This window comes from Sphingobium chlorophenolicum, assembly GCF_000722875.1.
In the GTDB taxonomy this organism is placed as follows: domain Bacteria; phylum Pseudomonadota; class Alphaproteobacteria; order Sphingomonadales; family Sphingomonadaceae; genus Sphingobium; species Sphingobium chlorophenolicum.
In genome coordinates, this window is record NZ_JFHR01000017.1 from 57672 (window position 1) to 103564 (window position 45893).

At 64.4% G+C, this 45893-nt stretch carries 38 protein-coding genes (1 of these 38 only partly in view); 17 read left to right on the top strand and 21 right to left on the bottom strand.

Going from position 1 to position 45893, the window contains the following annotated elements; translation table 11 throughout:
• The 3 genes from BV95_RS09320 to BV95_RS09330 form a co-directional block, all read right to left on the bottom strand.
• Positions 1-833 carry the 5' portion of a TauD/TfdA dioxygenase family protein gene (locus tag BV95_RS09320; protein WP_202901554.1) on the bottom strand. 82 nt of this gene lie to the left of the window's left edge, so only the first 833 of its 915 coding nucleotides appear in the window; the start codon lies at positions 831-833; its stop codon lies off the left edge, out of view.
• Between the two features lie 89 nt (positions 834-922).
• Positions 923-2347 carry an NAD-dependent succinate-semialdehyde dehydrogenase gene (locus BV95_RS09325; protein WP_037450482.1) on the bottom strand — a complete coding sequence of 475 codons (1425 nt, stop codon included), beginning with the start codon at positions 2345-2347 and terminating at the stop codon, positions 923-925.
• Between the two features lie 31 nt (positions 2348-2378).
• A complete protein-coding gene (locus BV95_RS09330; RefSeq protein ID WP_051749681.1) occupies positions 2379-2870 on the bottom strand; it encodes a nuclear transport factor 2 family protein in 492 nt (163 codons plus the stop codon).
• A gap of 203 nt (positions 2871-3073) precedes the next feature.
• On the opposite strand from BV95_RS09330, the gene BV95_RS09335 reads away from it, so the two are divergent.
• Positions 3074-4906 (top strand): NAD(P)/FAD-dependent oxidoreductase, encoded by a 1833-nt coding sequence (locus BV95_RS09335; RefSeq protein ID WP_037450493.1) that lies wholly within the window; start codon positions 3074-3076, stop codon positions 4904-4906.
• A gap of 245 nt (positions 4907-5151) precedes the next feature.
• Here BV95_RS09335 and BV95_RS09340 read toward each other — a convergent pair whose 3' ends face one another.
• Positions 5152-5889 carry a cyclase family protein gene (locus BV95_RS09340; RefSeq protein ID WP_037450496.1) on the bottom strand — a complete coding sequence of 246 codons (738 nt, stop codon included), beginning with the start codon at positions 5887-5889 and terminating at the stop codon, positions 5152-5154.
• A gap of 19 nt (positions 5890-5908) precedes the next feature.
• Entirely contained in the window at positions 5909-7399 is a 1491-nt protein-coding gene (locus BV95_RS09345; RefSeq protein WP_037450499.1) for an aldehyde dehydrogenase, read from the bottom strand.
• A gap of 191 nt (positions 7400-7590) precedes the next feature.
• Between BV95_RS09345 and BV95_RS09355 the strand changes: the two genes are divergently transcribed.
• The 3 genes from BV95_RS09355 to BV95_RS22690 all read left to right on the top strand — a co-directional run bounded on the left by BV95_RS09355 (position 7591) and on the right by BV95_RS22690 (position 11446).
• Positions 7591-8499 carry an SMP-30/gluconolactonase/LRE family protein gene (locus BV95_RS09355; RefSeq protein WP_162179737.1) on the top strand — a complete coding sequence of 303 codons (909 nt, stop codon included), beginning with the start codon at positions 7591-7593 and terminating at the stop codon, positions 8497-8499.
• A gap of 116 nt (positions 8500-8615) precedes the next feature.
• Positions 8616-10271 carry a GMC family oxidoreductase gene (locus tag BV95_RS09360; RefSeq protein ID WP_037450506.1) on the top strand — a complete coding sequence of 552 codons (1656 nt, stop codon included), beginning with the start codon at positions 8616-8618 and terminating at the stop codon, positions 10269-10271.
• Entirely contained in the window at positions 10268-11446 is a 1179-nt protein-coding gene (locus BV95_RS22690; RefSeq protein ID WP_051749683.1) for a mandelate racemase/muconate lactonizing enzyme family protein, read from the top strand. The genes BV95_RS09360 and BV95_RS22690 overlap by 4 nt, the downstream gene beginning before the upstream one ends.
• A 103-nt stretch (positions 11447-11549) precedes the next feature.
• Here the strand turns inward: BV95_RS22690 and BV95_RS09370 are convergent, their stop codons facing one another.
• Positions 11550-12488 carry a LysR substrate-binding domain-containing protein gene (locus BV95_RS09370; RefSeq protein ID WP_037450508.1) on the bottom strand — a complete coding sequence of 313 codons (939 nt, stop codon included), beginning with the start codon at positions 12486-12488 and terminating at the stop codon, positions 11550-11552.
• 160 nt (positions 12489-12648) lie between these two features.
• On the opposite strand from BV95_RS09370, the gene tcuA reads away from it, so the two are divergent.
• The 5 genes from tcuA to BV95_RS09395 all read left to right on the top strand — a co-directional run bounded on the left by tcuA (position 12649) and on the right by BV95_RS09395 (position 19993).
• Positions 12649-14178 carry an FAD-dependent tricarballylate dehydrogenase TcuA gene (gene tcuA, locus BV95_RS09375; RefSeq protein WP_037450510.1) on the top strand — a complete coding sequence of 510 codons (1530 nt, stop codon included), beginning with the start codon at positions 12649-12651 and terminating at the stop codon, positions 14176-14178.
• A gap of 24 nt (positions 14179-14202) precedes the next feature.
• Positions 14203-15609 carry an MmgE/PrpD family protein gene (locus BV95_RS09380; protein ID WP_013849857.1) on the top strand — a complete coding sequence of 469 codons (1407 nt, stop codon included), beginning with the start codon at positions 14203-14205 and terminating at the stop codon, positions 15607-15609.
• A 1-nt stretch (position 15610) separates the two neighbouring features.
• Positions 15611-17020: an MmgE/PrpD family protein gene (locus BV95_RS22695; protein ID WP_162179738.1), complete on the top strand. Its 1410-nt coding sequence runs from the start codon at positions 15611-15613 to the stop codon at positions 17018-17020.
• Positions 17017-18486, top strand: coding sequence for an aldehyde dehydrogenase family protein (locus BV95_RS09390; RefSeq protein WP_037450513.1), 1470 nt, complete (start codon positions 17017-17019; stop codon positions 18484-18486). Before BV95_RS22695 ends, BV95_RS09390 begins: the two co-directional genes overlap by 4 nt.
• Positions 18487-18574: 88 nt before the next feature.
• Positions 18575-19993, top strand: coding sequence for a M20/M25/M40 family metallo-hydrolase (locus BV95_RS09395; protein ID WP_037450515.1), 1419 nt, complete (start codon positions 18575-18577; stop codon positions 19991-19993).
• A 179-nt stretch (positions 19994-20172) separates the two neighbouring features.
• Here BV95_RS09395 and BV95_RS09400 read toward each other — a convergent pair whose 3' ends face one another.
• The 9 genes from BV95_RS09400 to BV95_RS09440 all read right to left on the bottom strand — a co-directional run bounded on the left by BV95_RS09400 (position 20173) and on the right by BV95_RS09440 (position 29023).
• The gene (locus tag BV95_RS09400; protein ID WP_037450609.1) at positions 20173-20847 is read right to left on the bottom strand and encodes a nitroreductase; all 675 of its coding nucleotides are present in this window, start codon (positions 20845-20847) and stop codon (positions 20173-20175) included.
• Between the two features lie 75 nt (positions 20848-20922).
• Complete coding sequence (locus BV95_RS09405; protein ID WP_037450520.1) at positions 20923-23253, bottom strand: TonB-dependent receptor; 2331 nt, start codon at positions 23251-23253, stop codon at positions 20923-20925.
• 203 nt (positions 23254-23456) lie between these two features.
• On the bottom strand, positions 23457-24047 hold the full coding sequence (locus tag BV95_RS09410; RefSeq protein ID WP_037450523.1) for a malonic semialdehyde reductase: 591 nt from the start codon (positions 24045-24047) through the stop codon (positions 23457-23459).
• A gap of 38 nt (positions 24048-24085) precedes the next feature.
• Positions 24086-24709, bottom strand: coding sequence for a glutathione S-transferase family protein (locus BV95_RS09415; RefSeq protein WP_037450526.1), 624 nt, complete (start codon positions 24707-24709; stop codon positions 24086-24088).
• Positions 24709-25335: a glutathione S-transferase family protein gene (locus BV95_RS09420; protein WP_037450530.1), complete on the bottom strand. Its 627-nt coding sequence runs from the start codon at positions 25333-25335 to the stop codon at positions 24709-24711. Before BV95_RS09420 ends, BV95_RS09415 begins: the two co-directional genes overlap by 1 nt.
• Positions 25335-25643 carry a YciI family protein gene (locus BV95_RS09425; protein ID WP_037450533.1) on the bottom strand — a complete coding sequence of 103 codons (309 nt, stop codon included), beginning with the start codon at positions 25641-25643 and terminating at the stop codon, positions 25335-25337. The genes BV95_RS09420 and BV95_RS09425 overlap by 1 nt, the downstream gene beginning before the upstream one ends.
• Positions 25644-25653: 10 nt before the next feature.
• Positions 25654-26523, bottom strand: a complete 870-nt coding sequence (locus BV95_RS09430) for an intradiol ring-cleavage dioxygenase (protein ID WP_013849847.1) — start codon at positions 26521-26523, stop codon at positions 25654-25656.
• A gap of 190 nt (positions 26524-26713) precedes the next feature.
• Positions 26714-27754, bottom strand: coding sequence for an aromatic ring-hydroxylating dioxygenase subunit alpha (locus tag BV95_RS09435; protein ID WP_037450538.1), 1041 nt, complete (start codon positions 27752-27754; stop codon positions 26714-26716).
• A 363-nt stretch (positions 27755-28117) separates the two neighbouring features.
• On the bottom strand, positions 28118-29023 hold the full coding sequence (locus BV95_RS09440) for a helix-turn-helix domain-containing protein (RefSeq protein ID WP_037450541.1): 906 nt from the start codon (positions 29021-29023) through the stop codon (positions 28118-28120).
• Positions 29024-29332: 309 nt separating this feature from the next.
• On the opposite strand from BV95_RS09440, the gene BV95_RS09445 reads away from it, so the two are divergent.
• Complete coding sequence (locus BV95_RS09445) at positions 29333-29611, top strand: YciI family protein (RefSeq protein ID WP_037450543.1); 279 nt, start codon at positions 29333-29335, stop codon at positions 29609-29611.
• A gap of 194 nt (positions 29612-29805) precedes the next feature.
• Here BV95_RS09445 and BV95_RS09450 read toward each other — a convergent pair whose 3' ends face one another.
• The 4 genes from BV95_RS09450 to BV95_RS09465 all read right to left on the bottom strand — a co-directional run bounded on the left by BV95_RS09450 (position 29806) and on the right by BV95_RS09465 (position 35047).
• A complete protein-coding gene (locus BV95_RS09450) occupies positions 29806-30573 on the bottom strand; it encodes a helix-turn-helix domain-containing protein (RefSeq protein ID WP_081873332.1) in 768 nt (255 codons plus the stop codon).
• A 270-nt stretch (positions 30574-30843) separates the two neighbouring features.
• Complete coding sequence (locus BV95_RS09455; RefSeq protein ID WP_037450546.1) at positions 30844-32583, bottom strand: ATP-binding protein; 1740 nt, start codon at positions 32581-32583, stop codon at positions 30844-30846.
• Entirely contained in the window at positions 32580-33146 is a 567-nt protein-coding gene (locus BV95_RS09460; protein ID WP_037450549.1) for a TOL_0243 family YfiR-like periplasmic protein, read from the bottom strand. The genes BV95_RS09455 and BV95_RS09460 overlap by 4 nt, the downstream gene beginning before the upstream one ends.
• Positions 33134-35047, bottom strand: coding sequence for a TOL_0244 family TonB-dependent receptor (locus BV95_RS09465; protein ID WP_037450552.1), 1914 nt, complete (start codon positions 35045-35047; stop codon positions 33134-33136). Before BV95_RS09465 ends, BV95_RS09460 begins: the two co-directional genes overlap by 13 nt.
• Before the next feature lie 213 nt (positions 35048-35260).
• Here BV95_RS09465 and BV95_RS09470 point away from each other — a divergent pair, with 213 nt between their 5' ends.
• Both BV95_RS09470 and BV95_RS09475 read left to right on the top strand, forming a co-directional pair.
• Positions 35261-36421 carry a thiolase family protein gene (locus BV95_RS09470; protein ID WP_037450557.1) on the top strand — a complete coding sequence of 387 codons (1161 nt, stop codon included), beginning with the start codon at positions 35261-35263 and terminating at the stop codon, positions 36419-36421.
• 81 nt (positions 36422-36502) lie between these two features.
• Positions 36503-37147, top strand: coding sequence for a TetR/AcrR family transcriptional regulator (locus BV95_RS09475; RefSeq protein WP_037450560.1), 645 nt, complete (start codon positions 36503-36505; stop codon positions 37145-37147).
• A 155-nt stretch (positions 37148-37302) separates the two neighbouring features.
• Here BV95_RS09475 and BV95_RS09480 read toward each other — a convergent pair whose 3' ends face one another.
• The gene (locus tag BV95_RS09480) at positions 37303-38961 is read right to left on the bottom strand and encodes an FAD-dependent oxidoreductase (protein WP_162179739.1); all 1659 of its coding nucleotides are present in this window, start codon (positions 38959-38961) and stop codon (positions 37303-37305) included.
• 279 nt (positions 38962-39240) lie between these two features.
• Between BV95_RS09480 and BV95_RS09485 the strand changes: the two genes are divergently transcribed.
• Complete coding sequence (locus BV95_RS09485) at positions 39241-40032, top strand: helix-turn-helix transcriptional regulator (protein WP_202901555.1); 792 nt, start codon at positions 39241-39243, stop codon at positions 40030-40032.
• Positions 40033-40424: 392 nt separating this feature from the next.
• Here the strand turns inward: BV95_RS09485 and BV95_RS23525 are convergent, their stop codons facing one another.
• The gene (locus BV95_RS23525) at positions 40425-40634 is read right to left on the bottom strand and encodes a hypothetical protein (RefSeq protein WP_156028624.1); all 210 of its coding nucleotides are present in this window, start codon (positions 40632-40634) and stop codon (positions 40425-40427) included.
• Between the two features lie 508 nt (positions 40635-41142).
• Between BV95_RS23525 and BV95_RS09490 the strand changes: the two genes are divergently transcribed.
• The 4 genes from BV95_RS09490 to BV95_RS09505 all read left to right on the top strand — a co-directional run bounded on the left by BV95_RS09490 (position 41143) and on the right by BV95_RS09505 (position 45570).
• Positions 41143-42504, top strand: coding sequence for an aminomethyl transferase family protein (locus BV95_RS09490; protein ID WP_234703134.1), 1362 nt, complete (start codon positions 41143-41145; stop codon positions 42502-42504).
• A 63-nt stretch (positions 42505-42567) separates the two neighbouring features.
• Complete coding sequence (locus BV95_RS09495; RefSeq protein WP_037450565.1) at positions 42568-43440, top strand: methylenetetrahydrofolate reductase; 873 nt, start codon at positions 42568-42570, stop codon at positions 43438-43440.
• 161 nt (positions 43441-43601) lie between these two features.
• Entirely contained in the window at positions 43602-44645 is a 1044-nt protein-coding gene (locus tag BV95_RS09500; protein WP_013849832.1) for a LysR family transcriptional regulator, read from the top strand.
• Entirely contained in the window at positions 44629-45570 is a 942-nt protein-coding gene (locus BV95_RS09505; protein ID WP_013849831.1) for a glutathione S-transferase family protein, read from the top strand. Before BV95_RS09500 ends, BV95_RS09505 begins: the two co-directional genes overlap by 17 nt.
• Positions 45571-45893: the final 323 nt, after the last annotated feature.

Genomic DNA, 45893 nt, shown 5'->3' on the forward strand with positions numbered 1-45893 from the left:
CGGGTGCCGCGATGCATGGTGCAGCGATTGTCCCAGATGACGAGGTCGCCGACCGCCCATTGATGCGCATAGACGAACGGCCGCTGGGTCGCGAATTCGGTGAGTTCGCGGATCAACGCCATGGCTTCGGGCCGCGGCCAGCCCTCTATCGCCCCGATATGCGCCGACAGATAAAGCGCAAGCCGCCCGGATTCCTTGTGCAGCCGCACCAGCCGCTGCGGGACCGGCGTGCACCGCTCCACCTCATCTGGACTGAAGGCGTCGAACCCCATCTGCTCGCGCGAATAGATGAGCGAATGATAAGCGACCAGATCCTTGGCGATGGCCTTCAATTCGTCCGGCAGATGGTCCCACGCCACCCGCGTGTCGATATATTCGGTCGCCCCGCCCACCGGCGGAATGACGCGGGCCTGCAGCATCGACCAATAGGCCGGCGTCGGCTTGAAGCTGCTGTCGCTGTGCCACAGCAGATTGCCCAGATTATACATGCGCCGCCGGTCGTCCGCGCCCCAGATCTGCCCGTCCGGACCCAGGTTGGAAATGTCGTTGATCTTCATGTTGGCGATGCGCCGCCGTTCCTGATCGACCAGCGTCGGCGTCTCTTCTATCGCGCCGAATTGTTCGGCGAAGGCGGCCTGTTCGTCGTCGCTCATCATCTGATTGGGGAAGACGACCACGCCATAACGGTCCATCGCGCCCTTGACGGCGGCCTTCTGCTCCGCCGTCAGCGGCCGGCGCAGGTCGATTCCCTCCGCCCGCGCCGCGAAATGCGGATGGGCGGGGGTGCATCGCAGCACATCGTCCCTGTCCATGATGGTCGAATGACTGGACATTCCGTTCTCCTGTCGACTGCCTGGGGCGCCCGCCCCGAAAGCATTTTGGTACCGGTCACAAACCTGTCTCGCACAAATGCCCCGCCGGTTCAAGCGAGAGACAGGCAAAGATATTTAAGCTCCAGATAATCATCCAGCCCGTACCGCGACCCTTCCCGGCCCAGGCCCGATTGCTTGACCCCGCCAAAGGGCGCCACTTCGGTGGAGATGATCCCGGTGTTGATGCCGACGATGCCGGATTCGATCCCCTCCGCCACGCGCCACACGCGGCCGATGTCGCGGGCGTAGAAATAGGCGGCCAAGCCGAATTCGCTGTCATTGGCGAGGGCGATGGCTTCGCCCTCCTCATCGAACTTCACCAGCGGCGCGAGCGGACCGAACGTCTCCTCCTCCAGCACCTGCATGCCCGGCCTGACGTCGCGCAGGACCGTCGGCGCGAAGAAGCGCGGCCCATCCGGGGCAGGGCGGCCGCCGGTCACGACCTGCGCGCCCTTCGCTACGGCATCGTCGATATGGCGCTGCACCTTCGCCACGGCGCGCTCATCGATCAGGGGGCCGATATCCACGCCGGGGCTGGTCCCTTCGCCGACCCGCAGCTTCGCGACGGCGGCAGCCATCTTCCCGACAAAGGCGTCATAAATGCCCGCCTGGACATAGAAACGGTTGGCGCAGATGCAGGTCTGCCCCGCATTGCGATATTTGGACTGGATCGCGCCCGCGACGGCGGCATCCAGATCGGCATCGTCGAACACGATGAAGGGCGCATTGCCGCCCAGTTCCAGGCTCAGCTTCTTGATGCTGCGCGACGCCTGCTCCATCAGCAGCCGCCCGACCGCCGTCGACCCCGTGAAGCTGATCTTGCGGATGACCGGATTGCCCGTCAGCTCGCCCCCGATTTCCGCCGCATCCCCCGTGACGACGTTGAAAAGCCCCTTGGGCACGCCTGCCTCGTCCGTGATTTCCGCTATGGCCAGCGCCGTGAAGGGCGTCAGTTCCGAAGGCTTCAGCACCATGCCGCACCCGGCGGCCAGCGCGGGGGCCAGCTTGCGCGTGATCATTGCGGCTGGGAAATTCCAGGGGGTGATCGCCGCGACGACGCCCACCGGCTGCTTCAGCACCATGATGCGCTTGTCCGCCGCAGGAGCGGGGATGACGTCGCCATAGGCGCGCTTCGCCTCCTCCCCGAACCATTGGAGGAAGGACGCGGCATAGACGATCTCGCCCCGCGCCTCCGCCAGCGGCTTGCCCTGTTCCTGCGTCAGCAGCGCGGCCAGCGCATCGGCCCGCTCCAGCATCAGTGCGGCGGCGCGTTGCAGGATTGCGGCTCTTTCTCCCGCCGGACGTGCCGCCCAGGCGGGCATGGCGGCGGCCGCGGCCGCTATCGCCCGCCGGGCATCCTCCCGCCCCATCGCCGGAACCCGGCCGATGATCGCGCCCGTGGCAGGATTGTCGACCGCAATCCATTCCCCATTGTCGACCCACTCGCCCGCGATGAAACATTGCTCGCGCTTCACTGCCTATTCCTTCGCCCGCATGCCGCCCACATCAATCCTTCAGACTGCCCGGACTCCATTTCTCATACCATGCGCGGGGCGGCACGGTGGTGGGCGTGTCGCCCTTGAACAGGTTGACGAACTCCCGCGTGCGGAAACGCCAGCGCCCGTCCTCGCACAGGACAAGATGGTCGATCTGCTCCGCGATCTGGATCGGCGCATGCGACGGCAGCACCGGCACGCCGTCCCCGGCGAACAGCATCATCACATTGTTCGTGCGGGCAAGGCCGGGTTCGATCAGTTCGGCCCGGAAATTGGCGATGACATGGCGGTTGACCCGCGGCCCCCGGCTCTGCCGCCAGACATAGAATTGATGGATCGCCTCGCGTCCCTTCAGGTTGAAGAAGGTGGCGTCCTCCAGATAATAGTCGCGGGTGTTCAGGCCCCCATTGACGTCCACCTCATGCCAATAGTCCGTGGCGTTGGCGAGCAGTAGCTGGGTCAGCATGATCCTGTCTTGCGCGGTCGTCGCCAAATCCCTCATCCTCTCCTTGGCCGGCGGGCCTTGGGTCACGAAATGCCTCCCGCCCGCTGTCTCACCAGAACATAGAATAGGGAATAACGCCCTGTCCGATCACCTTTGGTTATACTCGCGCCAAAAGACTTATTTTTTCCCGCCATGGGATTTTGCCACCGAAGGCGACAGGTTGAAATGGGCCCGTTCGCGGGACGGGAGAGGAGCGGAAGGTGAATAGTGGACAGCATGACCGGACGCTGGAACGCTGGCTGGACCGGTTTCAGGCCGCGCTCGTCGCTCGCGACAGGGAAGCTGTCCTTGCCCTTTTCGCGCCCGACCCATGCTATTGGCGCGATCTGGTCGCCTTCACCTGGAACATCGCGACGATGGAGGGGCGCGACGCCATAGCCAGGATGCTGGACGCCCAGATGGACGCCGTCCTGCCTTTCGCCGCCAGCCGCGAAGGCGGCGCGGAGGAAAAGGACGGGTTGGTCGAGGGCTGGTTCGATTTCGAAACCGCCGCCGGGCGGGGCAAGGGCCATGTCCGGCTGAAGGACGGCCGCTGCTTCACTCTGCTCACCGCCTTGCAGGAATTGAAGGGCTTCGAGGAACCGGGCGGGTCGCGGCGGCCCGAAGGCGTCGTTCATCGCGCCATGAAGGACAGGGAAACCTGGACGGAGGCGCGGGCCGCCGCCGCCCGGACGCTGGGGACGGAGGTTCAGCCCTATTGCCTGATCGTCGGCGGCAGCCAGGGCGGACTGGCGCTGGGCGCGCGGCTGAAGCGGCTGGGCGTCCCGACCCTTATCATCGACGCGCTGGAAAAGCCGGGGGACGCCTGGCGCAGCCGGTACAAATCGCTCTACCTGCACGATCCGGTCTGGCTGGACCATCTGCCCTATATCCCGTTCCCCGACCATTGGCCGGTCTACACCGCCAAGGACAAGATGGGCGACTGGCTGGAAATGTACGCCAAGGTGCTGGAACTGGACTTCTGGGGCTCCACCCGCTGCATCAAGGTCCATTATGACGCGGCGGCCGGGCGCTGGACCGTGACGGTCGATCGGGCAGGGCGGGAAATGGTGCTGCGCCCCGCGCAGTTGGTGCTGGCCACCGGATTGTCCGGCATCGCCAACAGGCCTGAATTCCCCGGCGCGGACAGCTTTCGCGGTGTGCAGTGCCACAGCAGCGACTATCAGGACGGCTCGGCCTTTGCGGGCAGGAATTGCGTGGTGGTCGGCTCCAACAATTCGGCGCACGACATTTGCGTCGACCTCTGGTCGAACGACGCGAAGGTGACGATGATCCAGCGTTCGCCCACCACCGTGATCAAGGCCAGCGCGCTCCGCCGCATTTCGGAGGAAGGCCCCTATTCCGAAAAGGGGATCGGGGCAGGCATCGACACCGACCGGGCGGATCTGATCTCCGCCTCCATCCCCTTTCGCCTGAAGGAGGCGGTCGACCGGCGCAACTGCGACCGGATTCGCAGGGAGGACGCGGCTTTCTACGAACGGCTGGCGGCATCGGGATTCCAGTTCGATTTCGGGGAGGACGGCACGGCCATAGCGGGCAAATATATGCGGCGCGCTTCGGGCTATTATATCGATGTCGGCGGGTCGGACCTGATCTGCGATGGAGAGATAAAAGTGCGCAGCGGCGTCGGCGTCGCGTCCCTCACGCCGGACGGGCTGGTGCTGACCGACGGCAGCGCATTGCCCGCCGACGCGATCATCTACGCCACCGGCTACGGCCCGATGGATGGTTGGGCGGAGATGCTGATTTCTAGGGAAGTCGCCGAAAAGGTCGGCCGCTGCTGGGGCCTGGGTTCGGACACGGCGATGGACCCTGGCCCCTGGGAAGGCGAACTTCGCAACATGTGGAAACCGACCCGGCAGGAGGGGCTGTGGTTCCACGGCGGCAATCTGGCCCAGTCCCGCTTCCACTCGCTGCATCTGGCGCTGCAACTCAAGGCGCGGATGGAGGGGATGGAAACTCCTGTCCACCAACCCGAAGCCGTAACCAGAGCGCCGCTTCCCGATGACATGATGACGCCCCAGGAGGCATGAGCACGACGCCTAAATTGGCAGCATGGACAAGTTCGGAAATGTCGGGAAATGGCCAGCCCAAGACATTCCCCTCCCGCAGGCGGGAGGGGCTAGGGGTGGGCGCGAGCGTAGCGAGCTTCCGGCTTAACCGTTGCGAAACAGCGCAGATGTCGCGCCAACCCACCCCCTAACCCCCTCCCGCAGGCGGGAGGGGGAATGACGGCTAACCACCCAAACCGGTCAGCCAGCCAGTCCCGCATCCCGCTTCAATCCCGCACCGCCCGCGCAACAACCCGCGCCGGCGACCCGTCCCCGCCCGCAATAGGCAGCGCGCCGAACAGAAATTCCACGCGCTTCCCCGCCAAAACGGCATGTCCCGTCAGATGCTCGCAGATCAATATCCCGTTGGCCAGCAGCGTCCGGTGCACCGGCCAGTCGAAACCCGGCTGCCGCAGATGATAGACCAGATCCGGCGTGGCGAAGTCGCAGGCCAGCATCTTGATCCGCTTCTCCAGCAGCCAGACCGCCGCCTCCGGACTGAAGCTGGGGTGCCGTTCATAGTCCGGCGTGCCGAACCGCGCCGCCCAGCCGGTATCCACCGCCAATATGTCCCCCGCCCGCAGCAGCGGACGGCATCGCTCCAGCTCCGCGACGGAGATGATCTCGTCCGGCCCCTTTTCCACGCGCCAGACGACGCCCGTGCCGCCCAGCCGCTCCGGCGGGATCGACGCCATGTCGGGCGCATCCTCGAAATAATGGAGCGGCGCGTCGACATGCGTCCCGGCATGCGCGACCATGTGGATGTCGGTCACGTTGAACGGATCGTCGGGCAGCGAACGCAGCTTGCCGAAACTGGGCCGGGGAAAGATCGACGCGCAGGGCATGTCCGGCCCGACCGCATGGGTCAGGTCGATCCACGGACCGGCGGGCTGCATCGCGCGGCTTTCAGGCAGATCCAGCCAGCCGATCCAGCCACGCGGCGCCTTGGGGCATTGATCGCACATCGGCTCGTCCTCTTCTGCCTCAGGTCTGGACCTGGAACGGGTCGCGCTCGCTTTCGGACAGGTTGATCATCACATTCTTCGTGGTCAGGAATTCCTTCAACCCCTCTTCGCCGCGCTCGCGCCCGAAACCGCTGTCCTTCACCCCGCCGAAGGGCGTCTGCACCGCCACGGCGCGATAGGTGTTGACCCACACCATGCCGGTGCGCAGCGCGGCGGAAACGCGATGCATGCGGTTCAGGCTCTGCGTCCAGATGCCCGACGCCAGGCCGAAACTCTGGTCGTTGGCGATGGCGATCGCCTCCTCCTCCGTATCGAAGGGGATGATGGACAGCACCGGCCCGAAAATCTCCTCCCGCGCCACGCGCATCTGGTTGTGCACGTCGGCGAAGATGGTGGGCTTCACGAACAGCCCGTCGCGCAGGACGCCCTCCCGCGCCGCTTCCCCGCCGGTGATCAGCCGCGCCCCGTCCTGTCGGGCCGATTCGATGAAGGACAGGATGCGCTCGAACTGGGGCCGGTTCGCCGCCGTGCCCATCTCCGTCGCGGGGTCCAGCGGATCGCCCAGCCGGATATTCGCGGCGCGGCGGGCCAGTTCCTCCACCACCCCCGCATAGACGGACCGCTGCACCAGCAGGCGCGACCCGGCGATGCAGGTCTGCCCCGTCGCCGCGAATATGCCCGCCAGCGCGCCCACGGTCGCCTTGCCCAGATCCGCATCCTCGAAGATGATATTGGGCGACTTCCCGCCCAGTTCCAGGATCACCGGGGTCAGGTTGCGCCCCGCCACCGCCGCGATCTCCCGCCCGCCATGGCTGCTGCCGGTAAAGCTGATCTTGTCCAGCCCGCCGCCTTCCACCAGCGCCCGTCCGGTGCGCACATCGCCGGTGACCACATTGAACACGCCCTTGGGAAAGCCCGCTTCCTCCACCAGCTTCGCGAATTCCAGCGTGGTGACGGACGCATGTTCGGACGGCTTCACCACCACCGTATTGCCTGCCGCCAGCGCCGCCGGCACCTTGTTCGCCAGCAGCGCGATGGGCGAATTCCATGCGGTGATGACGCCGATCACCCCCAGCGGCTCCATCGTCGCATAATCGAAGATGTCCGGTCGATCGACCGGAATGACCTTGCCGAATATCTTGTCGGCATAGCCCGCGAAGAAGCGGAAGACGCGGGCGCAGAACCGCATCTGCGACCCGGTTTCCCGTATCACCTTGCCATTGTCGGTGGATTCCAGCGTCGCCAGCCGGTCGGCGTCCCGCTCGATCAGGTCGGCCAGGCGATGCATCAGCCGCGCCCGCTCCACCCCCGGCACGCCACGCCAGCGCTGCTCGAACGCCTCGCGCGCGGCGCTGACGGCGGCAGAGACATCGGCCGCGCCCGCCTGCGCTATGGTCGCCCATTCATTCTGGTTGAACGGATTGACGGCGGGAAAGCGCTCATTCGCTTCCGGCGACACCCATTCGCCGTCGATATAAAGGTCATAATCCTGCCGCACAGCCAACATCATCCTCCCGCCTTGTAATCCGGTCTTAGCCTGCCGACGCCATGCCCTCCAATATGTTTCCGGCGAACGAGAATAACGCAAGCTTATGGTGTCGCCGCCTCCACCATAAGCAACGCTTCTCCTGAATGCCGTTTGGATATTGGCGTTCCATCGCCTCCCTCCGGATGATTTCGCATGGGAAATGGAGAGGAAGAATGACAATCGGGAAATCGGTCAAGGCTTTGGCCTGCGCATACATGATGCTCTGCGCCATGGCCGCGCAGGCTTCGACGCTGAAGGATATTTGCGGCGGCGAATGCCGCTTCGAACGGGTCGTCACCTGCGGCCAGTTTCTGGAAGGGATCAATTTCGACCGCAACGGTGACATCTGGGCCGTCAGCCTCTTCAACGGAGAGATCGTCAAGGTCGACGGAGGCAAATGCGTCACCCGGATCAAGACGGGCGGCCACCCCAACGGAGCGCGCTTCCACCGGGACGGACGGCTGTTCGTCACCGACAATGCGCGGGGCATATTGGCCTATGACCCGAAATCCGGCGCGCTGACCGTGTTCGCCGACAAGGTGGAGGGCAAGCCTTTCATCGCCAACGACCTCGTCTTCGACGAACAGGGCGGCATCTATGTGACGCTGGCGAACAATTCCAATTATCTCGACCGGGTGGGCCGCGTCGCCTATTTTGCGCCCGGTTCCCAATCGGCCAAAATCCTGGCGGACAATCTGCCCTATCCCAACGGCGTCGCGCTCACCCCCGACGGAAAATTCGTCAATATCGGCCTCTACGGCGCGAAGGCGATCATGACCATGCCCTCGGCCGCCAACCCGCAAAGCAAGCGCGGCCCCTATATATTGGCGCACACCGACGGCGGCATTGGCCCGGACGGCATGACCATGGACGCGGACGGGCGGCTATACTGGGCGGAATTCCTGGCCGGGGCGGTGGGCGTCGCCGATGCGGACGGTTTCGCGCTGGGCTATATGAAATTGCCGAAGGAAGCCGGACGCTGGACGACGAACCTCACCATCCACGACGGCTATCTCTACGTGACGGAGGCGGAAAAGGGAGAGATATGGCGCGCCCCGGTGACGGTGAAATCCGTGCCCTGACAGCTTCGCCCATGTCGGCATGCCATAACGATATGCTGCCCGCCGGCGATTATATTGTATTGAATGTTACCGGTCCATAATGTCCGGCCAACCATAATATCGATGAGGGATGCAGCGTGAACGCAAGGGCTGGCCGGAACGAAGGGCCTTATGATTTCATCGTCGTGGGTGCGGGATCGGCAGGGTGCGCGGTCGCCAACCGCCTGTCGGAAGATGGCCGGGAACGAGTGCTGCTGATCGAGGCGGGCGGCCGCGACAGCGCCATCAGCATCCACATCCCGCTGATGGTCGTGAACCTGCTGAAAGACCCCAACCACACCTGGCCCTTCATCACCGAACCGCAAACCGCGCTCAAGAACCGCACCCAGCTATGGACGCGGGGACGGGTGCTGGGTGGCTCCAGTTCGATCAACGGCAATGTCTATGTCCGGGGCGATCCGGCGGAATTCGACAGTTGGGCCGCGCTCGGCCTGCCCGGCTGGGGCTGGTCCGACATGCTGCCCTATTTCAAGCGGATGGAAAGCTATGCGCAGGGCGATCCGGCCGTGCGCGGCCATGACGGGCCGATTTCCGTCACCAGCCTCAAACATTTCGACGCATTGGCCGACGCCTTTGTCGAGGCGGGCTGCCAGGCCGGCTTCGACTATGTGGAGGATTATAATGACGGCCATTATGAGGGCGCATCCTATCTCCAATATTCGACCCGGCGCGGCTTCCGCTCATCCTCGGCGGTCGGCTATCTGAAACCGGCGCGCAGCCGCCCCAATCTGGACGTGATGGTTGACGCGCTGGTGACTCGCGTGATCATCGAAAACGGCGTCGCCACCGGTGTGGAGGTCCGTCGCGGCAATGAACTGACCCGGATCGACGCCCGCAAGGAAGTGATCCTGTCGGCGGGACCGGTCCAGTCGCCCAAGATCCTTGAACTGTCCGGCATCGGCAACGCATCGATTCTGCGCGAATATGGGATAGAGGTGCTCCGCGACATGCCCACCGTGGGCGAGAATTTGCTGGACCATCCCAATACCCGCCTGACATTCGAATGCACCAAACCGATCACCATCAACGACGCCCTGCAACGCCCGACGGTGAAGGTGAAGGAAGGCCTGAAATTCGCCCTGTTCGGCAAGGGGCTGCTGTCCATCTGCTCGGCGGTGGCGCATATCGTGATGCGCAGTTCCCCCGACGAACCCCGCGCCGACCTGAAACTCCAGCTTCAGCCCTTTTCCGGCAAGGATCGCTATGCCCGCAGGCCGCAGGACGGGCTGGACGCGCATTCGGGCTTCACCGTCGGCGTCATGGGCCTCAGGCCCCGGTCGCGGGGCTGGACGCATATCCAGTCGCCCGACCCCGTCGTCTACCCAAAGATCGACCCCCAATATTGCGACGATCCGCACGATGTCGGCGTGCTGCTGGCGGGCATAAAGGCGGTGCGCAACGTCGCATCCCACCCCGCGATGCAGGCGATGATCGTGCGGGAAACGCGCCCCGGCGACAGCGCCGCCACCGATGCGGAGATCATCGACTATATCCGCGAAACCACCCAGACCACCTGGCATATCGTGGGAAGCTGCAAGGCGGGGACCGATGCGGAAGCCGTGGTCGATCCCCAGTTGCGCGTGCGCGGCGTCGGCCATTTGCGGGTGATCGATTCCTCCATCTTCCCCACCATCCCGTCCTCCAACACCAACGCGCCGACCATCGCCCTGGGGGAACGCGGCGCCGACATCGTGCTGGCGCACTGGCGCAACGACAACCGGGCGGCCGCATGATGCGCATCGAGAGGATAGAGCTTCACGTCACCGAACTGCCGGTCCGTCTGAAACGCACTTTCTCCAGCGGCAGCTACGACACCGGCCCGTCGGACCAGTTGCTGGGCAAGCCGCTGCTGCTCAAGATCCATGCGGAGGGCGTGATCGGCATCGGCCAGATTCGCCCGATCAGCCCCGGCCATTTCGTCGCCGACACGGTGCATAGCGTAATCGGCGCGATCAAGGATATTTACGGCCCGCTCTTGATCGGCAAGCGGGTCTGCGATCTGGAATCCATCGACGGGCTGCTGACGTCGCGGCTGGCGGGCAATCCGGCGGCGCGGGCGCTGATCGACATCGCGCTGCACGACGCCTTCGGCAAGGCGGTGGGCCTGCCGGTTCATGCGCTGATCGGCGGACAAGCCAATGCGGTCATTCCGCTGGAATGGTCCGTCAGCCTCTATGACGACCCGGCACAGATGGTCGCGGACGCCCGCCGCGCCGTCGAGGAATTCGGCATCAAAGTCCTATGCCTGAAAGCGGCCGGGAAGGGCGGCTGGCGAACGGACGTCGCCAATTTCGAACAGGTGCGGGCGGCGGTGGGGCCGGACATCATGATCGGCGTCGACCCCAATACCGGCTGGACGGCGGCGGACACGGTGTCGGCGCTCAACGCCCTGCGCGACATGAATGTCGGCTATTGCGAACAGCCGGTGGAGCGCGCCGACCTGAGGGCGATGGCCGCGATCCGCGCACAAGCGGGCGGCGTCCCGATCATGGCCGACGAAAGCCTGTTCACGCTCCAGGACGCGGCCCGCATCGCCGACGCGGGCGCGGCGGACGTTTTCTGCGTCAAGCTCTACAAGGTCGGCGGCCTCACTCCGGCGCGCAAGATAGCCGCCCTGGGCGAGGCGCACGGCATCGGCATCAATTGCGGAGGCCTGGCGGTAGCATCGCAACTCGAAGCGGCTGCGGCCGCGCATTTCTGCGCCTCGGTCCCGGCGGCGCGGACGTTCGGCGCGGCGGAATTCGTCTTCGGCGTAGGGGTATTGGGCGATGACCCCCTGATCGCGGAAGGCGCCATGGTCATAGAGGATGGCGCGGTGACGGTCCCGACAGGGCCGGGCCTGGGCCTCGCCATCGATGAAGGCGCGCTGCAACGCATGACGCTCCAGAAGTTGGAAGTGACGGGGTAGAGCGGACATCGCCAAATCCTCCCCATCGCAGATGGAGAGGGGGGCCAGCCGAAGGCTGGTGGAGGGGAAAGGGGCACGAGCTGCGCCTCTGCCCATCCCATTCCTACCCCGCCACCGTCTGAAACTCATGCACCGCCCGCCTGACCCGCAAAGGCGTCAAATTCGGCGCGACCGAATGCACGAAGTCCAACAGGAACGACCGCAAATAAGTATTCCGCCGCAGCACGATCTTGATCGTGCTCGACGGCAACAGATGCGAAGCATCCCGCGCCCGAATACCGACATCCCGTTCCGGATCGTAAGTCATCGCGGCCAATATCCCAATCCCCAACCCCATGCCGACATAGGTCTTGCAGACGTCGGCATCGATCCCGCTCATCACGATCTTCGGTTCCAGTCCCGCGTCGGTGAAGGCCTTCATCACCTTCCACCGCCCGCTATAACGCGTATCGTAGGTGATGATCGGATAGCGCGCTATCTCTTCCAGCGTCAGTTCCGGCACGGCCAGAATTGGATGCCCGACCGGCGCGACGATGCAGCGGTGCAGGTCGAAACAGTCCAGCTTCACCAGATTGGGAAAATCCCGCGTCGTTTCCGTCCCGATGGAAAGGTCCGCGTCGCCCGCCTCCACCAGCGCGCAGATTTCCTCCGGATCGCCTTGCTTCAGCACCAGCTTCACGTCGGGATAGCGGGCGACGAACTTCTCCACCACCTTGGGCAGCACATAGCGCGCCTGGGTATGCGTCGTCGCGATGGTGAAGACGCCGCGATTGCCCGAATGCATGTCCTCCTTCAGCGATTTCAATGCGGCGACATCGGTCGCGATCCGCTGCGCGATGGAAAAGACGACGCGGCCCGGCTCCGTCAGGTCGATGATACGGTTGCGGGTGCGCATGAAGATTTCGAAACCCAGTTCCTGCTCCAGCAACTGGATCTGCCGGCTCACCCCCGGCTGGGACGTGTTAAGGGCGTCCGCGGCGGCCGAGAGATGATTATTATGCCGCACGATTTCAACGACATAGCGGAGCTGTTGCAGCTTCATCCGGCCATCCTCACCATAAATTTTTGATATGGCAGAATGCTATAATATTCCGTGCGCGCATAAAGCAATCCCCTAAAAGTGGCTGGCATGACATCAGCGGGGCAATTTTGTGACCGGTATCGGCACGCCCGCCGGGAGGGATGGGCCAGGAGGGATGGGAATGCCGGAACAGCAACAATCCGAATATGACGTGATCGTCGTGGGCGGCGGCAACGCCGCGCTCTGCGCCGCGCTCTGCGCCGCCAACGAAGGGAGCCGCGTCCTCCTGCTGGAACGCTCCCCCATCGAGGAGCGGGGCGGCAATTCCGCCTATACGGACGGGCTGATGCGCACCGTTTACGACAGCGCCGACGACATCCGCGCCTATTGCCCGGACCTGACGGACGAGGAAGTGGCGGTCAGCGACTTCGGCACTTACACTGAGGAACAGTTTTTCGACGATATGGGCGAAATCACCCAATATCGCACCGATCCCGACCTGTGCGAGATATTGGTGAAGCGCAGCCGCGAAACCATCCTGTGGATGCGCGACCAGGGCGTCCGCTTCTTCCCCAATTTCGGGCGGCAGGCCTATCGCGTGAACGGCCGCTTCAAATTCTGGGGCGGCGCGACCATCGCGGTGGCCAGCGGCGGCCCCGGCCTGGTCGATGCGCTGTATAATGCGGCGGAAAAGCGCGGCGTGGAAATCCGCTACAATAGCTGGGTGCGCGACCTGCTGCGCGACGAAGGCGGTGTTTCCGGCGTCACCCTGATCAACGACCGGGGTCATGCCGAAACCGTCCAGGCCGGGGCCGTCGTGCTGGCCTGCGGCGGGTTCGAGGCGAATGCCGAATGGCGCGCCCGCTATCTGGGGCCGGGCTGGGACTTGGCGAAGGTTCGCGGCTCGCGCTTCAACACCGGCGACGGCCTGTCCATGGCGCTGGCCGCGGGCGCGCAACCCTATGGCCACTGGTCGGGTTGTCACGCCGTATCATGGGAACGCAACGCACAGGATTTCGGCGATCTCGCGCTGACACCGCAATATCAGCGCCACTCCTATCCGCTCTGCATCATGGTCAATCGCGACGGAAAACGCTTCGTCGACGAAGGCGCCGATTTCCGTAACTATACCTACGCCAAATATGGCCAGGCAGTATTGCAGCAGCCGGGCCAACTGGCATGGCAAGTCTATGATTCCAAGGTCAACCATTTGCTCCGCGACGAATATCGCACCCGCCAGGTCACCAAGGTTGTCGCCCAATCCATCGAAGAACTGGCTGACAAGATCGGGGAGATCGACAAGGACCAATTCCTGGCCACCGTGCGGGAATTCAATGCATCGGTGAAAGCGGACATGCCGTTCGACCCGAATATCAAGGACGGCCGCGCCGCATCCAGCAATGGCGTCATCCGCAGCAACTGGGCCAACAGCATCGATACCCCCCCGTTCGAGGCCTATGCCGTCACCTGCGGCGTCACCTTCACCTTCGGCGGCGTAAAAATCTCGACCGAGGGCGAAGTCATCGACACCAACGGCCACGCCATAGCCGGCCTGTTCGCGGCCGGAGAGATGGTCGGCGGCATATTCTACTTCAACTATCCCGGCGCAAGCGGCCTGACCAGCGGAGCGGTCTTCGGCCGCCTCGCGGGCGGCAGCGCCGCCGCCTACGCCAAAACCGCGTCACGAAAGCCCGCCCTGTCCGTCGCCTGACCCCTTATCGAAGAAAGCTCCTCCATGAACGCACCCGCCAAATTCGTCGTCCCCGGCGCGACCCGCGACATCGCCGATTTCGCCGCCAACCTGCAATATGGGGACATTCCCGACGACCTGATCCTGAACGCCAAGCAATGCATCCGCGACAGCCTGGGCTGCGGCGCGTTCGGCGCGCCGACGCCCTGGGTGCAGGCCGTGGTCCGCACCGTCAACCTTCTCGGCCAGAAACCGACCGCCAGCGCCTGGGGCATGAAGGTGAAGGCCGATCCGCTCGGCGCCGCCTTCATCAACGGCACGGCGGCGCAGGGCTATGAGCTGGACGACTGCCACGACCAGTCCATGTCGCATTATGGCGCAGGCGTCATCCCCGCCGTTATCGCCTGTTCGGAGGGGGCGTTCGGCGCCTTCACCGGCAAAGACATGATCCGCGCCACCGTCGCGGGCTATGAACTGGGCACCCGCATCGGCAACACCGTCAGCCCGTCGGCCTTCCATCGCGGCTTCCACCCCTGTGGCCTCACCAGCACCTTCGGTTCGGCGGCCGCCATCGCCAAGCTGCTGGACCTCGACACCGACCAATATGTGAGCGCCCTGGGCCTGGCGGGCAGCCAGGCGGCGGGCCTGATGGCCGCGCAATTCGGCGCGATGGCCAAGCGCTTCCATTCCGGCAAGGCATCGCAGAACGGCATCATCGCCGCGCTTTGCGCCCGCGAAGGCCTGACCGGCGTACGCGACGTGCTGGAAGCGCCATATGGCGGTTTCTGCTCCACTTACTCCTCCGACTATGATCTGAAATTCGCGACCGAAGGCCTGGGGACCGACTGGGAGATGCGGCACAACGGCTTCAAGCGCTATTCCTCGCTCGCCAGCAGCCAAACCACGGTCGACGCCCTGCGCGCCATCCGCGAAAAGGCGGGCATCAGGGGCGAGGATGTGGAAAAGGTCCGCGTCGGCACGACGGAAATGGTCTACGTCCATTGCGGCTGGCCCTATGTCCCCAATGGCGAGACGATCGGCGCGCAGATGAACCTGCCCTATACCGGCGCGGTGACGCTGCTGGAGGGCAACGCCTTCATCGACCAATATACGGACGAGAAGCTGGTCGACCCCAGGATCATCGACCTCGCCAACCGGATCGAGGTGTTTGTCGACCCCGAACTCGACGCCCGCGAAAAGCACCAGATGCGCGCCGTCCGCGTCACCGTGACGATGAAGGACGGGGCCGAGCATTTCCACGAACAGACTTATCGCAGCGGCCACTGGCGCAATCCCATGTCGGAAGAGGCGCTGAAGGAGAAGTTCCGCGACCTCGCCGGACGCCAACTGACGGCGGACGCCGTGGCCCAGATCGAACGGATCATCGACAATCTGGAAAATGAGGAAGCGCCCGCCATCGCCCTTGGCGCCGCGTTGCAACAGGTCCGCTGACATGACATTATCGCAGACATTCGGCGAATTTGCCGCCAATTTCCCTTCGTCCGACATGCCGCCCGAAGTGCGGGAAGCGGCGCGCTGGCACATGATCGATGCCATCGGCGTTTCCCTCGCCGGGGCCAATCCCAAGGAGGAAAGCGGCGCGGCCTTCGGTCGTCTCGCGGCGCAATGGAGTGGAGGGAAGGGCGCATCCCTCTTCGGCTTCGACGGGCGGGCCCGCGCCGAACTGGCGGCGCTGGTCAACGGATCGCTGGCCCAGGCGCTGGAGATGGACGACAAGCATGGTTCCTCGCTCGCCCGTCCCGGATCGACCGTCGTGCCGGCCGTGCTGGCCGCGGCCGAGGCGGAGGGGCTTTCCCTCGCGGAGGCGATCGACGCCGCCGTCGTCGGCTATGAGGTGATGATCCGGCTGGGCTTCGTGGCGGGCGACCGCTTCCTGGAGCGCGGCTATCATACCAGTTCGCTGATCGGCTCCTTCGGCGTGGCGGCGGCCATCGGGCGGCTGCGCGGCGCGACGCCGGGCCAGATCGCGGACGCCATGGGCATAGCGGGCACCTTCGCCTCCGGCATCCAGGAATCGACCCGCACCGGATCGACATCGAAGATATTGCACGGCGGCTGGGGCGCGCATGCGGGCATGTTGGCCATCGACCTAGCCATGGCGGGCATCACCGGTCCCGACACGGTGTTCGAAGGGAAGTTCGGCTTCTTCGAGACGCACCTGACCCCGATCAGCGGCCAGCTCGACTTCGCCCGCGCCGCCGAGGGGCTGGGCACGCGCTGGTACCTGCCGGAAACCGCCTACAAGCCCTATCCCTGCTGCCAATTGCTGCACGCCTTCATCGAGGCGTCGAAGCAGGTGCTGGCCGATTTCGCCCGCGACGGCGTGACCGTGGCGGATATCGAAAGCGTGCATTGCCAGCTTGCGGAGCCGGGCCTGACGCTCGTCACCGAGCCCCGCGACCGCAAGAAAGCGCCGAAAACCCCGCATGAGGGCCGGTTCAGCCTTTTCTTCGGCGTTGCAGCCGCGCTGGTCGACGGCGATGTCGGGCTGGAAACCTTCCTGCCGGAACGTCTGGACGATAATCGCATCCTGACCCTCGCGCAGAAGATCGAAGCGTCGGTCGATCCGGAATCCGACTATCCCGCCCATTGCCCGGCGCGCCTGACCGTGCAGGCGGGTGGGCGCAGCTATTTCAAGCATGTGCCCTACCATCCCGGATCGCCGGAAGCGGCCCTGTCCCGCGCCGACGTGCTCGCGAAGTTCGAGCGCAACACGCGCTGGCATTTCGGCGACGGGGCCGTTTCGGTGGCGCAGGCCATGGGCGAAGCGCCCGAAACGGAGTCGCTGTCGGACATGCTGCGCCATATCCGTCCCCTCGAAACGCTGCGACAGGCGTCATGAGCGTCGCGCAGTTCGACCGGCTGTTCATCGGCGGCGAATGGGTCGCCCCGCATGCGGCGGGCCGGATCGCAAGCATCGATCCTTCCACCGAACATGTCTGGGCGGAGGTCGCCGCCGCCGATGCGGCCGACGTCGACGATGCGGTCTCCGCCGCCCGCGCCGCCATGGCGGGCCGCTGGGGCCGCACCGCGCCCACCGAACGCGGCGCGCTGATCGCCAGATTCGCGGACCTGATCCGCCGCGACGCCGCCCGGCTGGCCGAGATAGAGAGCCGCGACAATGGCAAGCCGCTGCGCGACACGCTGGGCGAGGTGCAACGGGCAGCGGACTGGCTGACCTTCTTCGCCGGGGCGGCGGACAAGGTGAATGGGGAACAGATACCCTACCGCCCCGATGCGCTGGCCTATACAAGGCTGGAACCCGTCGGCGTGGTGGCGGCGATCCTGCCATGGAATTCCCCCATTTCGCTCGCTTCGTGGAAGCTGGGGCCGGGCCTTGCCGCGGGCAACGCCATGATCCTGAAACCCGCCGAACAGACCCCGGCCAGCATGCTCGCTTTGGCGGCGCTGGTCGAGGAGGCGGGCTTCCCGGCGGGCGTCGTCAACGTCCTGCCCGGCGACGGCGCAGTGGGCGCGGCGCTCTCCGCCCATCCGGGCGTCGCAAAGGTCAGCTTCACCGGATCGCATGAAACCGCGATCCGCATCATGCGGAGCGCCAGCGCGAACCTGAAACGCTGCTCCTTCGAATGCGGCGGTAAATCCCCCTTCATCGTCTTCGCCGACGCCGATTTCGACAAGGCGCTGTCGGTCGCGACGCACAGCGCCTTCCGCTCCACAGGCCAGTCCTGCTCCATGGCCTCCCGCATTTTCGTGGAGCGGCCGCTCTACGAACGGTTCGCGGCCGGACTGGCGGAGCGGGCGCAGCGGATACGCCCCGGCCTGCCCTTCGATCCGAAGACCCATATCGGCCCCCAGACATCCGCCGAACAGCGCGACAAGACGGAAGGCTACATCGCACTGGGCGTTGAAAGCGGCGCTCGGCTGCTGGCGGGGGGAGGGCGTCCGGAGGGCCTTCCCAACGGCTATTTCGTCCAGCCAACCGTCTTCGCCGACGCCGACAACCGCTCCCGCCTGGCGCAGGAGGAGATATTCGGCCCCGTCACCGCCGTGATGCCCTTCGATGGGGAGGAAGAGGCGATCGCCCTCGCCAACGACACGCGCTACGGGCTGGTCGGCGGTTTGTGGACAAGGGACGTGTCACGCGCCCATCGCGTCGCCGCCCGGATCGAAAGCGGCCTCGTGTCTGTCAACACCTTCCGCCCCGTGCATTTCATGCTGCCCTATGGCGGCTACAAGATGAGCGGGATCGGGCGGGAGAACGGTTTCGACGCGATGCGCGAATATATGGAGACCAAGACGGTGGTGGTCGACCTGTCCGACGCGATCCCGCCCGATCCCTTCGCATAGACATTATTTGCCGATTGCATGGCATGCAGGCGTGGAAAGGCGGCCGTCCCCCGTTTAACCTGTCGGGATTGACGACAGGGGAAATCAGATGAGCCGATCCGCGCTGATGTGTGCCGCCGCGACGATGGCGGCCATGACCTCCGCCCTTGCGGCTTCCGCCTCCCACGCCGCGCCGCCGGACGACGCTTCCTTTCGCGCCTTGCTGAAGGAAATGGTGGAGACGGACAGCAGCTTCGACACCGGGAACTGCACCGCCGTCACCGAAAAGGTCGCCGCCCGGATGAAGGCGGCCGGTTTCCCGGAGCAGAATCTGCACCTCTTCGTGCCGGATGGACACCCCAAGGCGGGCGCGCTGGTCGCCGTCTATCCGGGGCGCAACCCGAAGCTGAAGGCGGTGCTGATGCTGGGCCATATCGACGTGGTCAATGCCCGGCGCGCAGACTGGACCCGCGATCCCTATGCCTTCATCGAGGAGGACGGCTATTATTACGGCCGGGGCGTCGCCGACATGAAGGCGCAGGACGCCATCTGGATCGACAATCTTCTGCGTTTCCAGGCGGAAAAATACCGGCCGCTGCGCACGATCAAGATGGCGCTGACCTGCGGCGAGGAGGGGCTGTACCTGAACGGCGCCAAATGGCTGGTGGACAATCAGAAGGATCTGGTCGACGCGGGCATCGCGCTCAACGAGGGCGGCTATGGCGAGCTGGACGAACAGGGCAACCGGATCGACCAGACCTTCCAGGCCGCGCAGAAGGTGGTGATGCAATTCACGCTGGAAACGACCAATCCCGGCGGCCATTCGTCGCTGCCCCGCCCGGACAATGCGATCTACAGCCTGGCGCGGGCGCTGGACCGGCTGAGCCGCTACGATTTTCCGGTGCAGTTCATCGACGCCAATCGCGGCTATTTCAGCAAGATGGCCAAGGTGGTCGGCGGCGCGGAAGGCGCGGCCATGACCGCCATCGTCGCCAATCCGGGCGACAAGGCGGCCGGCGATCTGCTGAACAAGTCGCCCAGCTATCATTCGATGCTGCGCACGACCTGCGTGGCGACCCTGCTATCGGCCGGTCACGCGGCCAACGCCCTGCCGCAGCGCGCCACGGCGACGGTCAATTGCCGCGTCATTCCGGGCGTCCCGACGGAAGAGGTGCTGGCGACCCTCACCAAAGTCGTCGACGATCCGGAGGTCAAGGTAACGGCGTCCCGCGGCTATCGCCCCGCCAATCCCGCCCCGGTGACGGACAAGGTTCTGGGACCGGCGATCAGGATGTCGGCGCAGGTCTGGCCGGGCGTGCCGGTGGTGCCGCACATGGCGACGGGCGCGACCGACGCGGTGACGATGAACGCGGCGGGCATTCCGACCTATGGCGTGTCAGGACTGTTCCGCGATCTTGACGGCAATGGCGTCCACGGCCTGAACGAACGCATCCGCGTGCGGTCAGTGATGGAGGGACGGAAATTCCTCTACGGCTTGGTCAAGGCCTATGCCGACCAGAAGGATTGAGCCGCCCCCAAATCCTCCCTACGCGAAGCGTGGGGAGGGGGACCGCCGCCGAAGGCGGTGGTGGAGGGGAAATTCGGAGGTCGGCCCCATTCTCCTCCGTCAGCGCTTCGCGCTGCCACCTCCCCATCTCTCGATGGGGAGGAATAGGATAGGTCCACCTCCCACCCAGAACCGCGCAGTCACTCAAACCCGACGAAAAACGCCGTTTCCTCCACCGCCTTGCGTTCCGAAACAACGGCATTGGCTGGAAAATCCTCATCCGGCCAACCCAGCGCGATGCTTTTCATAATAACCTGATCGTCGGGAATCCGGGCATGTTCGCGCACGACCGGCGACTGCATGATGCCCTGGCTGTTGATCACGGTCCCCAACCCCCGCGACCATGCCGCATTCACCAGAGCGGTCGCCACCGCGCCGCAATCGAACGCGGTGTCGTCGCTGTCCGCCAGAATCCGGTCATAGGTGATGATCACGCAGACCGGCGCGTCGAATTGGCGAAAGCCGCGCAGCACCCAGTCCTGGCGGCGTTCCTTGTCCTCCCGATCAATCCCCATCGCCCCGAAAAGCTGCTTGGCGACCCCCACCTGCCGGTCGCGATGCACGCCCGCGAAGGGCTGCCCGATCCGGAATTCGCGCGAATCCGGCACGCCGGACAATATCCGCTCCACATTGCCGGCGCGAATCCGCGCCAGCGGCTCGCCGGTGATGACATGGAAATAATAAGGCTGGCTGTTGTAGGATGACGGCGCGCGCATCGCCAGTTCCAGCACTTCCCTGATCAGCGCTTCAGGCACCGGTTCCGCCTTGTAGCCGCGAATGCTCCGGCGTCCGAGAATCACGTCGTCAAACAGCATGGCAATCCTCGTCCTGACCCTGGTTTTCGGTAAAATGCCCGGCGACATCATCATGTCGCCGGGCATTTTTCAAGTTCAGAACTTCACGTTCAGACGAACGCCATAGGTTCGCGGCGGGCTGAGGTTCGCGCCGATCAGACCTGCGACGTACGGGGACGGGATGCCGGCCGGATATACGGCGTTGTTGGTGATGTTCCGCATGAACGCGGAAACCGACCAGTTCGACGGCGCCGAATAGGTCAGGTCCGCATTGAGCAGGACATAGCCCGCATCCCGCGCATTCGGGATGAAGGAGGTCGAAATCCAGCGGCTCGACGCGAAGGACAGGTTCGGCGCCGCGTCGACGGTCGCCCCATTCGCCAGGTGGAAGCTGTGCGTATAGCCCGCAGAGCCGCTCCACTTGGGCGCATGGGCCAGTTGGAATCCGGAACAGTCGACCTCTGAAATGCCCGGAACCGGCGTCGTCACCGCGCAGCCCAGCGAACCGGGGGCCAGGAACCTGGACGGCGTCCGATAGATGAAGCTGCTATATTTCGTCTCATTATATTCGACCGCGAAATTGAAGCGGTCCGAACGGGTGGGCCGGAACATGATCGTGGCGGCCCCGCCATAGGATTTCGCCTTGCCAGCGTTGCGGATCAGCGGCCCGACGACGCCCGCGTCGTCAAAGTCGATAATCTGTTCCTGATGGTCCTGATAATCCCAGTAGAAGGCTTCCAGATTGACCTGCAGCTTGTTGCCGAAAAATTCGTTCTTCAAGCCCAGTTCATAGGCCAGCAGGCGTTCAGGCCGATAGGGGGCCGCATCCGCCAACTGCGGACCGCCGGACTTGAAGCCGGTGGAGACCGTCAGATAGGCCATGCTCTTGTCCGCGACATCGACTTCCAGCCCGGCCTTCCAGTCGACGCGCTGGACCGAGGTCGAACCGCCATAATCCTGCACATGGCAGTAGAGCGAACCGGTCATGCAGGTCGAGCTGTAATAGATGCCGTGCAGCGAACCCGTGAGATCCTTCTTCTCGTCGGTGTAGCGCAGCCCGCCGGTCAGGCGGATCGCATCCGTCACGCTGTAGGTCGCCTGCCCGAAAGCCGCGAGGGCCTCGGTCGTCTGGCGGCCGGAGTGGAAGTTGTTCAGCAGATATCCCGCGGACGCGGTGCTGGGCTGGTTCTGCGATTCATGATAATAGAATGCGCCGACAACCCAGTTCAGTCCGCCCAGTTCGCCGTCCAGACGCGTCTCCAGCGAGAAGGTCTTGGAATTTTCCGTGCCATATCCCGGCGCCTTGCTGGTATAGGCCAGGAAGGTCGGAACGATCGAATAATCCAATATGGCCTTCTGATAGGCGGGGATGATCGTCAGGTTGACGCCGCCCAGCTTGATCGCGATTTCGCTGTGGATGCTCCACATGTCGATATCCTGATAGATACCGGCGCTGGTCAGCGGGTTCAGATAGTTGACGCCCGTCGGAAGCGGACCCAGCAGGCTGGTGTAGCGGGCGTTGGCAAGGCCGATCAGATAATTGGCCTGGCTTCCGGTGATCGAGGTCCACGCGTCGTATCCGCCCAGCGTCTGGCTGACCGGCGGCCGGTTCTGGGACGGATTGCCATAGGGGTCCAGCAGTGCCTGGCCCATGCCCTTGCCGCCCAGATGGGTGTAATTGCCCCACAGCAGCACGGACACGTCGTCGCTCGGCTTCACCAGCAGTTGGAGGCGCGCCGACTGATGCTTGTCGTCGTTGGTGCCGTCGCTCAGATAGCCGTCGCGCGTCACCACCTGATAGGAGAAGCGGAGCGCGGCCACATCGTCGACCAGCGGAATGTTCAGGGCGCCTTCGCTCGAATATCCGTCATAATTCTGGACCGAAAGCTGGACGTCGCCGCCGAACTGGTTGAGCTTCGGACGGTTCGGGATCAGGTTGATCGCGCCGCCGCTGGCGTTGCGGCCGTACAGCGTGCCCTGCGGACCCTTCAGCACTTCGACGCGCGCCAGGTCGAAGAACTGGCCGCCCACCGACTGCGGACGCGCCGCATAGACGCCGTCGACGTTGAACGCCACGGCCGGGTTGCTGACGGCAGTCGCGCCGAAATCGCCGACGCCGCGAATATAGACTTGCGCGGCGGGGCCGCCGGAGCCGACCTGGACGCCCGGAATCATGCTGGTCAGGTCGGTGAACTGCTTCACCCCGCCGGACTGGAGCGCTTCACCGGAAAGCACCTCGATCGCGAGCGCCGTCTTCTGCAGGCTCTCTTCACGGCGCTGGGCCGTCACGATGATGTCGCCGGAAGCTGCATCGTCCTGGGGCGCGATGGCCGCCGCCGAGGTCGAACCATTGGTGTCGTTTGCGTAGGCAGCCGTGGCAATCGCCAAACTCGCTATACAGGTCGCTGCCTTGAAATGGACCTTCATTCAATCATCCCCTAAAATAAACCTCCGAAAATGCCATAAATTCATCCTCCCTATATTGGATTGCCGCTTTATTTATGCGGCTATTGACTTTGTTTATTTAAAGCGACTTCCAGACAATCGCATGGGCTTGCCTGGAAGCCGCTTTAAAAATCATTGGAATGGAGCGGCTGGACCCGGATCGGATCGCGCCGCTCCGATCGATATCAGAGCGTCTGGCTGATCTCGCCCAGCTCGAAGCGGGGCAGACGGCCCATGACCTTGGCCGGGTCGCCATGGCCGATGCCGCACAGGAAATTGGACTTGAACGTCGTGCCGGCGAAGAATTCGGCGTCGACCTTCGCGGGATCGAAGCCGGACATGGGGCCGACATCCAGACCCACGGCGCGCAGCGCGATCATGAAATAGGCGCCCTGCAGCGTGCCGTTGCGGAAGGCGGTCGCCTGGGCCAGCCCCTCATTGCCGGCGAACATGCCCGGCGCATTGGGGTTGTGCGGGAACAGGCGCGGCAGATGCTCATGGAACTGGCTGTCATGCGCGACGATCGCCACGACCGGAGCCGCCATGACCTTGTCGACATTGCCCGGCGCCAGGGCAGGCTTCAGCCGTTCCTTCGCCTCCTGCGACCGGATGAACAGCAGCCGCATCGGCTGCGTGTTCATGGAGGTCGGGCCCCATTTGGCGATTTCATAGGCGGCGGCCAGGGTTTCGTCGGAAACCGGCTGGTCGCTCCATCCGTTCTGGGACCGGGCTTCGTGGAACATCTGCTTCAAAAGGCTGGAATCGACGTCGGACATATTTCCTCGCAATGATGGGGTGGTGAAAAGGGAGCCTGTCAGGACAGGCCGATCATGATGTGCTGCTGAAAGCCCGGACGCCCGGTCAGCCGGTCGTACCAGCGTTTCAGGTTGGCCTTCGGCGCGCCGCGTCTGACCGGCAGTTCGTACCAGCGATAGGCGAACATGCCGTTGGCGATGTCGCCCAGCGTCAGCGTATCGCCGCCCAGATAATCCCGGTCGGCCAGCGCCCGGTCGAGCAGCGCGAAAAGCTCTTCCGCCTTGTCCTCCAGACGTTGCAGCGCGGCCATGTCGCGCTTTTCCGCCGGGGTTCTGATCAACGCGATGTAGAGCGGCGTCATGGTCAGGTTGAGCGTCCCCAACTGCCAGTCCATCCACCGCTCGCAATCGGCGCGGGCCGCCGCATCCGCCGGGTAGAGCGGGGTGGGGCCGTATCGATTGGCGACATAGCGCAATATGGTGTTGGATTCCCAGATCACCGCGTCGCCGTCGATCAGCGTGGGCACCACGCCATTGGGGTTGAGACGAAGGAAATCCTCGCTCTTGTTGCCGCCAAACTCGCCGCCATAATCCTCGCGCTCGAAGGGGATGCCCATCTCCACGAGTTGCCACAGCAGTTTCTGCACATTGGCGGACGTGCGCCGTCCCAGGATCTTCAACATTACAGCTTCGGCACGTCCATGCCGCGCACGACCGCCGGGCGCGCGCCGACCTCATCGTACCAGCGCTTCACGTTGGGAATCCTGTCCCATTCGATGCCGTGAAGCTCGAACCGGTTGACCCAGGGATAGGCGGCGATGTCCGCTATGCTGTAATCGGCTCCGGCGATGAACGGCCCCTGCGCAAGCTGCCCGTCCAGAACCCCATAGAGGCGATGCACTTCCTTTTCGTAGCGGGCGAGGGAATAGGTTTCCCCCGTCGCATAGCGGCGGAAGTGGTGAAGCTGCCCCATCATCGGCCCCAGGCCGCCCATCTGGAACATCAGCCATTGCAGCACCTGCATCTGGCGCGCCGGTTCCGTCGGCCACAGCGGGCTGGCGAATTTCTGCGCGAGGTAGATCAGGATCGCCCCGGATTCCGCCAGGGTCAGCGGCTTGCCGTCCGGCCCGTCGGGATCGACGATGACCGGAATCTTGTTGTTGGCATTGAGGGCGAGGAATTCCGGCGCGAACTGCTCGTCCTTCATGATGTTGACCGGGTGCGCCGCATAGGGGACGCCCAGTTCCTCCAGCAGGATGGAGACTTTTCGGCCGTTGGGCGTGCCCCAGGTATAAAGCTGGATGGTCATCAGGACGCGTCCGCAAGGTCGGGATTGCCCGCCGTCCAGTTCCACGGGCGGATGCTGACCGATCCGACCAGCCCTGCCAGCCGGTAGGGATCGTTGGCGGAAAACGCCTCGACCTTTTCAATCGAATCCGCCTCCACCACGATCAGCGAACCCACCATGGTTTCGCCGTCCTCGGCCAGCATCGGGCCGCCCAGCATCAGGCGAACCGGAGCATCCGGGCTATGGAGATATTCGCGGTGCGCGGCGCGGGTCTTCATGCGGACATCCAGCATGTCCGGCTTGTCCAGGGCGTAGATGGCGAAATACATGGGTCCGACCTCAGTGCTGGGGGTGAAGCACGAAGCGATAGTCGAGCGTGTAGAAGGGCACGTCGACAGTCTCTCCGGTGGGCGCGACCCCCGGTTCGTGGCGGACATATTGGCCGACGCACGAACCGCGCACGCCGAAGACCGAGTCGGAGTCGAGATAATCGTCCCCTTCGACGAAGACGTGGGTGATCAGGGGATCGAATCCGGGTTTCTCAACCTTGTAATGCATGTGGGCGGGCCGCATCGGGCTGCGCTTCGTGGCGTTCAGCATGGCGCCGACCGTGCCGTCCACCGGGATGGGATAGCTTTTGGGCAGGATCGAACGGAAGCTGAACCGGCCCTCCGCATCGGTACGGAAAACGCCGCGCAGGGCCGCGTCGTCCAGCGTCCAGTCGGGCGACTGAACGTCGTAGAAACCTTCGGCGTCGGCCTGCCATACGTCGACCATTGCATCTGCGACCGGGCCGTCGGGCGAAACCACCTCAGCCCGGACGAACAGCGGATCGCCCGCCGTGCCGTTGGAAAGGTCGCTGCCATGGGATTCGTGGGGGGGCGCGCCCTCGACATGGAAGGGGCCGAACACGGTTTGTTCGGTCACTTCGGGTGGACGACTGTGGTTCTGGGCGACGACCAGCATGGACAAGCCCAGCGTGTCGGACAACAGGATGAATTCCTGGCGAATGTCGGTGCAAAGATGTCCCGTGCGGGTTAGAAAATTGATGCCTTCCATCCACTCCGCTTCGGTCAGCTTGGTTTCCCGCGCAAAGTCATGCAGATGCTTGACGAGCGAGGTCAAAATCTCAAGCAGTCGCGGATCGGGCGTGTTTTCAAACCGGCGCAGGACTTCCTGGGTGATATTAAATTCGTTCAGATCGCGCATTACGAAACTCCAAGCGCCTCCAGATCGGGCGTCAATTCGGGGCCTCTATCGTCCCATTCGGGTGAGCCGCTCCTGTGAGAAAATGCGATTTTCATGCAGAAACTGGCTGAGCGACATCCGCCCGAAGGCGGCCGGTTCGATAGAGAGGGGGATGAAATCCGGCCCCGATCATGCGGGACCGTCTTTCGGCTCAGGCTGCCTTGCCGGTCTTCTGTTCCTCGCGGACCAGGCGGTCGACCAGGCGGTTGTACAATATCGTTCCCTTGTCGCCGGCCGCCGGCATGATCCGCCGGTCCGGATCCAGGTCGATGATGCGCTGCTGTCCTTCGATCATCTCATTATCCTCGGCAAAGGCCTTGAGGGTGATGTCCCAGACGAAATCCACCTGCGCCGGGTCTGCGGGGGCGCGCAGACCGTTCGAGAAGAAGTAGCGCGTCGTCCTTGAGGTCGTCGGGGTCACCGCCTGCGCGGAATAAAGGTGCATCAGTTCGATGCCCTCCGGTGGCTCGACATGGCCGATGCGCTCGATGGTGCCCAGCGGCAACGCCTTGACCGTCAGGCACAATATGCCGGGGACGAAATAATCATAGACCAGATAGAAATCGAAATGGACGGGCGAATCCGGCATGCCCACCGGCGGCTGATCCACCACCCAGCGTTCGATCCGCACGCCGCGATCGATCATGGCGACCTTCGCCTGCGTGTTCGCAAAATCCTCGTTCGCGCCGAAACTGTCGGCATGCACGAAGGACAGGTGGCTGAAATCGGTCAGATTGTCGTTGATGAGCCGCGCTTCGGCGGCATAATCCAGCGTTCCGTGCCGCAGCGCCCAGCCGGGATCGTCGATGCCGTTGACGCGGGGGATCAGCCCTTCGTCCGCGCGCGCCGGATCGCCCATCCAGACCCAGACCCAGCTATCCTGTTCCGCGACCGGATAGCTTCTGACGCGCGCGATGGACGGAATCTCCTCCTGGCCGGGGATGCCGACGACCCGCCCGCCCGCGTCGAACAGGAATCCGTGATACATGCAGCGCAGGTTCGCCCCTTCGCACCGGCCCAGCGACAGCGGCGCCAGGCGGTGGACGCAGCGATCCTCCAGCGCGTGCACGGCGCCCGCTTCGTTGCGCCAGATGACGACGGGCTGGTCCAGGATCATCATGCCCTTGGGCTTGCCCGCAGGGATATCCTCGGTCCAACCGGCGACATACCAGGCATTTCGAACATAGGTCATCGAACATCCCTCTCGCTATATTTCCCGGATCGGTTCATTTTATCGGCGTCGGCCCAAGGCCTTCGCGGCATCGTGCAGGATCGCGGAATCCGGACCCGTCGCGGCATGGCGCCGCTCGCTTATCCGGCGCGTTTCATGTGCATGGAAAAAGGGCCGTCAAATGCCGGGCGGATGCGGCATCGAAACACATTGGCGGCGTGGAGCCCGCTCAAAAGAAGCATTCCGGCTCAGAATATCCTCCCACGGCTTATCTTATCGTCGCTTCTGCCATTGGGCGAAGCGGCGGTGCCTGTAGGAAAGTGCCATTCTTCTACATGAAATCGCCTGTGCAACCGGCGTTGCGCCCGGCGCGGGGCGGATCGGTCAGCCCTGGGCGGACCGGCGATAATTTCCGGGCGTCGCCCCGACATGCCGCCGGAAAGTGTGGGTCAGATGCTCCTGATGCGAAAAGCCGCAGCTATAGGCGATCTGCGCCAGCGACTGGTCGCTATGCGAAAGCAGCCGCTTCGCCCGCTCGACGCGCCGCCGCAGGACGAATTGATGGGGCGAAACGCCGGTCGCCAGCTTGAACTGGCGGACGAAATGGGAAACGCTGAGGCCGCCGACCAGGCTCAGTTCATGGAGCTGGATCGGCCGTTCCAGATGGGCTTCGACGAAATCCTCCACGCGCTTCAGCCTGCCCCGCGCCAATCCCCGGTTGTTGGCGGCGGCGGGCGCGGGCTGCGCCGAATAATCGTGCCGGATCAGCCGGGCCGCGATCGCCAGCGCCATCTGGTCCACGTAGAGCGCGGTGGAACTGCCCCCCGACGCGGCCACGCTTCTGACTTCCAGGGCCAGTTGTTCCAGCAATTCGTCGCGCTGGCCGACTCGCGGGCGAAGACGGATGCCGTCGGGATAATCATAGCCCAGCGATGCCGCGACCTCGTTGACGATGCTGCTGCGGATATAGAGATGCAGGGTTTCGACCGAATTTTCCAACTCGATGGAAAAGGGCGAATTGGCGGGCCACAGGCACAGGCCGCCCGGCGGGATGACGGTCGTGATCTTCTTGTCCTCGATCACGCCGGTGATCTGGGCCGGGCCGCCCAGATGGAATACGAGCAGATGGTCCGGCACCGGTTCGGCCGACGCCTCGAACGGCTGCTCCTCCTGTTCCGACAGGAACAGCGATGTCCAACCCAGAGCGGCGCTCGAAATCTGGACCGGATTCCCGGAGCTGGCGAACAGCCCATGGGTGTCGCCGATATCGAAATGTGCCGCCGCCGCCATCACTCTCCTCCACAAAACGCACGTCGGGCGCAGCCGATCGGCGCGCCCCGCTTCCCGACTTTCATGGGTGCCTCCCGCCGACCATAAGCCGCTTTGCCGCAAAAATACAGGGGGTCCATGGCGGGGGCAGGGGAAGGGTCGCGCCCGGCCGTCCCGGATCGCAGCAAGATTATGCAAAAAAACGGCTGCCGACAGCAGGATTATGCCGTAGCGATGCCGTCAAGGTGCGGCATCCGCCTAGAAGCCCTGTCGTGGACGACGACGATCGATCTTCCATATCCCAGGGCGAAACCAATGGAGAGAAGACCTATGCTTTACCTGCGCATGTGCTTTGACAAACCCGATATGCTGGCGCTCCGCGAAGAACATCGCCAGGCCCATCGCGCCTATCTCGCTTCGGGCGTGGTCAAGCTGTTGCAGGCCGGTCCGATGATGTCGGACGACGACAGCCACAATATCGGCAGCTTCATGGTGGTGGAAGCGGACGACCTTCAGACCGTGAAGAAATTCCACGATGAAGACCCCTTCACCAAGGTAGGCCTCTTCGACGAAGTGCGCATCTGCCACTGGGATCGCCACATCGGCTAACCTCAATTCCTCCCTACGCGCAGCGTGGGGAGGGGGACCATGCGAAGCATGGTGGAGGGGAAATTCGGAGGTCGTGCCCCTTTCCCCTCCACCAGCCTTCGGCTGGTCCCCCTCCCCATCTATCGATGGGGAGGAATTAGGATAGGTCCACCCAATCCCCCCATTCCGGCAAGTCCAGAACTTGCGAATCCACCCTAAAATTCGATGGAAATCCGGACGCTGGATTTGTGCACGCCCGCCGCTTCGGCGATGCGCGTCCTCGACAGGTCGATAATGTCCCGCAACGGCCGGGCATAGGCTTCCGGGCCTGATTTCACGGCTTCGGGCGCCGGGGCTTCCCCCGCGCCGAACAGCAATTGCTGTTCGGTCAGCCCGAAAAGGGCGGCCAGGATGAGCAGATTTTCCCTGCGCGGCTTGGTCCGGCCCGTTTCCCATCCCCAGAGCGTGGGTTTGCTGAACCCCGTTTTCCCCGACAGGGCGGCGCGGCTCAGGCCCCGTTCCCGCCGCAGCCTGCGCAGCCGTTCGGGAAGCCCTTCGTCGACTGGCGCGGCAATGTCCGGGGAAGCGGACGGCTCGACCGGATCGCCCAGCGGCTTCGCCTCGTCCTGCTTCGGATTGCGCAGCCTCACCGCGCTCACCACGCCCTGCGGCAGCGGCTGGTCGAAGCGGCAACCGAACAGCGATTCATTCTGCCAGACGATGCGCGCCGTGACTTGTTCGGCATCGGGCAGGGCCAGCATGATGCTTTGCCCGATCTTCAGCTTCGACCGGGTTTCCACCAGCATGCCTGCCGTGGAAATATCATGGATCACGACATTTTCGCGCCCGTCCCCCGTCGCGTCCGCATCCAGCGCGCCGGACAGTTCCAGCCGGATGCGCCAGCGAGCGGCCTCGCGCCTGTTATCGGACTCCGGCGGCTGTTCTACGATCGCGTGAATAGGCATATTGTCGACTTTTCGCATGGGCGGGTTTCCGGAATGTTAATAGGCCGCGCTTTGCGGAGCAAACGGACGGACGTGGACATCAATTCCTCCCTACGCGCAGCGTGGGGAGGGTCGAAGAGAGGCACGTGACTCTCTTCGACGTTTGCGTAGCAAATGGTGGAGGGGAAATTCGCAGGTCGCGCCCCTTCCCCTCCACCAGCCTTCGGCTGGTCCCCCTCCCCATCTCTCGATGGGGAGGAATAGGACAGGTCCGCTCTCCCTCAAATCGCTCAGTCCCTACAACCCAAATCATCCCCGGCCCTGCCCGGACTGATCCAGCGCCGCCATCAACTGGACCGACAGGTCCTGGATGGTGAACGGCTTGGCCAGCAGGGGAACGCCCTCCTTCGCGGCGGAGGCGGCCGCCGCGCTGTACCCGGTCATCAGCATCGTTCCCAGATGCGGCCATAGCTGCCTGATCTTCAACGCCAGTTCCATGCCGCTGACTTCGCCGGGCATGATCATATCCGACAGGATCAGGGAAAAATCACCCTTCCGCTCCAGCCTGCGGAGCGCCTCGTCGCCATTGTCGACCCGCTCCGTCTCATAACCCAGCGCCGTCAGCATGCCGCCCACCGTGTCGGCGACCGTGTCGTCATCCTCCACCAGCAGGATGCGATGCGTGCCGAATGCGGCCATCGGTTCGGGCGGACTGTCGGCGTCCCTGGGCATCAGCGGGGACCGGGGCAGCAACAGGGTGATGGTCGTCCCCTGTCCGACGATGCTGTCCACCAGCACCTCTCCGCCCGACGCGCGCGCGAAGCCATAGACCTGGCTCAGGCCCAGTCCCGTGCCCTGGCCGACCTCCTTGGTGGTGTAGAAGGGTTCGAATATCTTGTTGACCAGATCGGGCGCGATGCCCGCCCCGCTGTCGGTCACGGCGATCCGCACCCGGTCGGGCCGCTCGCCATTGCCGGGAATGTTCGCGCCCTCGATCACGATGCCCCCGCCCCTCTGCATGGCGTCGCGCGCGTTGAGGGCGATGTTCAGGATCGCGACCTCCAGTTCCGACGCGTCCACCTCCACCGGCCAAAGGTCGGCGGGCAGGTGCATGGCGACCTCTATGCTCTCGCCCAGCGACCGTTCCAGCAGCGCGTCCATGCCCCTGATCCGCGCGCGGGGATCGATGACCTCGGGGTTCAACGGCGACCGGCGGGAAAAGGCCAGAAGCTGCCGCGTCAATTTCGCGCCCCGGTCGACGGCCTGACGTATTCCCGCCTTCAGCTTCGCCAGCCTGACCGGATCGCTGGTGCGCTCCATCAGGTCCAGCCCGCCGGACGCGACCATCAGCAGATTGTTGAAGTCATGCGCCACGCCGCCGGTCAACTGCCCCATGGCCTCCATCTTCTGCGACTGGCGCAGCGCTTCTTCCGCCTGCTGGCGTCCGGCGATCTCCGCCCGCAGCGCCTGGTGCGACCGCCGCAGCGAGGAATAGGACGCCGCCAGCATCACGATCAGCACCGACGCCGCGATCACGATCAGCGCGATTCCCAGATAGCGGGTCAGCCTGCGCGACAGGCTGTCCATGGTCGACAGCAGATAGACGGAACCCAGTTGCGTGCCGCGCTCGCGCACGGGCACGCTGACCGCCAGCGCGCCGGGGGCCGCCGCCTGCCTGGCCTCCTCCGCCCGGCGGGGCAGGCTGGCGGACCGGCGGGCGAATCCGGCGGCGAAGGCGCCCCGGCCGTCATAGGCGGCGACCGCGACGATCTGGGGGTCGGCCTTCAGCGCGTTCAGATATTCCTGCAGGGCGGCATTGTCCTCGAACGCCAGGGGCGCGGCGATGCCGCTGGCCAGGATCTGCGCCTGGACGGTGGTCTGCCGCAGCTTTTCGACGCGGCCAAGCTGTTCGAGCTGATAGGCGGCGGCCAGACCGGCGACCATCAGCAACAGGGCGATCAGCACGGCGGAAAGCGGCGTCGCCATCTGCGTGACGATATTGCCCATGCTCAGCCTGCTATCGGGCCTGTTTTCAGGAACATCCTTCATTTTCTGTCCACCGCGATTGCAAGGCCCAGCAATTTGGAACTGATGCGCAGGCCATGGGCGCGGGCGGCGCCGTCATCGATCTGGAAGCGCACGCGGCCATTCTGCCTGACGAATTCGATCATCGCTCCGGCGGGTCCGGCGCCCTTGTCCGCGACGGTCAGGACCGGCTTGCCCTCGGCCGCCGTAAAGGGCGCATAGCCCGCATCCGCCGATGGGCCCGCGAACAATATGTGGCATCCGGGCGGAGCGGGATCGCCCACCGCCCGCCGGACGACGACGGGACGGTTCGCCATTTTCTGCCCGCGCACGACATCGTTCAGCAGCGCGCCGAACGGATCGTCCCCCACGACGCAGATGACAAAGGCCCGTTCCGACGTGGCGAAAGCCTCCGGCGGCCATTCCACGAAGGGCGCGAATTTGAACAGGAAATTGGCCTGCACCGCCCGTTCCAGCGTGGCGGGCGCCGTCGCCGAAGCGGTTCCGACGAAGAGCGACAGGAATGACAGGGCGGCCCATCGCCGCCGCCTGCGTCCTTTGCGCGGGGGCGGCCTCAGATCGTGCATTTCAGCGCCACGAGCAGGCTGCGGCCAAGCGGCGTCGCCTGCGCCGCCGGCAGTTCCTGATGCCGCCGATGGAGCAGGTTGAAGCCGGAAACCGACAATTCGGCCCGCTCGTCAAACTGCCAGCCAAGCCGCGCGCCCAGTTCGACATAGGCCGGAACATGCGGATCGGGCAGGGCGCTGACATAGCGCAGGTCGAAATCGACATTCACCTGCGGCCCGATATCCATGGAGGAACGCAGCGTCGCCCGGTGCTTCGGATCGTTGCCGACCTGGGACAGGCCCAGCAACGGCACGGCATCCGGCTTGAACCGGAATTTCTGGATCAGCAGGCTGTAACCGGGCTTCAGCCGCCACCAGTCCGCCACGCGGATATCCGCCCATGCGTCCAGCCCATAGCTGTCCCCCTCTATCCCATTGCCCCATCGCAGCGGCAGGAAGCCGCCGGGCGCGGGCTCCACCGACCTCAGATCGTCATAGACATTGTAGAATGTCGATACGGACAGCGAAGCGCGGGGCGAAATCGTCAGCCGCGTGCCCAGTTCGAACGCGGTCAGCTTTTCCGAACGGAAGCTGGACAGGGCGGTCAGGATCACCGTCTGCCCGATGGTTTCCACCACATCCTCGTCGAACGGCGTGGGCGACCGGACGGCGCGGGACACCGCGCCCCAGATCAGCGTGGCGGGCGCGGGCTTCCAGGACAGGCGGACGCTGGGCAGGAAGGTCAGGCCGGCATAGCTGCGCTGCTCCAGCTTGGCGCCGATGGTGCCGGCCAGCGTCGGGGAGAGGGCGATGCTGTCCTGCGCGAACAGATTGCCGACGAACAGCGTCCTCCGCCCCGGCACGAAGTCCAGGCCGGGAATATCAGCGACCACATAGCGGCTGACGCGCGCTCCGCCGCCCCACACGATGCTGTGCCCCTGGCCTAGGGCGAAACCATGCTGCCCCTCCAGATCGAAGGTGTCGAGCGCGAAGCGGCCCCCGCCGCCCTCGATCCGGCGCGCCGTATGGTCATAATAGGCCTGGAGTTGCAGGGTCGCGCCGGAAGGGGCGCTGCGCCGCCAGCGGGCGAGCAGGTCGTAACCGTGGAAATTCTCGTCCGCGGCATCGCCCTGCGACCGGGAACCGAAATAGCCGTCCCCCTGCACCATCAGCGCGTCGGCGGGCGTCGCGTTCCAGTCGAAGCGGAAACCGCCCTGCGTCCGGCGGTTGCCGTCGTCCAGCCCGGACGCGCTCTCGAAATTCTCATGCCGCTTGACGAACAGTCGATAGCTGGCGTTTCCCCCTGCATGGCCGCCCTGGCGCAGCCCCAGATCATAGGTCCGGTTCCCGACCACGCCCGTCCCGTAAAGGCCCTGCGACGCGCCCGCGTCGCGGGTGATGATGTTGATCACGCCATTGACCGCGTTCGACCCCCAAAGGGTCGCGCCGGGGCCGGATATCACCTCGATCCGGTCGACATCCTCCGGCAATATGTCCGGCATGTCCCAATAGGCCCCCGAATAGAGCGGCGAATAGACGCTGCGCCCGTCGATCAGGACAAGCAGCTTGTTGGAGAAATTCTGCGCCTGGTCGTTGCCGCTCAGCCCGCGCGCGGCGACGACCGTGTCGTTGGGGCCGCCGCGCATCACCTGCAGATTGGGGGCGAGCCGCAGGATGCCCGGCAGGGTCAGCGTGCCCGACCGGACGATGTCGTCATGGGTGATGACATAGATGGAGGCGGGCGCATCCGCCAGCGAAGCGCTGGACCGGGTGACGGAAGTGACGTCCAGTTTCGAGAGCGAGGAAATGGACATGTCCCGCAACTCTTCCAGGCTCTGGGCGCGGGCCGGGACCGCCGCCAGGGATAGAAGGCCGATGGCCGCCCCAGCCGCTCCGCCAAAAGCCCAAGCCCATGACATCATTGATCGTCCCCCTTCGCCCGGATGCTTCCGTGCAACGGAATCGTTACGCGGCCAAGCCGGAAAAGTTCCGCGACGGGCGGCATCCGGCCGCCTTTGGGACAATATATGCCGTCCGTGCCCCCGGCAACGGTCGCGCCATTGTAATATTATCATCATAATATTATCTAACCGGAAGGCGCCGCGTTGGCGGCGCGCCCATATGGAGGACATATCATGTCGCGAGCAGTCATAGCGGCCTATGCCAGAACCCCGTTCACCTTCGCGCGCAAGGGCGCCTTGAGCGAGGTTCGGCCCGACGACCTGGCGGCGGTCGCGATCGGCGCCCTGTTCGCCCGCACCGGGCTCGATCCCCGGCTGGTGGAGGACGTGCTGCTCGGCTGCGCCTATCCGGAAGCGGCGCAGGGCAATAATGTGGCGCGCATCGCCTCGCTCTTGGCCGGCCTTCCCATCGAACTGGGGGCGGCGACGGTCAACCGCTTCTGCGGTTCCTCCATGTACGCGATCCACATCGCGGCGGGGCAGATCGCCATCGGCGCGGGCGACGCCTTCGTGTGCGGCGGGGTGGAGAGCATGTCCATGGTGCCGCAGGGCGGCCTCAATCCGTCGCTCAACCCGCGTTTCCTGCGCCCCGGCAATCCCGACGCCGACATCGCGGTACAGGCCTATATCGCGATGGGCGAGACGGCGGAGAATGTCGCCGACCGCTACCGGATATCGCGGGCACGGCAGGAGGAGCTGGCGTTCCAGTCGCAGCAGAAGGCGGCGCAGGCCCAGGCCGCCGGCCGCCTGAGCGAGGAGATCGTGCCGGTCACGCTGCCCGGCGGGGAAGTGGTCAACACGGACGGTTGCCTGCGGCCCACCACCTCGCTGGAGGGGCTTGCGGCCCTCAATCCCGCATTCCGCCCCGACGGCACGGTCACGGCCGGGACGGCGTCCCCCCTGACGGACGGCGCGGTGGCCACGCTCGTCACGTCGGAGGAGTTTGCGCGCCGCCACGGGCTGCACATCATCGCCGCCATCCGGTCGGTGGCCGTCGCGGGCGTCGAACCGGAATATATGGGCATGGGTCCGGTCCCCGCGACGCGCAAGGCGCTGGCCCGCGCCGGACTGGACATCGCCGATATCGACGTGGTGGAGATCAACGAGGCGTTCGGAAGCCAGGCGGTCGCCTGCCTCGACGAACTCGGCATAGACCGGGAAAGGGTGAATATCGACGGCGGCGGCATCTCCATCGGCCATCCGCTGGGCGCGACCGGGGCGCGGATCACGGCGAAAGCCGGGCAGATCATGCGGCGGGACGGCGGGCGCTACGCCCTTGCGACCCAGTGCATCGGGGGCGGACAGGGGATCGCCACGATCCTCGAACGCCCCTGATCGGTCGAAAACGCTCTAGCCACGGCGGCCTCATTGAACTAATCACCATAATATAATGATGAGCCGCCAGTGGGATTGTGCATGAGATATTCGAGCGGACATAAGGCGCGCACGCGGGAGCGCATCCTGACGGAAGCCTCGCGGGCCATTCGCCGCCAGGGCGTGGACAAGGTCGGCGTGGCGGACGTCATGTCCGCCGCCGGCCTGACCGTCGGCGGCTTCTATTCCCATTTCGCGTCGAAGGACGATCTGGTCGCCCATGCGGTCGACCATATGTTCCAGGAACGCTATGAACGCTTCCACGCCCTGGTGGAGGTGGACGAACCCCGCGCCGCCATCGCCAAATTCTTCGACGGCTATCTGTCGATGATGCATCGCAGCCATCCGGAGACGGGATGCCCCATACCCTCGCTCACCAGCGAGCTTGTGCATCTTTCCGACGAGGGGCGGGTGAGGCTGACGAACGGGATGGGCGGCGTCGTCGGCGACCTGACCCGCCTCCTGGACCGCGCCGGGATCGAAAATCCCGAAGAGGCCGCCAGCGCCGCCTTTTCGGAGGCGCTGGGCGCGCTCGTCCTGTCCCGCATGACGATCGACCCGAAGGCGTCGGAGAAGATCCTGCAAAGGGCGCGCAAATCAGTGAAGCAGCGGCTCGGCGTCGAAGATATCGAAACCCGCATCCCCCTGCGCCACCGCTCCGCCGCCCCGGCTGCCGCAGCCGCCTGAGGCAAGGCGTATCCTATTCCTCCCCATCGCAAGATGGGGAGGGGGACCGCGCGAAGCGTGGTGGAGGGGAAATTCGGAGGTCGTGCCCATTCCCCTCCACCATGCTGCGCATGATCCCCCTCCGCACGCTTCGCGCAGGGAGGCATTAACCGCCCCTACCGACCATCATCCCCCACCACATGCCGCCCGGCGACATAACCAAAGGTAAGCGCCGGCCCCAACATCGTGCCGCCCCCCGCATAGGTGCCGCGCAGCACCGAATTCATGTCCAGCCCCGCCGCGTAAAGCCCGTCGATCGGCGCCCCGCCGGAATCGAGCACCTGGGCATTGTCGTTCACGCGCAGGCCCAATGTGGTTCCCGCGTCGGTCACATGCAGCGCCAGCGCATAAAAGGGTCCGGTCCGGATCGGGCCAAGACACGGGTTGGGCCGATGGGCCGGATCGCCCCCGACACGGTTGTAGATGTCGCCGCCCTTGGCGAAGTCCGGATCGACGCCGGTGCGCGCCGCCTCGTTCATCCGCGCCACGCTGCGCTCCAGATGGACCGGATCGCAGCCGATCCGTTCCGCCAGCACCGCAATCGTGGGCGCCTCGATCAGATAGGCTTCGCTGATCCAGCGGGCAGGGGAGTAGGGGGCAGGGCGCACCATGCCCATCCCATATTTCCTCAGGAAGGCGCGGTCGCCGATCAGCCAGGCGGGCGACACGCCCAGTTCATGCATCCTGTTGCCGATGACGTGATAGGATGCCGCCTCGTTGACGAAACGATCCCCCTTGCCGTCGACCATGATCGCGCCGGGCTTGTACCGGTCCAGCCCGAAATGGGGCCAGGTCATGCGGCGGCCGCGCCGGTCGACATGGCTGGACCCCGGCGCCCAGATGGCGTTGGCGGCATTGCTTTCGCCGAAGGCCGCGCCGATTTCGCGGGCCATCGCCAGCCCTTCGCCCTGATTTTCCGGCGGCAATATGGTGATATGCTGCGCGGCGTCCGGAAAATATCGGGCGACCATCTCTGCATTGCCGGAAAAACCCCCGGAGCATAAAATGACGCCCCGGCGGGCGGAAAGACTTTCGGTCTTGCCGTCGATCCTTACGGTCACGCCCGTGACCCTCGATCCCGTCCTTTCCAGCTTGACGACCGCCGCCCCGGTCCTGACGACGACGCCCAGATCGATCGCCGACCGGAAAAGCGCCCCGGCCAGCGCGTTGCCGCGAATGAGCCGGGTGTGCCGCCCGAAACGCAGGCGGTCGGCCGCATAACGCCCCAGCAGCTTCATGCTCACCCCGAACGAACGGGCGGAACGCCACATGGCCTGCAGGTGCGGCACCTCGTCCAGTTCCACCTGCATGCCGCCCAGCACCGTCAATTCGCCCTTGGGAAGGCGCAGTTTCGCCAGGTTCCGCCCCAGCACGCGGGCGTCGAACGGCTCGGCCAGCATCGTGCGCCCTCCCTCCGCCGCGCCGGGCAGGTCGGGATGATAATCCGGGATCGGATAGGCCCTGAAACGGACCCAATCGGTGGTCCGCTCCAGGAATGCGATGGCTTCCGGCCCCTTTTCCAGGAATTTCCCCGTCAGCGCCGGGTCGAAATGATTGCCGGTCAGCGCGGCGATATAGGTCCGCGCCTTTTCGACGGAATCGCTTTCGCCCAAATCCGCCATATGGTGGTTGCCGGGCACCCACACGCCGCCGCCCGACCAGGCCGTGGTGCCGCCGACCCGCTCCGCCTTCTCCAGCAGCAGCACCGACACGCCCGCCGCCGCCGCCGAAATCGCGGCGCTGAAACCAGCCGCGCCGGAACCGACGACAATCACATCCACTCCATTCCCCATCGCGCGTCCTCTTGATCCAGAACCGGCATTATGAACCACAGTGCGGATGGAAAATGCGGATTGTCGATCCCGGACGGGGGGGACATCGCTCTTCCCAAGATGGGTCGACAAGGGCGCGCATCGGCCGGTTGCATTCTTGCGGATGCGCCGGGCGCGATATAAGGTGCCGGCAAAATCCCGTAATCGGCAAAGCCGATAAGAGGATTATTGTTGCGAGGGTGAAGGGTGCAGATGGCCGTTTTGCAGATAAGCCCATATGCGATGGGCCTCAACGGAGTGATAGAGGCGATTGGCGAGGCGAGCTTCGGTCCCCAGCTCGTGCGCTTCCTCCATGACGCCACCGGCGCGGAACATGTCGCGGTTTTCGCGCTTGCCGGGGCGCGGCCCTGCGGAATCGACGCCATCAGCCTGGACGGCACGGACACGGCGCGCCGCCGGTCGGACCTGTATCTGGGCAAGGATCTGTGGCGCCGCGACCCGGTCATGGAACTGGCCTGCCAGTCGCTGGCCGACGAATCGCCGCACCTCGCCTATCTGGAGGTGTCCGCGATCACCGACGCGCAGTTGCGCAGCATCGTCTATCCCCGGATGGGCGAACGCAGCTTCCTCTACGGCCCGTCGGTGGCGGGGCGGATCGGCCTCAGCATCGTCAGTTCCGCTTCGGGCAATGCGGACCGGGCCAATCATCTGCTGATGGAGATGGGCGGGCTGCTGCTCGCCATCGTCGGCAAACATGTCAACGCCGCCGACCAGCGGCGCAGGCTGCTTTCCGCCCTGACCTCGCTCAGCGAGATCGAACAATGCGTTGCCATGGCGCCGGAGCGCTTCCCGCCCCGCGAGACCCAGGTCTGCGCCCGCATCCTCTACGGCGTATCGACATTGGGCATCGCGCTGGAACTGGGCGTCGGGGAAGAGACGGTGCAAACCTATCGCAAGCGCCTCTACAACCGGCTGGGGATCAGCAGCCAGCGCGAATTGCTGCTCTGGTACGTCGCCACTTGGGCCAAACTGAACGATCAGGTCCACCCCCTGGCCAGCGGATCGATGCACTAGGATGCGTCCCGGACATTGATTTTTGGGTGTGGAACGGACCTATCCTATTCTTCCCTACGCGCAGCGTGGGGAGGGTCGAAGAGAGGCACGTGACTCTCTTCGACGTTTGCGTAGCAAATGGTGGAGGGGAAATTCGGAGGTCGTGCCTCTTTCCTCCCGCAGGCGGGAGGGGGTTAGGCCGCGTGGACAAATTCGGAATGTCGGGAAATGGCCAGTAGCGGACATCCATTCCTCCCTACGCGCAGCGTGGGGAGGGGGACCGCCGCTGAAAGCGGTGGTGGAGGGGAAGATTCGGAGGTCGCGCCTTTTCCCCTCCACCAGCCTTCGGCCGGTCCCCCTCCCCATCTCCTGATGGGGAGGAATAGGGTAGGTCCGCTTTCCACCCAAATCACTCAGTCCGGCGAGTGCCTAAGGGCCTGAGCCGGCGCGACATCCTTCCCGACCGGCGGCGCTTCGCCCGTTCCCTCCAGCAGATAGACGAACGACCAATGCGTGGGATAGCTGGCGCAGCCCATCATGCTGATGCCGTGCATCGTCTGCCGCCACAAAAGGGTTAGAAACCCGCCAGGCGCGGTTCGCGACGGACTGCGCTCGGCGGTCATGATTCCCCTCATTATGATTCTGATGCCGCCATGCGTTGACGTGCTGGACCCGCTGCTACCGCATCGGGCCGCTTTCGAAAAACGCGGGGACGGGGCGCGTCCGATCCACTATCCGGATTCCGCGCCGCCGAACCGGAATTTCACGGCCCCGCGGCCCTCTCCCCCTTCGTCATGCCGAACCCGGCCCGGCACGCATTTCTCCCCATGAACCGCCGTCTCCGCAGGCGCGATGCATAATCCCGCCATGCGTCCCTCCACCGTCCGTCCGCCCCCGGAATCCATCGGGCGGATTCCGCCTATCCAGTCCATGTTCTGTCAATAACCCCTCAGCTTCTTTATCAAAAAAATCACATCGCGGACATCAATGCCGGTGCGGCCACATATGTGGTTTCGCAAATGCATATATTTTGTCTTCGAAGATGTGATGGCGATGCTCGTCAATTCTCGGCGCGCATTGGAAAAGACTTATTCTATTACCACGGGAAGGGATGTTATGAAGACTCCATTGATGAAATATAAGAACCTGGAAGAGGCGCTTCAGGGGGTCGGTGGACCGGTGAAGCTTCTTCGCGGATCGCAGACCGGGCCTTATGTCTTCCCGGTGGCGGCGCCCGAATACACTAACTGGCGCGACGAACAGCGCGCCTGGAAGAACGGCGTCGCGCTGCTGAACCTGTCCTATCACATGACCGACCTCTATCTGCGCGGCCCCGACGCGCTGAAAGTCCTGCAAAAGGTCGGCCTCACCAAGATGACGACTTTCCCGGTCAACCGCGGCAAGCAGCTCATCGCGTCCAGCCCCGACGGCTATCTGATCGGCGACGGCATCGTCTTCCATCTGGAGCAGGATTATTTCCGCGTCGTCGGCCCGCCGGTCATCGTCGACTGGACCCAGTATCACGCCGAAACCAGCGGCTATGACATAGAGATCGACCGCGACGAAACCGTCGCCTTCCGCCCCGGCGAACCGCGCATCTACATCTACCAGATCCAGGGCCCGCACGCGCTGGAGATGATGAAGGAAGTCACCGACGGCACCCTGCCCGAAATCGGCTTCTTCGCGATCGGCGATTTCACCATCCGCGGCAAGAAGGTCCGGGCGCTGCGCCACGGCATGGCCGGAACCGCCGGTTTCGAGATGTTCGGCCCCTGGGAGGACCAGGAAGTCATCATGGACGCGCTGGAGGAAGTCGGCGCGAAATATGACATGAAGAAGATCGGCTCGCTGGCCTATCCCACGACGACGCTCGAATCCTCGTGGATGCCGCTCCCGGTTCCCGCCGTCTATCATGGCGAGCAGATGAAGCCGTTCCGCGAATGGTTGACGATCCCGCATATCGAAGTCCTCGGATCGGTCGGCGGCAGTCTCGCCTCCACCAATATCGAAGATTATTATATGGACCCGGTCGAAGTCGGTTATTCCCGCCTCATCGACCAGCAGCGCGACGATTATATCGGTTATGAAGCGCTCAAGGGCCGCGTCGCCAACCAGACCCGCACCAAGGTGACATTGGTCTGGAACCGCGACGACCTGATGAAGGTCATCCACGACTCCCTCTATGCCGATCCGCCGGCCCGCTTCGTCAACTTCCCGCTCGCCACTTACTCGACCTTCCATGTCGACGACGTACGCGACCGCAACGGGAAGAGCGTCGGTATCGCCCAATATTCGGGTTTCACCGCCAATGCGAACGAGTTCGTCTCGCTCTCCATCGTCGACCTCGAATATGCGACGCCGGGTACGGAACTGACCCTGTTGTGGGGCGAGCAGGAACTGCGCCGCCCGACGATCGAGAAGAACACGTTGCGCGAAGTCCGGGTCACGGTCGCTCCCGCACCTTATTTCGAAAAGATCATCAAGAAGGACTGATGTCCATCCGGTCCCGCCAGGCTGCCGCCTGCGCGGGACCGGACCCTTGCGGAAAGGCCGCCCATGAAACTCGCCTATGTGGATCAGCACGCTCCGACCGTGGACCTGATCCAGTCCTTCTCCCTCGAAATGACCGCCAAGGATATTGAGAGCCTGACCGACGCCGCGCCGCTGATCCCGGCCGGAACGCCGATTTCGGTCACCTATCTGCCGGGCGAGGAGATGCCCGCCCGCGTCGCCGCCGCCCAGGCGGTCAAGAATCTGGGCTTCGTGCCCGTGCCGCACATCTCCGCCCGCCGCGTCCTGTCCCGCGACGACCTTCAGCAATTCCTCGCCATGCTGGACGAACATGTCGGCATAGAGCGGGCCTTCGTCATCGCGGGCGACCCCGCGTCGCCCATGGGCCCCTATGAGGATGCGCTGGCGATCATCCGGGACGGCCTGCTGCCCACGGTCGGCGTCCGGAAGGTCGGCATTTCCGGCTATCCCGAAGGGCATCCGGACATCGACAAGCCCAAGCTGGCCAAGGCGATGCACGACAAGATCGCCGCCCTGTCCGATCAGGGTCTGGAGGCGGAGATCATGACGCAATTCGCCTTCGACGCGGACGCCATCCTCGTCTGGCTGGAGCGGATTCGCCAGGAAGGCGTCACCATCCCCGTGCGCGTCGGCGTGCCCGGCCCGGCCAGCGTCAAGAAGCTGGTCCGTTTCGCCGCCCGTTGCGGCGTGGGCGCATCGGCGAAGGTCATGCTGAAATACGGCACTTCGATCACGAAGCTGCTGAGCACGGCCGGTCCCGAAAAGCTGATCGAGGAACTGGCCGACCGCATCGATCCGTCGGTCCATGGCGACGTCCTGCTCCATTTCTATCCGTTCGGGGCCTTCGTCGACACGGCGCAGTTCATCGCGAACCACTACGGCACCGCCAAAGCCTGACCGGCCGCCGCGCCGGGCCGGGCGTGCCTCGCCCGGCCCGGCATGCGGCCCTCCCTTCGCCCTATCCGGAAAATGGATAGTGGGTTTCCAGATCCCGCACTTGAAACCGGGGGCGTCAGCGCCTCTCTTGGTTCCAAACAACAAAGCGTGGGAGAGTGGGAATGGCCTCTCGTCCGTCCAGCCAGGATCATATGGCCTCCTTGTCCTTTTTCGACCTGACGGTGTTCGACGCGATGATGCGCCTGCGCAGCGTCACGCTCGCGGCGGATGAACTCGACCTGCCGCAATCCTCGATGAGCCGCTATGTCCAGGCGCTTCGGGAACATTTCAGCGACGTCCTGTTCGTGCGCACGCGCAACGGCATGGTGCCGACCTCGGTCGCTCTGTCCGTGGCGCGCAGCGTGGAGGAGACGCTGAACGTCTATCACAGCAGCCTGTCCCGCCGGCGCAAGTTCGACCCGCAAAGCTCGCTCCGCACCTTCCGCGTCGCCGCGTCGGACCTGGGCCAGCTCTACATCGTGCCGCTGATGCAGCGCCGCTCGGTCAAGAATGCGCCGAACATCCACTTCAACCCCGTGTCGGTCCGCAAGGACAAGCTGGTTTCCGACCTGGAAATGGGCATAGCGGACATCGTGCTGGGCAATTTCCCCGCCCTCTACGCCTCGGTCCGGGAACAGACGCTCTTCCACGAACCCTATGTCTGCATCGCGCCCGCCCGCCTGGTGCGCAACGGCCAACTCAGCCTCAGCGACTTCAAATCCCTCTACCACATCGTCGTCGGCGCATCCTGCCAGGGCCATGCCCACAAGGAGGCGGAACATCGCATCCTGGAGGTGATCGACCCCCGGCGGCTGCGCATCGCGACGGAAAGCTTCATCGTCAGCGCCCTGATCGCGGAGGTTTCCGACCTGGTCCTCACCGTCCCGCTGTCCGTGGCGCGGGTCGTGCAATCCAGCCAGGCGGCCATCGTGCGCCCGCCGATCGACCTGCCCGACATCGCGATCAAGCAATATTGGCACAAGCGTTTCGACCATGATCCCGGCCATGAATGGCTGAGGACGCTGGTTTCCGACAGCAGTTCCGACCATATCCATGCCATGGGCGAATTCGTCTCCCGCGGATCGCATATGGACATGCCCGGCTCCCTGAAGGATCAGGCGGGCCGGGAAAATATGGAGTCACCGATATATGGGTCTTTTGATTGACGGCGTCTGGCGCGACGCCTGGTACGACACCAAATCCAGCGGCGGCCGGTTCGTCCGGAAGGAATCGCAATATCGCGGCGGACTGGACGCCGGGTTCAGGGGCGAACCGGGCCGCTATCATCTCTATGCCGGTTTCGCCTGTCCCTGGGCGCATCGCGTCCTCATCATGCGCGCGCTCAAGGGGCTGGAGGAGATGATCTCCGTCTCCATGGTCAACGCCTATATGGGGGAAAATGGCTGGACTTTCCTGCCCGGCGACGACGTCGTCCCCGACAGCATCAACGGCGCGGACTATCTCTATCAGGTCTATACCGCGGCCGATCCGACCTATACCGGCCGCGTCACCATCCCGATCCTCTGGGACAAGGTGGAAAAGAGGATCCTCAACAATGAATCGTCGGAGATTATCCGCATCCTGAATTCGGCCTTCGACGATGTGGGCGCGTTGCCGGGCGATTATTATCCGGCGGAATTCCGCCCCGAAATCGACCGCATCAACGCCCGCGTCTATGAAACGCTGAACAACGGCGTCTACCGTTCCGGCTTCGCCACCACGCAGGAAGCCTATGAGGAGGCGGTCTATCCCCTGTTCGACACGCTGGACTGGCTGGAGGAGCATCTGACCGGCCGCGAATGGCTGGTCGGCGACCGGCTGACGGAGGCCGACATCCGCCTGTTCCCGACGCTGGTGCGCTTCGACGCCATCTATCACGGTCATTTCAAATGCAATCTGCGCCGGATCGCCGACTATCCCAACCTGTCGCGGCTGGTGGGCAAGCTGGCCTCGCATGAACGCGTCGCGCCCACCATCAATCTCCGCCATGCCAAGGCCCATTATTACGGCAGCCATCCAAGCGTGAATCCCACCGGAATCGTCCCCGTAGGCCCCGCCCAACCCCTGCCGGGCCTAACCCTCCAGTCCTGACCAAAAAATCCTCCCCATCGAAAGATGGGGAGGGGGACCGTTCGCGCAGCGAATGGTGGAGGGGAACTGCGCAGGTCGCGCCATATTTCCTCCACTCCTCCCAAATACATCCGACAACTGGAATCTGCTTATCCGATTTGCCCCATGGAGGCTCCAGGGACGGAACGAGGTAGTGTGCGGGATGTTCTGCAAAATCCATTGAGGATTTGAGCGGCCATGGCAGGCTGGTGATGTTCAAAGTCGCCAACCCCAATGGAGCCCCACCATGACCAGGAATGAGAATAGACCATCGATAGCGGCCGTCAAAGATTTGATGGGCGCGA

Coding starts and splice junctions, on each gene's coding strand:
- BV95_RS09370 (WP_037450508.1), bottom strand. CDS start 12,488: ATGAAGCTGCAACAGCTCCGCTATGTCGTTGAAATCGTGCGGCATAAT.
- BV95_RS09415 (WP_037450526.1), bottom strand. CDS start 24,709: ATGTTGAAGATCCTGGGACGGCGCACGTCCGCCAATGTGCAGAAACTG.
- BV95_RS09455 (WP_037450546.1), bottom strand. CDS start 32,583: ATGAAGGATGTTCCTGAAAACAGGCCCGATAGCAGGCTGAGCATGGGC.
- BV95_RS09430 (WP_013849847.1), bottom strand. CDS start 26,523: ATGCGCGATCTGAACGAATTTAATATCACCCAGGAAGTCCTGCGCCGG.
- BV95_RS23525 (WP_156028624.1), bottom strand. CDS start 40,634: ATGACCGCCGAGCGCAGTCCGTCGCGAACCGCGCCTGGCGGGTTTCTA.
- BV95_RS09400 (WP_037450609.1), bottom strand. CDS start 20,847: ATGCTGTTTGACGACGTGATTCTCGGACGCCGGAGCATTCGCGGCTAC.
- tcuA (WP_037450510.1), top strand. CDS start 12,649: ATGCCGGAACAGCAACAATCCGAATATGACGTGATCGTCGTGGGCGGC.
- BV95_RS09435 (WP_037450538.1), bottom strand. CDS start 27,754: ATGACCTATGTTCGAAATGCCTGGTATGTCGCCGGTTGGACCGAGGAT.
- BV95_RS09475 (WP_037450560.1), top strand. CDS start 36,503: ATGAGATATTCGAGCGGACATAAGGCGCGCACGCGGGAGCGCATCCTG.
- BV95_RS09405 (WP_037450520.1), bottom strand. CDS start 23,253: ATGAAGGTCCATTTCAAGGCAGCGACCTGTATAGCGAGTTTGGCGATT.
- BV95_RS09340 (WP_037450496.1), bottom strand. CDS start 5,889: ATGTGCGATCAATGCCCCAAGGCGCCGCGTGGCTGGATCGGCTGGCTG.
- BV95_RS09445 (WP_037450543.1), top strand. CDS start 29,333: ATGCTTTACCTGCGCATGTGCTTTGACAAACCCGATATGCTGGCGCTC.
- BV95_RS09355 (WP_162179737.1), top strand. CDS start 7,591: ATGACAATCGGGAAATCGGTCAAGGCTTTGGCCTGCGCATACATGATG.
- BV95_RS09490 (WP_234703134.1), top strand. CDS start 41,143: ATGAAATATAAGAACCTGGAAGAGGCGCTTCAGGGGGTCGGTGGACCG.
- BV95_RS09460 (WP_037450549.1), bottom strand. CDS start 33,146: ATGCACGATCTGAGGCCGCCCCCGCGCAAAGGACGCAGGCGGCGGCGA.
- BV95_RS22695 (WP_162179738.1), top strand. CDS start 15,611: ATGACATTATCGCAGACATTCGGCGAATTTGCCGCCAATTTCCCTTCG.
- BV95_RS09390 (WP_037450513.1), top strand. CDS start 17,017: ATGAGCGTCGCGCAGTTCGACCGGCTGTTCATCGGCGGCGAATGGGTC.
- BV95_RS09330 (WP_051749681.1), bottom strand. CDS start 2,870: ATGAGGGATTTGGCGACGACCGCGCAAGACAGGATCATGCTGACCCAG.
- BV95_RS09495 (WP_037450565.1), top strand. CDS start 42,568: ATGAAACTCGCCTATGTGGATCAGCACGCTCCGACCGTGGACCTGATC.
- BV95_RS22690 (WP_051749683.1), top strand. CDS start 10,268: ATGATGCGCATCGAGAGGATAGAGCTTCACGTCACCGAACTGCCGGTC.
- BV95_RS09440 (WP_037450541.1), bottom strand. CDS start 29,023: ATGGCGGCGGCGGCACATTTCGATATCGGCGACACCCATGGGCTGTTC.
- BV95_RS09380 (WP_013849857.1), top strand. CDS start 14,203: ATGAACGCACCCGCCAAATTCGTCGTCCCCGGCGCGACCCGCGACATC.
- BV95_RS09505 (WP_013849831.1), top strand. CDS start 44,629: ATGGGTCTTTTGATTGACGGCGTCTGGCGCGACGCCTGGTACGACACC.
- BV95_RS09470 (WP_037450557.1), top strand. CDS start 35,261: ATGTCGCGAGCAGTCATAGCGGCCTATGCCAGAACCCCGTTCACCTTC.
- BV95_RS09420 (WP_037450530.1), bottom strand. CDS start 25,335: ATGACCATCCAGCTTTATACCTGGGGCACGCCCAACGGCCGAAAAGTC.
- BV95_RS09345 (WP_037450499.1), bottom strand. CDS start 7,399: ATGATGTTGGCTGTGCGGCAGGATTATGACCTTTATATCGACGGCGAA.
- BV95_RS09425 (WP_037450533.1), bottom strand. CDS start 25,643: ATGTATTTCGCCATCTACGCCCTGGACAAGCCGGACATGCTGGATGTC.
- BV95_RS09485 (WP_202901555.1), top strand. CDS start 39,241: ATGGGCCTCAACGGAGTGATAGAGGCGATTGGCGAGGCGAGCTTCGGT.
- BV95_RS09450 (WP_081873332.1), bottom strand. CDS start 30,573: ATGCGAAAAGTCGACAATATGCCTATTCACGCGATCGTAGAACAGCCG.
- BV95_RS09500 (WP_013849832.1), top strand. CDS start 43,602: ATGGCCTCTCGTCCGTCCAGCCAGGATCATATGGCCTCCTTGTCCTTT.
- BV95_RS09465 (WP_037450552.1), bottom strand. CDS start 35,047: ATGATGTCATGGGCTTGGGCTTTTGGCGGAGCGGCTGGGGCGGCCATC.
- BV95_RS09395 (WP_037450515.1), top strand. CDS start 18,575: ATGAGCCGATCCGCGCTGATGTGTGCCGCCGCGACGATGGCGGCCATG.
- BV95_RS09410 (WP_037450523.1), bottom strand. CDS start 24,047: ATGTCCGACGTCGATTCCAGCCTTTTGAAGCAGATGTTCCACGAAGCC.